Consider the following 57,179-nt stretch of genomic DNA (forward strand, 5'->3'; position numbering starts at 1 on the left):
TTAATATTTTGTTAGCATTTGTGAGTATTAGTTCACAGCTTTCTGAAGATCTGCACCAGCTTTAAATTTTACAACATTCTTAGCTCCAATCTTAATAGTTTTTCCTGTTTGTGGATTTCTTCCTTCTCTTGCAGCTCTTTTTGAAACTGACCAGGATCCGAATCCTACTAGAGAAACGCGATCTCCTTTCTTAAGTGACTTTTCAACATTTTCAAGAAAAGACTCAAGAGCTTTTTTTGCAGCTGCTTTGGAAATTCCGGCGTTTTCAGCCATTGCATCGATTAAATCTGTTTTGTTCATAATTTGAGTTTTTAATAGTTGTTGGTTAAACATTTAATAATTTGCTCTACAAATTTATATGGAAAACTTTCCCATGCAAGTAATATCAAGGGAAAAGCCGCATATTGTTAATAACTTCGGTAAATTGTTAATAACCTTTGTTGATTTTTTCGAAAATACGCCAATATCAGCATTCATAAGGCCTCAGACAACTTTGGCATTGGAATAAAATTCATAGCCGTTCAAAAGATCTTTTACCGCCATTTTTTTCTTTCCCGGAAGCTGGATTTCCTGCAGGACCAAAAAACCATTTTTAACTGCCACTTTAACCTTTTTATCCTCCTGCAACAATTTGCCTACAGGGTAATGATGTTCTGCCGGTTCGAGCTCGCTTTTGTATATCTTAAGCATTACTTCCTCATTTCCATTGAAGAGCGTTGTCCAGGCAGTAGGATAGGGGCTAAGGCCACGAATATGGTTGAAGATGGTCTCCAGAGGTTGCTCCCAGTCAATTCTAGTGTTCTCGCGTGTAAGCTTTAAAGCCGGTTTTAAATCTGATTGTACAATGTCTTTTTGTGAGGTAGTATTCACCGGCCCCTTCTGTAGTGCCTCAAGGGTTTTAATAATAAGTGCGGCACCAGTCTCCATTAGCTTATCATGCAACTCCCCGGCACTCTCCTTTGGTTCTATTGCTACTTTTTCCTGCATGATCATTTCGCCGGTGTCGATCTTCTCATCTATAAAGAAAGTGGAAACACCTGTTTCATTTTCCCCATTAATGATAGCCCAGTTTATAGGTGCTGCTCCGCGATATTGAGGTAGTAAGGAAGCGTGTAAATTGAACGTGCCATATTCCGGCATTTTCCATACTGCTTCGGGCAACATTCTAAAGGCAACTACCACCTGCAGGTTCGCTTCAAGAGCTTTTAACTCTTCCAGGAATGCTTCAGCCTTCAGATTGACCGGTTGCAATATCTTAAGGTTTTGCTCTTTTGCATAGGTTTTAACCGCAGATTCCTGAAGTTTTCTTCCTCTTCCGGCAGGCCTGTCGGGGGCAGTGATGACTCCCACTACATTAAATCCTGCTTCCACTATGGCTTTAAGGGAATACACGGCAAATTCGGGCGTACCCATAAAGACAATTCTCAAGTCTCTCATAAATGTTTTAATTTATATTTATTGGTAGTTGTTGTAGCCAGGGCTCCTTTCTCTACCAGTATTTCCAGTACCTTAATCATATGATCTTCGGGGAAAGGCAATCTTTGTGTCATTTCGCGGGAAGAATACTCCCGCTCTTCCAGCAGACCTATTATTGCAAAATAGATCTTTTTCATTTCTTCCCTTGTCAGTTTGGTAGTTGTAGGCTCACAAACTGAACAAATTCCGCAGGGCTCTGTTTCTTTCTCCCCAAAATAATGTAATAGCTGTTGGCTTTTGCACTGCCTGTCATTAGTTACATAAGAAAGCACCTGCGATATCTTTTCTTTCTTCGTTTTCTCCTGCAGTTTGATGTACGGCGTCAAAGGATTTATGGTAATATCATCTTCCCGGGGCACCAAAAATGTGATTTTGGTATCATGTTGATGATGCTCAAATTCAACAATACCTTCTTTATGAAGTTGTTGTAACAATTTCACTGTCTCTTGTGAAGAAGTGCCGGCTTTACCTGCAATGAATTCCAAATTTAAATCCACCATATTGTCAAACGCCCCGCCATAGGTTCGTAAAATGGCTTTTACTACAGGATCGGATTGAGGATTTCCCTCTAAATACCAGGTCACTTTTTTTCCTGAAATTAAAAACTGGATTCGGGTTTTCTTCTGAAATTGCTCAGAGAGGGACAGTACACTTACCCTGTCCAGCAGAAGCATAGCATTATATGCAAGTAAAGTATTTAGCTCATATTTTAGACAGAACTGGTAGAAGTTGAAGTAATGCTCTTCGCCTTCACCCTCGCCATAAGCGATCCTGAAATAGGAATTCAGCTTTTTGTAAACCAGTCTTACAATATCCACTCCGGGAAGTGTGGCCAGAAATTGATTTTTTAAGAGCGGAATATCACTTTTGTTTGTGAGGATCACTGCTTTTGCAGGTTTCCCATCCCGTCCCGCTCTCCCGGCCTCCTGGAAGTAACTCTCGAGGCTTTCGGGCAGGTTCATATGGATCACTGTTCGCACACCTGCTTTGTCAATCCCCATTCCAAAGGCGCTGGTGGCAACCATTACCCGTTTTTCATCTTTAAGCCATTTTTGCAGCCTTGAAGATTTTTCAGTTTTTTGGAGTCCCCCGTGAAAAGAGGTGGCAGAAATGCCTTTTTTGACAAGAAATTGTTCCAGTTCAATGGTAGCTTTCCTCGTGCGAACATAGATTATGGCTGCTTCATCATGTTCTTTAAGCAATTGCTCGAGATAGTAATTCTTGTCTTCTGCTTCCCGAACCATGTACGCCAGATTTTCCCTTAGAAAGGACTTCTGAAGGATTTTCACATCCTTAAGTTCCAGTTGTTGGGCGATATCTTTCACCACTGGTAGGGTTGCCGTTGCTGTAAGTCCAACCATATTAACTTCGGGTTTTAACTCCCGAAGAATGGCGATATTTCTATAAGCAGGCCTAAAGTCGTGGCCCCATTGAGAAATACAATGGGCTTCATCTATGGCAATTAGATTCACCTGCATTTGTTTGATGCGTTCCTGCACCAGCTCCTGTTGTAATCTTTCGGGGGAGAGGTAGAGAAACTTGTAATTTCCATAGATGCAATTATCTAGCATGGTATCAACCTCCTTAAAGGCAATTCCGCCGGTAAGTGCCATGGCTTTTATGTTCTTTGCCTGTAGCGCTTTAACCTGGTCTTCCATTAAGGCCACAAGGGGAGAAATTACAATACAAATACCCGGTTTAATAAGCGCCGGAACCTGGAAGCACAGAGATTTTCCACCACCGGTGGGCAGCAGCGCGATCACATCGCGGTTTTCCAGTAATTCTACAATTATATCCTTCTGTAAAGGTCTGAAAGAATCAAAGCCCCAGTATTGCTTTAATATTTCTTCGGGCTTATCCAAGATGTTCCAGGATAAAGGAAGTTCGCTCGGCAATGGTGCCCTCGGGGACTTCTACAGCTTCATAGCCATGGTAGGCATAGCTGCGGGCGAGTTCATCGTGTATCTCTACAGCCTGTTCGTAGGTTTCGTAGCGTTCGTTGTCTTCTGTATAGATCTTTTTCCAGGGAGGTAATATAAAAACCTGATCGTATAAATATTCCTGACATACGCGGTTAAAAACGGGAGGATATTCATTGCCAAAGTAATTCATGTAAGCGACCACATCGGGTACGCCGCGATCCAGAAAAACCATATCGGCCTTCATGTCATGGGCGTCCTTGAACTGTTTGATCCTGCCTTCCAGTAGCATTTCACTAAAGAGCAAAGGGTCTTTAAGAAATAATTGATCAATTCCTTTTTTTTGAGCCTGTCTTATTATTTCCCTTGAAACTTCATGGAAACAAAAGTGACCATGATCTTCAAGAGCTTCTATGACAGATGTCTTTCCTGTACCGGGGCCGCCGGTTATTACAATCTTTCTGGTATTCACCCGGCAAATTTCGCGATTTGCAATCAATTTAAAAAATAGATTCTAAAATGTATCTTTGCATCAATCATGAAGTAAGATCATTATGAGCGAAGCTAAAGATCCTGAAGAATTTTATAAAAAATTGAAGTCACAATTACTGGATACCGCCACCTGGCCGTCCATTTATTTATACAAGTTCATTGTCCCTACAGAACCGGAAAAAATTACGGGCATTGAAGAAATATTTGATAACATGGGTGCTGTGATTAACACCAAGCAATCCAAAAAAGGCAGTTATACCAGTGTTTCTGTTAATGTGAAAATGCATGATCCAGATGCGGTGATCGCCAAATACAAGGAAGTAGGACAAAAAATAGAAGGAGTGATCTCCCTGTAAATAATTGCAGGATAATTTGATAGAGCACCTTTTTTCCTGAATAATTTTTTTAATTTGCAGTCGATAAACTTCTGCAGTATATTATCACCTAATATTATTCATTTTGACAAACGAATTAGAATATAACTCCGAAAGGAGTAAACTCATCATTCCCGAATATGGAAGACATATTCAAAAGATGGTTGAACACGCTGTTGAGATCAAGGACGATGAAGAGCGTAATAAAGTAGCCAGAGCAATTATTGCTGTAATGGGAAATCTTAACCCGCACCTGCGTGACGTACCCGATTTTCAACATATGCTTTGGGATCAATTATTCATTATAAGTGATTTTAAACTGGATGTAGAAAGCCCTTTTCCAAAACCATCCAGGGAAATGTTGGCAGAAAGGCCCGAGAGAATGCCTTATCCTCAAAACTTTCCGAAGTATCGTTTCTATGGAAACAATATCAAAAGGATGATCGATGAAGCGAACAAGTTTGAAGAAGGTCCCGAGAAGGAAGGCCTTGTGTTCACCATCGCAAATCACATGAAGAAGTCTTACTTGAGCTGGAACAAGGATTCTGTAGATGACAAAGTGATCTTTGAACATTTAAGGGAGCTAAGTGACGGTAAGATCAATCTAAAAAATACCGAAGAGGACCTTAGCGAAGCCTCAGAACTTTTGAGAAGCAACAAGAAATTTGCCTCGAAAAAACCGGTTAAAAAAACACACAACAGAGCGCGCAGCCGCAAACGTCATTAAAATTCTATTTTTTTTATGGGAACTTTTCAAATTGAAGGAGGTCATGCTCTAAAAGGGGAAATTCAACCCCAGGGAGCAAAGAACGAGGCTCTGCAAATACTTTGCGCCGTACTCTTAACTCCCGAAAAAGTTACAATACATAATATTCCAGACATTCTGGATGTTAATAAACTCATTCACCTGCTTAAACAACTTGGCGTAAAGGTTGAAAAGCTGAAGAAAGGCACCTATACTTTCCAGGCAGATCAACTGGACCTGAATTATCTTAAAAGCGAAAAATTTAAGGAAGAGGGAAGTGGACTAAGAGGATCTATAATGATCGTGGGTCCTATGTTGGCAAGATTTGGACACGGTTACATCCCGCGTCCAGGGGGAGATAAAATTGGTCGTAGAAGACTTGATACACATTTTGAAGGGTTTATCAAACTGGGTGCCGACTTCCGCTACAATAAGGAAGAACGCTTTTATGGAGTAGAAGCACCAAATGGTTTAAAGGGAACTTATATGTTGCTTGAAGAAGCCTCGGTAACCGGAACAGCTAATATTGTGATGGCTGCTGTGCTGGCAAAGGGGCACACTACAATCTATAATGCAGCCTGTGAACCATACCTTCAACAACTTTGTAACATGCTTAACCGCATGGGAGCGAAAATCTCTGGCGTAGGATCAAACCTCCTGGAAATTGAAGGAGTGGAATCTTTAAGTGGTTGTACCCATACCATTTTACCAGATATGGTTGAGATTGGCTCATGGATTGGACTTGCTGCAATGACCAAAAGTGAGATCACTATTAAGAATGTCGGCTGGGAACACCTGGGTCTTATTCCGGCAACGTTTAAGAAGCTGGGGATACAACTGGAGCAAAGAGGCGAGGATATTTACATTCCCGCTCATACCGATGGTTACGAGGTGCAAAGTTTTATTGATGGATCGATCATGAGTATAAGTGATGCTCCATGGCCGGGATTCACTCCAGATCTTTTGAGTATTATACTGGTTGTAGCTACCCAGGCCAAGGGGGATGTTCTTATTCATCAAAAGATGTTTGAAAGCCGTCTTTTCTTTGTGGATAAACTAATTGATATGGGAGCAAAAATTATCCTTTGCGATCCGCACCGGGCTACAGTGATCGGGCACGACTTTAAATCTCAGTTAAAAGCAACTACTATGGTTTCTCCTGATATTAGAGCCGGAATCTCCCTGCTAATTGCAGCACTCTCTGCGAAGGGAACTTCGGTAATTCATAATATAGAGCAAATTGACAGGGGTTATGAAAATATTGACGAGCGTTTGCAGGCAATTGGAGCCAGGATCAAGCGAATAGCTTAACTGAGAATCAAGAGCCAAGAGTCAAGAGCCAAGACTGTGAACTTTTCAAAAAAAAGGCTGCCGGAAAATTCATTTTCCGGCAGCCTTTTTTAATTAACAATTATTCCTTAAACCTTAACCCTTGTTAGTGGCTTTGCATTTCAGCTTTACGTTTCTTCAGCTGCTTTTCAAGGTCTTTCACAGTTTCTGCTGCGGCGGCTTCAAAGCTGTCGGAGTTTGAGGAGGCGTGGATCTTTGGGCCCGGAAGGCTTAATTCGATCGCACAAACTTTCCCGTTTCCATTAGTAGATTTCTCTTCCTTGAACATTACATCTGCAGAGATGATCCAGTCGTATTTATTCTCAAGTTTATCAAGTTTCCTTTGAACAAGTTGTTCAGCTGAAATTTTAGTGTCGGTGTGTACAAATTGAATGTTAGTCTTCATATTGCTTCTTTTTTTGCTTAAAATATTAATTCCAAGATACCAAAATCACTTCGGAAAATCTTGGGTTTATAAAAAATATAACGTTCCTAAAATGGCATATCAGGGAGCTGCTGTTACTCTGGAAGTTGTGAAGCAACCTCCTTAAACTCTACTTCTCCATCTTCCTGAAGTTCATATTCATAAATTGACTTTCCCTGTACATGGCCGTCGTCATAAATTGCCAGCACCCAATCTTCAGAAATTACCTGCACCTTCCGGAATTCCATGGTGCCTCCAAGTACAGCTTTTAAAGGAATTAAATCCTTTTTATTCTTCAGGGCATTAATAATATGCTCTTCGGGGTTATCAATATCCTCAAATTCCTTTCCGAAGAAGATCGAATAGTCATTTGCGTAATAATCTATCTCCCGAAGGTTGACCAGGGAATCGTTAAGCTGCTGTTGCCGGTTTAATTTCCGGGTGAGGGAATCAATTTCTGAAGTTTTTGCCTCCATCTCCCGGTCATCATTTTTACAACCGGAGAGCACCAAAAAGAGGTCAACAATGCCATTTTTGGGAGGTATGATTTACAGATCATAAATGTTGTTGTATGAATTGCCGGGGGTCACAAAGAATTCCCCGTTTACATAGCGGAAGTTACGTTTTATTCCTGCAATCTTCTTATGATCTTCCTCATCCAATTCAAGATTAATGCTTTCCAGATTTGAAATTATGTGATCCTTCGAGGTGGATTTTGGTATAACTGCAGTTCCACGGTCAACACCCCATTTAATAAGGACCTGGGCAGGTGAAACATCATGTTTTTTAGCTACTTCCAAAATTGCCGGTTCCTTTAGAAGGGAAGGCTCATCTTTAGCTTTCATTTGCTCACTGCGGTCACCACTTCCAAGGGGCGAATAGGCTGTACAGTGGATATTATTTTCCTTACAGAACTGTAAAAGCTCGGGCTGCGGCAGGAATGGATGTAGCTCCACCTGGTTCATTTCGGGAATTTCATTAGTTTTTGACATGAGATCGTCCAGCTTTTTACTGCTGAAATTTGATACTCCAATATGTTTTACCAGCCCTTGTTTTTTAGCTTCAATCATGGCATTCCATGTCTCGATCAATGGTACTTCTTCCAGAGAAAGATAATCTTCATCTTTAGAAGGAAAAGATACTCCATGTTTAAAGGCGACCGGCCAGTGCATGAGGTAGAGATCGAGGTAATCAAGTTGCAGGTCCTTCAGGGTCTGCTTTAGGGCCGGGATTACATGCTCTTTTCTATGAGAATCGTTCCATAGTTTGGAAGTCACCCATACGTCCTCTCTTTTGATCTTCCCTTCCTTAAATATTTCATTGAAGGCGTTCCCAATTTCAGCTTCATTGCCGTAAGTTGCTGCACAATCTACATGGCGGTACCCATTGTTTAATGCAATTTTTACTGCTTGTCCAACTTTTCCTTTATCAGATTTCCATGTGCCAAGACCTATAGCCGGCATTTTATCTCCATTCTTGAATTTTAGTATTTCCATAGTATAAGTTTATTTCCTGAATTTAAGCAGGAAAAGCCGCCTGCCAAAGGATTTGAGCGGGTTTAGCAGAAATTTAATATCAGGTAGAAATATTGTGTTGGCAATAAACTTTCAAAATTTCCTCAAATGGATAAAACAATAGGGACCATTTCTTTTTTTACTCTTAGCAAATAGTAAGGAGAGGAACTTATCTATTGTGTAACGAACTGATTTCTGATTTAAATCTTACATAGGAAGGTGAATCGCACAATTAACGTCTTGGGTGGAATTCTTCCATAACTTTTCTTAGGTGGGAGCGATCCAGGTGGACGTAAATTTCTGTTGTGGTAATACTCTCATGCCCCAGCATTTGCTGAATGGCCCTAAGATCTGCACCATTTTCCAGCAGGTGAGTGGCAAAAGAATGCCGGAAGGTGTGCGGGCTTATCTTCTTATTCAAACCCGAGGCGACAGCAAGTCGTTTTATAATGGTAAAGATCATGGCGCGGGTAAGTTTCTTTCCGCGGCGGTTCAAAAACACGGTGTCTTCATGCCCTTTTTGAATATCCTGGTGTGATCTTATGTAATCAAGATAAAGATCAATGTATTTACGGGTGGCTTCAGCAATTGGGACAAATCTTGATTTGCTTCCTTTTCCCGTTACCTGAATAAATCCTTCATCAAAATATAAATCACTTAAGCGCAGGTCTATGAGTTCAGAAACCCTAAGTCCACAGCCGTAGAGGGTTTCAAGGATGGCACGATTTCGTTCTCCTTCAGGTTTGCTAAGGTCTATGGCAGCAATAAGAGCATCAATTTCATCGGTAGAAAGGGTATCGGGAAGTTTACGGCCGGTCTTTGGTGATTCAATAAGCTCAAGCGGATTTGTCTTTCGGTAATCCTCAAAGAGCAGGTAATTAAAAAATCCGCGTAGGCCAGATATGATTCGGGCCTGTGACCGGGCATTTACCTGTTTTGCAAGGGAATAAATGAATTGCTGCAGCTGTTCTTCAGAAATAGATATTGGGGAAACATTGATTTCATTGGCCTCCAGCCAGTTCACCAATTTCTCAACATCAAAAGAATAATTTTCAATGGTATTGGCAGCCAGACCCCGTTCGATCTTGAGGTAATGCGTGTAATCCTTTAAAGCGTTTTCCCAGTTCACAGGTCAAAGATATACGCTAAAAGTAAGGATTTACGAGTACTTTAATATAAACTGAGATTTTCTTAACACTATCCCTCCTACATTTGTCCCAAACTTTAAAACATAGAATTATGAAAAAGTCGATTTTATTTATTGCAGCTATGCTATTAAGTACAACGTTTGTAGCTGCGCAGGAATTCGTTTACTTTGGGGCAAAAGGAGGAGTAAACTTCTCAACTTTCTCGGGAGACGGATTTTCAGATTTTGAAGATGAAAGCTCCAGGACAGGATATCATTTAGGATTATTGGCCGAGGTACCGCTGAGCGATAGGTTCTCGATCCAGCCAGAAGTGCTTTATTCTGCTCAGGGATTTGACATCGTTAGAAGAGATGATAACGAGGATATCGAACACCAGTTGGATTATATAACTGTTCCTGTGATGGCTAAGCTTTATGTACTCGAAGGACTCGCACTTGAAGCAGGACCGCAATTTGGTTTTGTTGTAGAAGAGTCCATAGACTTCGGGTCTGCCGAAAAAGAACTTTTTAATGATAACAGGAACGATTTTGATCTAAGTCTTGGGCTTGGTGCCTCCTACAAGTTCAGTAAATTTTTTGTTTATGGGCGCTATAATGCTGGGATGACAGATATTTATGATGTTGAGGGAGTAGATGTAAAAAACTCCGTTGTGCAGGCAGGTGTAGGGCTGTTGTTCTAACAGTTAACTTTTGAACGCATCAAAAGGGCAGTTTTTACTGCCCTTTTTTTATCATGATTTTGAAGGAAAAAAGTGTGAGGCTTCACCTACAAGGAAAAATTAATATATCGATTATTGTCGATTGTAAATAACTAACTTGGTGGTAGTTAACTTAAAACAACTTTAATGATGAAAAAATTACTTCTTATTGCAGTACTTGGGTTATTTAGTTTTAACGCTGCACATGCGCAGACAGGTTTAACAGGGATTAGAGTAGGTGTAAACGCCGGTATTCCTGTTGGAGACGTGGATGATGCTTCCAGTTTTAAGGCAGGAGCCGATCTCGCTTATATGATAAGTCTAATGGATATTGTACAGGTTGGGCCAATGGTAGGTTATTCTCATTATTTTGGGAAAGATGGAGTTGATGATTTTCAATATTTACCTATCGCGGCTTCCGGAAGGTTAGGGCTTCCCAGTTCTTTCATTGGAGGTTTTGACCTTGGGTATGCTGTAGGTCTTAGTGACGGCCTTGACGGTGGATTGTACTGGAGACCTTTATTAGGGTTTCGTTTTATGAACTTTGGAGTTATGGTTTTTTATGAGGGTATCACAGAGGATGCCGGGGATGTATCTTCACTTAATGTAGGAGTAGAATTTAAATTCTAATTTTTTTTAGGACTCCCCACCTGTATTATTTTAAGCAGGTGGTTTATACCTTAACATTGAAAGGCAGATTTATCTGCCTTTTTTTATGCCTTTATTTTTTACATTTACCTTATGAAACTTTTGATCATCAACGGCCCAAATCTCAATCTGCTGGGCAATCGCGAACCGGGAACTTATGGAAATGAAACTTTTGAATCATATTTTCAAAAGCTTCAGGAAAACTTTCCAAATGTGGAATTGGATTACTATCAGTCAAATATTGAAGGTGAAATCATAAACAGGCTTCAGGCTGCCGATGGAGAGTTTGATGGAATTGTCTTAAATGCAGCTGCCTATACGCATACCTCAATAGGAATAGGGGATGCCGTTAAAGCCATTTCCACGCCTGTAGTGGAAGTTCATATCTCCAACACTGCTGCACGGGAGGAATTTCGTCACCGTTCCTTTATTGCACCAAATGCAAAAGGAGTTATCCTGGGCTTTGGGCTGCAGAGTTACGAGCTGGCTGTGAGGAGTTTTTTGTAAATATTTCTTTGCGATAGGTTATTTGATCGTCAATAAAGACGTTTTTGTCCAATTTGCAGGAACACTTCAATGTTTTTCGGAAAAATTAGTATAAGTTTGGTTTTACTAACTTAAAATCAAACAATTATGAAAAAATTTCTAGTGTTAATTGTGTCTTGTTTAATCCTGGGTTCAGTCAATTCTTTTGCACAGGAGAATTTCAAATTTGGAGGTAATATAGGTATTCCTGTAGGGGATGCAGATATTTATGACATAAACTATGGTGCAGATGCAGCATATTTTTTTGAAGTTAGTGAAGGTTTTTCTGTAGGACCAATGATTGGCTTTACGGGCTACTCGGTTGAAGGTTCCAATATTTCCTTCTTACCTGTGGCAGCTACTGGCCGATATCAATTTCCAGCTTCCATGTTTTTTTTAGGAGCTGATTTGGGTTATGCAATTAGTCTTGAGGATGGAGTAGATGGAGGTTTTTTTTACAGACCAAAAGTAGGTTATAACTTCGGATTGTTAGGTGTAATAGCATCTTACTCAGGAATTAGTGTTGATGGTGGAACTTGGTCTTCTATTAATTTGGGAGTTGAATTCAGCCTTTAATCCAATAATATTAAATTTTCACTTTAAAAGAAAGCGGAAGAGAGATCTTCCGCTTTTTTTATGCTTTTTAAGTACCTTCCCGGGATGAGAAAAGCTAATTTAAACTGGAGTTCAGGAAAAGATGCTGCATATGCCCTCTACTTAATTCAGCAACAAAAAGAATTTTCTGTAGAAAAGCTGGTAACAACGATTAATTCCGAAAACGAAAGGGTATCCATGCATGGACTTCGGAAAGATTTGTTGCTAAAGCAGGCCCAAAGTTTAGGAATTCCCCTGCAGCTCATTTCTTTGCCCGGTGATGTTCCCATGAGGGATTATAATGACATCATGGAGCGGGAAACTAAGGCATTGAAAGCCACCGGGTTTACTCACAGCATATTTGGAGACATTTTTCTGGAAGACCTTAGGCAATACCGGGAACAGCAGCTTCAAAAAGTGGGTTTGCAGCCGGTCTTCCCGCTGTGGAAAAAGAATACTTCAGAATTAATGCAGGAATTTCTTTCTGCCGGATTTAAAGCGATTACTGTAAGTGTAAATGTTAAACTACTTGATCAATCTTTCTGCGGAAGGCTTATAGATGAGAAATTTCTGGCCGATTTACCCAAAGGCGTTGATCCCGCAGGGGAGAATGGCGAATTCCACAGTTTTGTCTTCGACGGCCCCATTTTTAAGGTGCCGGTTAACTTTCAAAAAGGGGAAATTGTGGAGCGATCTTACGCTCCTCCTTCAGAAAAAAAGGACAACTGTTTTAAAAAGGAACCGGAAGCCTGGGACACCAGGTTCTATTATTGTGACCTAAAATAATTCAGAATTCAAAATTGTTTTGAAAATTTCCGATTGGAATTTGTTGTCTGAAATTTGGTGCTTCTTTCTCAAATCTCAAATCTCAGATCTCACGTCTAAAGTCTAATTAACACAAATTTATCCTCCTCTTCTGTGAGATATTGAAGCTATCAATTAAATTAGGGCATGGAAAGGCAACATGTGAGAAAAGGATTCATTTTTAAGAAGTTTGAGGCAGAGAACATTCCTCCCTTTGATAAACTTTTTGAGATTTTTAAAGAGCTCATTACCCATACATCCGGGGATTTCGATGAGGCTATAGACTGGCTGCGACAATTAGACCAGGAGTATAAACTTACCGATGAGAATTACACCATTGATGACTTTATAGAGGACCTCAAGAAAAAAGGATACATCCGCGAGGAGATAGAGGGGAGTGGCGGCATGGCTATTACCGCCAAGACCGAAAGAGCGATTCGCCAGCAGGCGCTCAACCAGATCTTCGGAAAGTTGAGAAAGAGTAGATCGGGTAATCATAACACGAAACAAACGGGATTAGGCGATGAGCACACGGGAGAATTCCGGAATTATAATTTCGGAGATTCCCTGGATAAAATATCCATGACCGAGTCGCTTCGGAATGCACAGATCCAACATGGTGCCGATGATTTTCATATGACCGAAGATGACCTGGTTGTAGAAGAAACGCATCATAAAAGCCAGATGAGTACCGTACTTATGATAGATATAAGTCATAGTATGATCCTCTACGGCGAAGACCGTATCACTCCGGCGAAAAAAGTGGCTATGGCTCTTGCCGAATTGATCACCACACGATATCCTAAAGACACTTTAGACATTCTTGTCTTTGGGAATGATGCATGGCGAATTTCGATAGGTGATCTGCCTTACCTGCAGGTGGGGCCATATCATACAAATACAGTTGCCGGTCTTGAACTTGCAATGGATCTTTTGCGCCGCAAACGAAACACCAATAAACAGATCTTTATGATCACCGATGGTAAACCCAGTTGCCTTAGGGAAAGAGACGGCAGTTATTACCAGAACAGCGTTGGGCTGGATCCTTATATCGTTGAAAAATGTTACAATGCTGCCAGCCAGGCCAGGAAACTACATATTCCTATAACTACCTTTATGATCGCACAGGATCCCTATCTGGAACGGTTTGTTCGGGAATTCACACAAGCGAATCAAGGAAAAGCATTCTTTACCGGGCTTAAAGGACTGGGCGAAATGATCTTTGAGGATTATGAAACAAACCGAAAGAAGAGGATCAAAGGATAAATACTGAACGCTCAAAAAAGCCATTTTAAATCAAAAATTTTGCAGAACATGGATATAAAGAAGCTCACCACATTTGGAGCACTGAAGGACTCCGGTTATCAAAGTAGAAGTATAAAAACAGAACTACGGCAAAACCTGCTGAACAAAATAAAAAAGAATGAACCCACTTTTGAAGGGATACACGGTTATGAAAACTCGGTCATACCTGAACTTGAACGGGCCATACTTTCAAAACACAATATTAATTTTCTAGGGTTAAGAGGACAGGCTAAAACCCGCCTTGCCAGAATGATGGTGGACCTTTTGGATGAGTGGATGCCCATAGTGGAAGGCTCGGAGATCAACGATGATCCCTTTAATCCAATCTCGCGGTATGCCAGGGAGCTGCTTAAAGAAAAAGGGGATAAGACCCCAGTCTCGTGGGTCCACAGGAATGATCGTTTCTATGAAAAACTTGCAACACCAGATGTGACTGTAGCCGATATTATTGGAGATGTAGATCCCATAAAAGCTGCTAACCTAAAGCTTAGTTATGCCGACGACCGGGTGATCCACTACGGAATGATCCCACGGGCCAACCGCAGTATTTTTGTGATCAACGAACTGCCTGATCTACAGGCGAGGATACAGGTTGCCCTTTTCAATATCCTGCAGGAGGGAGATATACAAATTCGCGGATTTAAATTGAGGTTACCACTGGATATGCAGTTTATATTCACTGCCAATCCCGAAGATTATACTAACCGTGGCAGCATTGTAACCCCTTTAAAAGACCGAATTGGATCACAGATCCTCACCCATTATCCCCTGGATGTCAAGACTGCGAAAAAGATCACCCAGCAGGAAGCGAAGCTTGAGCAGGGGCAGACAGATATGGTGCACGTGCCCGAACTTGCAAAAGATCTTTTGGAACAAATTAGTTTTGAAGCCCGGGATCATGAATACATTGATGCCCGCAGTGGAATAAGTGCCAGGCTGAGTATTACAGCTTATGAAAATCTTTTAAGTACCGCAGAAAGAAGAGCTGTGAAAAACGGAGAAGAAAAAACCCTGCTTAGATTTGGCGATTTTCTTGGGGTCATCCCTTCTATTACCGGGAAGATCGAGCTGGTTTATGAAGGAGAGCAGGAAGGAAGTGCGGTCGTTGCACTGGAACTCATTGGAGAAGCCGTAAAGACACTATTTCCAATGATGTTCCCAAAGATCGAAAAGCTACAAAAACCCGATGCCGAAGATCCCTATTCCGGAATTGTGGAATGGTTCTTTTCTGAAAGCGGATTTGAGCTGTTCGATGAAACGACAGATGAAGATTATAAGGAAGCTCTGGACTCCATCCCTGCACTGGAGAAGCTTATCAATAAATATCAGCCAAATATATCTGAAGAAGATAAATACTTTCTAAAGGAATTTGTTTTGTGGGGGCTGGTAGAATATAAAAAGCTCAATAAATTCAGGTTTGCTGAAGGTATGCAGTTTAAGGATATCTATGGAAGCTATATCGAGGGCTTAAGGAGTAATGAATAAGTAGTGTCTAGAGTCTAGAAACTAGAATCTAGACTTTTTAAAAGATCTCTTGAGGGAGCCTAAATAGAACCTAAATAAAAACCCTTCGAAAATTTTTTCGAAGGGTTTTTATTTAGTCTAGTATCTAGACTCTAGGTTCTAGTATCTAAAAAATCCTATAAATGAATCACTTCCCCGTAAGCATCGGCTACGGCTTCCATCACGGCTTCACTCATTGTTGGGTGAGGGTGGATGGCCTTTAATACCTCGTGTCCTGTGGTTTCAAGTTTACGTCCAAGAACAGCTTCGGCGATCATATCGGTAACGCCGGCACCAATCATGTGGCAGCCCAGCCATTCTCCGTATTTCGCATCAAAGATCACTTTTACGAATCCGTCAGGTGTACCGGCAGCTTTTGCTTTTCCGGAAGCTGAGAATGGGAATTTTCCAACTTTCAACTCGTATCCTGCTTCTTTGGCTTGCTTTTCTGTCATTCCAACAGAAGCTATTTCAGGCGTAGCGTAAGTACAACCGGGAATATTTCCGTAGTCAATTGGTTCAACGTGCATACCCTTAATCTTTTCTACGCAGGTAATCCCTTCCGCAGAAGCGACGTGGGCAAGAGCAGGCCCCGCGACTACATCTCCAATGGCATAAATTCCCTGCACGTTGGTCTGGTAGTACTCGTTTACTAAAATTTTATCCTTATCGGTCTTGATACCTAATTCCTCAAGGCCAATATTTTCAAGGTTCGATTTAATTCCAACGGCAGAAAGTACAACTTCGGCCTCTATAGTTTCTTCTCCTTTTTTGGTTTTAACTTTTGCCTTTACAAGATCTCCCGAAGTATCAACACTCTCTACAGAAGAGTTGGTCATCACCTTAATTCCGGCCTTTTTGAAGCTGCGCTCAAATTGTTTTGAGATCTCTTCATCTTCAAGCGGCACCAGGTTAGGAAGGAATTCCACGATGGTCACATCTGTACCCATTGTCTTGTAAAAGTGGGCGAATTCTACCCCAATCGCGCCAGAACCTACAACGATCATAGATTTTGGCTGCTTTTCAAGGCTCATCGCCTTGCGGTATCCAATCACTTTCTTTCCATCCTGCGGAAGGTTAGGAAGTTCTCTTGAACGTGCTCCTGTGGCAATGATAATATGATCTGCAGAATATTCTGTTTTCTTATCGTTCTTATCGGTTACCTCGATCTTTTTCCCCTGCTTCAGTTTTCCAAATCCGTCAATTACATCGATCTTGTTCTTCTTCATTAAGAATTGAACCCCCTTGCTCATGCCGTCGGCAACATTTCGGCTACGCTTTATAACTGCACCAAAATCTTTTTCAGCTTTTTCAACCTTAAGACCGTAATCCTGTGCATGGTTGAGGTATTCAAAAACCTGGGCACTCTTAAGAAGTGCTTTTGTAGGGATACATCCCCAGTTTAAACAAACTCCACCAAGATTTTCTTTTTCTATAACAGCGGTCTTAAAGCCTAACTGTGATGCGCGAATGGCAGTCACGTAACCTCCGGGGCCACTTCCTAAAACTATAACGTCGTATTTACTCATATTCGGAATTTTATATAACTGAATTAAAGACAGCGAATTTACGGAAATTAAGCTTAAACCAAAAGTATATAGGTTCGGGAAATGCGCTGTAAAATGTCATTTTTGACACCTTCCCTAAAAAAAATTCCTTTCTCCCGGAAGGAAAAAGGAATTAGTAGTAATAATGCTTATGGTCTATTTCAATGCCTGCATAACGGCATCATAGTCTGAAACGTCCACTCCTGTATCTATAGCAAAGTCTGAAGGAACCACGAAAAATCTAAAGAACTGGTTCTGTGAGTATACGCCATCCAGTGTAGAAAGATCGAAGTTCCCATCGATAAGTAACTCAATGTCTGAAGCGGTATGGTTAAAAACATATTGAATGATCCCTTCCTCAAGGAAGTAGTTTTGCGGGATCATACTCCAGGTCTCTGTACCATCAATAACTTCCCGTCGGTATACCAGAATAGCATCGGACTCCAGGACTTCAATTTCTGCCGGGATATCAATTACAGTGGCGTAGAAATTCCCATCTTCAAAATATTCAAAGTCTACATCTTCAAATTCAAATGTTTGTCCAACTATATTAACTCCCGGTTCTCCCGGAGGTCCTTGGGGTCCCGGCTCATCACTGGAGCAGGAGGTAAGACTAAAAGCAATAAAAGCGAATAAAAAGGATATCTTTTTCATATTATTTGGATTTAGGTTTAGATTCAAATTCTATACTTGCCGAATTTACGCAGTAGCGCTGGCCTGTTTCGGAGGGACCGTCATCAAAAACATGTCCCAAATGGCTGCCGCAATTGGAACAAAGGATCTCTGTGCGTATCATGCCATAACTTTTGTCCTGCACATATTCTACGGCACCTTCTATTGCATCATCAAAACTCGGCCAGCCGCAGTTGCTCTCAAACTTTTGATCGCTTTCAAAAAGTTTGGCGTTACAGGCTGCGCAACAATATGCTCCCTCCTGGAAATGCATGTTGTACTTGCCCGAATGTGGTGATTCTGTTCCCTTCTCCCGAAGGATACGGTATTGTTCTTCTGAAAGTTGCTTGCGCCATTCAGATTCTGAACGCTCTATTGGATATTTCTTGACCATTTAATAAGTGTTTATTTTAAATATAAAAAATAGGGAGTGTAGGTACTCTTAAACTATTGGTAAACTTTGTATGGTAAAAACTTTGCTTATTCACCTTTGGGAACAAAATTCATTGCCACCCCGTTGATACAATGTCGTTTTCCGGTAGTGTTCCTGGGGCCGTCATTAAAAACGTGACCTAAGTGCCCTCCACAATTTGCGCAGATAACTTCCAGTGCAGAGAACCCTCCGGTTCTGTCGGGTCGGTAGTCTACATTGGCTTCACTAATCGGGCGGTCAAAACTGGGCCAGCCGGTACCGCTGTCAAATTTATGTTTGGTTTCGTATAATTCATTACCGCAGGCAGCACAAACAAAGGTGCCGGGTTCTTCCACGTGGTTCAACTTGCTGGAAAAGGCGCGTTCGGTTCCTTTTTGACGCAGGACTTTAAATGCTGCAGGACTTAATTCGGCTTTCCACTCGGCTTCTGTTTTAGAAACGGGAAAGGTTTTTTGTTTTTTTGAATCCTGTGCAGAGCTGTTGCAGCTAAGCAGGAGAAAGGAAAAAACTATGATAAAAATGCTTTTCATGATTCTTTTTTACTGAAGAATCAAGAACTATACCGAAAGAAATTGAATGATTCTATTAATAACTTCGGTATTCCCTAATATTCGGCGGTGTCCCTGTCCCTGAGTAATAAGAATTTGGCTGTTTTCCAGTTTTTCATGGATCTCATAAGCCGAATTGATCCTTACATCAACATCATCCTCGTCGTGTACCACAAGGGTGGGGATTTTAACTCCTTCAGCAGAAACAGCACCCGAGAGGCTGTCCATGTCTACACCAAATTTGTTGTCAAAGTAGGATTTCATTTTTGCCGCCACTTTATCGTTCATTTTCATATTGCCGGCAAACTCTTTTGTGATGCGGGTAACACTGTTTGCGGTACCTATGATCACAAGTTTGTTTACACTCAGCCCATCAGAAATGGCTTTTAAAGAAGCCATACCACCAAGGGAATGTCCAATAATTGCTTCAAATGGCCCGTACCTCTTTTCCAACACTTCAATGGCTTCAATAAAATGCGGCATCATGCTCATTTTTCCTGGAGCTTTTCCATGTGCAGGGGCATCAAAACTTATGGTAGAGTAACCCGCTTTTAAAAGCTCTTCGGCCATGACAGCAAGTTGGGTTCCCCTGCCACTCCAGCCATGAGCCAGTAAGATCTTTTTTGGGGAATTACCGTAATGATATACTACAATTTCGCGTTGAAAGTGAGGGAGCGTCAATTTTTCCTGGAGGGCTTCCCTATCCATCTTTTGTTCCCGTTTAGGAAGCTTATACTTAAAAGGTGTAAGAAAAAGTTTTGCTGCAAACCTGCTGGCAAGGAATGGGGAAATTGTGGTTAGGATTTTTCCGACGGCTAAAATATACGAGGGCACCAGCAGCCTCTGTACCGGTGTTTTGTCTTTTTTCTGTTTTGTCATAAAAGGTGAAAGATCGCAAGATACAAATATGAAGCCTTACCGGGCAAGGCTTTTAAAAATTGGCAGGTATTTTGTTAAACCTAATTTAAAGCTTCCGGTGGAGCAGGAGCGATTTAGTAACTTTAACAAAAATCATTAATTATGAAACTTAGACAAATTACAATAATGGTTGGTTTAGTTCTGCTTATGGCAGGATGTAAAACGAACCCTTTCACCGGTGAAAGAAATCTCAACTTTGTTTCCAATTCCCAGATTTTTCCTGCTGCTTTTCAACAGTATGAAGAAGTCCTGAAACAAAATGAGGTGGTACGAAATACTTCAGAGGCAAATATGGTTAAGAATGTTGGACGTAAAGTAGCTGTTGCGGCCGAGAGATTTCTTGATGCCAATGGCTATCAGGGGTATCTTAATGATTACGAGTGGGAATTTAATCTTATTAAAGATGACGATCAAGTGAACGCATGGGCTATGCCTGGCGGTAAGATCGCTTTTTATACCGGGATCATGCCTATTGCCAAGAATGAAACAGGGGTTGCAGCCATTATGGCCCATGAGGTAGCTCACGCCGTGGCCAATCACGGGGCCCAGCGTATGAGTGCCGCCCAGCTACAACAGGTAGGTGGAGCAGTAGTTGGAGCCGCAGTGGGTGGACGAAGTGAAAGTACACAGCAAATTATTGCACAGGCTTACGGTTTGGGAACCAACCTGGGCGGAATGCTGCCGTTTAGCCGAAGCCATGAAAGTGAAGCCGACAGAATTGGATTGACATTAATGGCCATAGCTGGATATGACCCTGCAGAGGCTGCCGATCTATGGAGAAGGATGGAGCAGAACAGTGGAGGACAGGCACCGCCAGAGTTTCTAAGTACTCACCCCAATCCACAAACCAGGATCAAGAATATTGAAAAATGGGCTCCCCAGGCCAAAGCCGAGGCCCGTAAATATGGAGTGACTTCCTTTCAATAGAGGTATTAAAAAAACAGTATTTTAGGAGCTGCCAATTGTGGCAGCTCTTTTAATTTACTCCCATATGAATAAGCTCCCGAAAGGAAGTAAAAAATTAATCAATGCCTGGGCCTTTTATGACTGGGCAAATTCGGTTTATAGCCTTGTAATCGCTTCAACCATTTTCCCCATTTTTTATGCGGCTCTTACTATTGTGAAAAATGAGAAAGGGGAGGTGGTACATGATACCGTGCAGCTATTGGGATTCAACTTTAATAATGATTCTCTTATAAGTTATGTGACCGCCCTGGCATTTATGGTAGTGGCTTTGATAAGTCCATTTCTTTCGGGTATTGCCGATTATGTGGGGAACAAAAAGAATTTTTTAAAATTCTTTTGTTACCTGGGGGCTCTGTCCTGTATAAGTTTGTACTGGTTTAGCATCGAGAACTTATGGTTTGGTCTCACCAGTTATTTTCTGGCCCTTGTTGGATTTTGGGCAAGTCTGGTTTTCTACAACTCCTATCTTCCCGACATCGCTTTTCCTGAACAACAGGATAAAGCCAGTGCAAAAGGTTTTTCCCTTGGCTATATTGGCAGCGTAGTCCTGTTGATCATTTGTCTCATGATGGTGCTCAATTATGAATGGTTTGGTTTCGAAGATGAGGGCATGCCTACGCGTTTGTCTTTTGTTCTCACTGGGATATGGTGGATTGGATTCAGCCAGATCACCTACTATTACCTTCCGAAGGGAAACAAAAAGGAAAAGTTAACCAGGGACGTGCTTTTTAACGGGTTTAGAGAAATAAAAATGATTTGGAATTCTTTTGAAAGTAACCCGCAGTTAAAGAAATACCTAAGAGCCTTTTTTGTGTACAGCATGGCAGTACAAACCGTGATGTTGATCGCAACCTACTTTGGTATCGAGGAAGTGAACTGGACGGGCCAGGATGCGACAACAGGATTGATCTTAAGCATACTTCTAATTCAACTTGTAGCAGTGGCAGGAGCGACTATCACCTCCCGTCTCTCTTCAAAAATGGGAAATATCCAGACGCTTATCCTGGTGAACGTGATATGGATGGGAATATGTATTTATGCTTTTTTTGTGGAAACGCCAGTGCAGTTTTATATTGCTGCGGGACTTGTAGGGCTGGTAATGGGCGGGATCCAAACCCTCTCGCGCTCTACTTACTCAAAAATGCTTCCTGAAGGTACCTTAGACACCACAAGTTATTTCAGTTTTTATGATGTTTCAGAAAAAATAGGGATCGTAATAGGAATGTCACTCTATGGACTGGTCACCCAGGTTTTTGGCAGCATTAGATTTTCGGTTCTTTTTCTCACCGCCTTCTTTTTAATCGGAATTTTTTTATTGCTGATGGTTCCCAGAACCGGAAAACTGGCAAAAAAAGAAGCGGCTTAAAAACCCCTTTTTGACACCTGAGTGTAAGAGGTTTTAAGCCGCTCAAATTCTGCGGAAGTTTTTAGTTTTTACTAATTGAGCCGGAACCCATAGTCTTGAAATCTTCTTTTTTAGGATTTCCACGGTATTCGACATCGCCTGAACCCGGGGTGCTGGCCTTAAGAGATTCTGAAGCATAAACCTGTATATCTCCAGATCCTGTCACCGTTGCCTGCACATTCTCGCATTCGAAATCGAAAGCACTTATATCTCCAGATCCTGTTACCTTACAATCAAAATCAACCGAGCTTCCTTTAAGGTCTATATCCCCCGATCCTGTAATATTTGCTGAAGTGTTTTTCGCTTTAAGCGGAAGTTGCACATTTCCTGAACCGGTGATATCGATAGAGAAATTTTCGGCAGTCACCATATCTGATGATCTCATATCTCCCGATCCTGTTAAACTTAATCCTTCAATATCTGTAAAAGGAACGGTGATTACAATATCGTGATTTTGGGAGGGATCCAGAGTATAGCCTTTTTCAACCGAAATCTTTAATCTGCCTCCATTTACTTCAGTTAAAATATGTTGCTGCAGGTTTTCCTCGGCTTCAACTTTTATTGCTCCTTCCCGGCCTTTTACCAGGATCACATCCATGGAGCCGGTAAGGGAAACTTCGTCATAACTTGATACTGTTCTTGTCTTTGTAACCATATTCCCATTGCCTTCAATTTTTTTCGATCCCTGCCACCACTGGGCCTGGGTTGCTGTTATACAAAGAAGGGCAAGGAAAAGAGTGATAAATGGTTTTTTCATGATCATGTTTATTTTGATGATTGATATTGTTTTATAATTAGTCTGTAAAGGAAACGCTTCCAAAGCTGGAGTTCACATAGATCCTTCCACCGGTGTTTTCACTGAGGTAATAACCTTGGTAGTAATTATCGCTGCCGCTTTGATTGCGCTTATTTACAGTAAAGCTACTGTTATTAATTCCATTCACGCCTCCAAAAGAAGATTTCACTTCAAAACTAAAAGGGGCCTGGCGATCGTAACCAATTTTTATACCGGTATAATCACTGTTAATGTTCATGTCTTTAAAGCTGGGCATGATCTTTTGTACTACCAGAGAACCATAGTCCATACTTATATCCACACTTCCATACACAAGGCCCAACTTTATTCCCAGATAGTCACCCTGTCCTTTGATATTTTTTAGTCGTTCCACTTTTAAAGATCCATAGTCGTTGTTGAAGCTTAGGTTCTCTACTTTATGAATATTAGAATCTGTGTAATCTGCACTTAGGTCCAGTGTGCCTGCTTCGTCAATAGTGAACTCAGAATAATCTGCATTGATCTCTGCACGTTTTACATAACCAATACTGCTGTTTCGGGTATAGTCGAAATTAAGCTTGTTATTATTTCCGTGAAGTTCACCTATCATTATTTTTCCGTAGTCAGCCGAGATGTGCGCATCTCCCTCAAGCTTGTCAAGATTAATACTTCCATAGTCATTGGAAAGATCCACGCGGTTTGTTACCGGAGCTTTCACTCTGTAATTGATCTCCATATTGACATTGTTATTACTGCCGCCAAAGAGAATTCCCCAAAATGAATTATTATTATCTTTTTCAAACAGGGTCCTGGCAGTTACCTGTCCACTGGATTGGTTAAATGCAACATCTATCTCCTGCAGGCGCTTTTCTACCTTTTCTTCATCGTTGCCGTTTGTTTGCACAAGAACTTCGATCACTACCCGGTTCTGGTCCCAGGTTATTATGTCAATGTTTCCATAGCTGTTATTGATCTTGAGCATGTCATTAGGAGACACATTGAATTCTTTTTTTACACGCTTCTGTTTGGTGTACTTTCCATTGAAATCTCCTTCTGCACAGGCCACGGCTGGGATAAGAAAGAAGAGGATCAAAGCTTTATATAATATTGTTTTCATGATTGGTGGTTTTTAAGGTGTTTATGTCATTTACTTTTTCAAGAACCATTTTTAACAGGTCAATTCTTTTTTGAAAGTTGGTGATCATGGCGTAGATCACTCTTTGATCCTGGCCACTTTTTCCAAGATCTGTTTTTAAATTTTCATAATCTTTTTCAAGAATATCCATTTGAGCTAAAGCATCATTTATAACTGCTTCGGTCTCGGGAGTTTTTTGCTCCTTTAATGCTGCGAGCTCTGTTTTTATTACCGAAGAATAAAATTCCTGGGTTTGCTTCATCTCCGGCGAAACATTTGCCAATTCCTGTTCCTGTGAGAAGGGAGTTGTGAAGATGCCCTGGAAAATTAGTACAGCTACAAGAAAGCTTGCTGCTATTGCCATGACCGGGAGCCACATGGTAATTACTCCATTGTGCCGGGGTATTTTCTTTTGGGGCCGTTTTCTAAGTTTCTCCCGAAAACGGTCTTCGTGCTGCGATGCAGGCTCGGCGACATCGAAATCCAGCCCTTCGAAAAGATCTTTTAGGTCGTTGTTAGTTTTCATAGCTAAGTAATTTGGTGCGCAGGCTTTCTTTAGCCCGTGAAATTGTTGTTCTGCAGTTGGCGTAGGTAATATTGAGGATCTCACAGATCTCTTCATAATCATAACCTTCAATTAAATGAAGGGTAAGCGCCACCCGGTAATTTTCTTTTAATGATTCCATTGTCTTTAAGATCATTTTTACTTTAGGATTTTGCTCCTCCTCTTCCGAAGTTATTCCTTCACTTTCATCTGCAGTATGTTTGAACTGGTCATTGTATTGAACCTCTGTATAGCGGGTGTTTTTGTTATATACCCCAATACTGTGGTTCACCACGATCCTCTTAAGCCAGGCTCCAAATGTGGAGGTTCCTTCAAAAGTGTCCAGTTTGTCAAAGGCCTTTAAAAAGCACTCCTGCATGATGTCTTCGGCTTCGGCCGAATCTTTTACAATGCGCAGCGCCACGTTGAACATCGCTTTGCTGTACTTCTTGTAAATTTTCATCTGGGACCGCTCGTCTCCCCGACGGCATTTCTCCAAAAGCTCATCAATATGTGTGGTGGTTAGTGTCAAAATATTAATGCTTTATAATAAAGATAGGTTGCTTTTCCAATTGTTACAGTTTCCCTGAAATTTCTTTTAAAATTTATTCTTTTCGTGGCATAACAATTGAATTAATGCCCGTGAAATGTGCTTTAACTGCCTGTTTTACAATGAAAGTAAAGGTATTAAAGTAACTTGCAAATTAATGACATAATAACTGCAGTGACAGTTTGACTTAAAAACAGATATGGGCAGAACAAAATTTACAAATCTTGACAGTCTGTCATTACAGGGGATGGATGAAGATGCAGAGTTAATTCCCTTAATGACTCCTGAAGATGAAGAAGAAATAAATAAAGAAGACCTCCCGGAAGTACTACCAATTTTACCATTAAGAAATACAGTGCTTTTCCCAGGGGTGGTGATTCCTATTACGGCAGGTCGCGATGCTTCCATTAAATTGATCAATGAAGCTAATAACGACACCAAAGTTATTGGCGTAGTTTCTCAAAAGGATGAGAAGGTAGAAAATCCAACTGCAACCGATATTAATAAAATTGGAGTAGTTGCGAGAATTCTAAGGGTGCTTAAAATGCCCGATGGAAATACCACTGTGATCATCCAGGGTAAAAAACGCTTTGAAATAGAGGAGGTGATCGAGGATAAACCCTTTTTGAAGGCAAAGATCATTGAAGTTCCCGAGGCACGTCCTGCACAGGAAAATGAGGAATTTGGAGCTATAATTGATTCTATCAAGGATTTAGCCTTGCAAATCATTAAGAATAGTCCAAATATTCCTTCGGAAGCTTCTTTTGCGATTCAGAATATTGAGAGTCCGTCGTTCCTTATCAACTTCGTTTCTTCCAATATGAATCTTTCTGTGGAAGAAAAGCAGAAATTGCTTGAGACGAATGATCTTAAAGAACGTGCCCTTTCCACGCTTAAGTTCATGAACGTGGAGTACCATAAGCTGGAGCTTAGAAATGACATTCAGAGCAAGGTACAAAGTGATATGAGCCAGCAGCAGCGGGAGTATTTTCTTCACCAGCAAATGAAGACCATCCAGGAAGAGCTGGGCGGGGTCTCTCATGAAGGGGAAGTAGAGGAAATGCGGGCACGGGCAAAAAAGAAAAAATGGCCGGAAAATGTAAAAGAGCATTTTAATAAAGAATTGTCTAAAATGCAGCGGATGAATCCGCAGGTGGCAGAGTATTCAATTCAGCGAAACTATTTAGACCTGTTTCTTGATCTTCCCTGGAATGACTTCAGCAAAGATAAATTTGATCTTAAGCGGGCGCAGCGTATTCTTGATCGTGATCATTACGGTCTTGAGGATGTGAAGAAAAGGATCATTGAGTATCTCGCTGTTCTCAAAATAAGGAATGACATGAAATCTCCCATTCTCTGTCTTTACGGACCTCCGGGAGTTGGTAAGACCAGCCTTGGTCGTTCAATAGCCGAAGCCTTGGGAAGAGAATACGTGAGGATTTCACTAGGTGGTCTTCGTGATGAAGCTGAGATTAGAGGGCACAGAAAAACGTATATAGGTGCAATGCCGGGAAGGATCATCCAATCTCTCAAAAAGGCAGGTACAAGCAATCCTGTTTTTGTGCTGGATGAGATCGATAAACTTAGTATTGGCCATAGTGGAGATCCATCTTCGGCTTTACTGGAGGTGCTGGATCCAGAGCAAAACAGTGAATTCCATGACAACTTCCTGGAAATGCCTTTTGACCTGTCAAAAGTGATGTTTATTGCAACTGCCAATAACCTGAGCCCAATTCAGCCTGCCCTGCGTGACAGGATGGAGATCATCAATGTGACGGGTTATACCATTGAAGAGAAGGTAGAGATCGCAAGACAACATTTACTTCCAAAGCAATTAAAAGAACACGGTCTTACCAAGGAGAATCTAAAAATTGGTAAGAAACAGCTCGAGAAAATAGTGGAAGGTTATACCCGCGAATCTGGTGTGAGAAGTCTTGAAAAACAGATCGCAAAAATGGTACGACATGCAGCCAAAAATATTGCGATGGAAGAGGAGTACAATATAAAAGTTAAGGATTCAGATATTCTTGATGTGCTTGGAAGTCCAAAACTGGAGCGCGATAAATATGAAGACAATGAAACCGCGGGTGTTGTTACAGGACTGGCCTGGACCCAGGTTGGAGGGGATATCCTATTTATTGAATCTATTCTTTCAAAAGGAAAAGGATCTCTTAATATCACCGGTAACCTTGGGAAAGTGATGAAAGAATCGGCGACTATTGCCCTTGAATATATTAAAGGTAATGCCGAAGAACTGGGAATTGATCCCGAAGTAATGGAAAAATACAATGTACATATTCACGTGCCCGAGGGAGCTACCCCAAAGGACGGTCCAAGTGCCGGTATTACCATGTTGACCTCTCTTGTGTCTCTTTTCACGCAGCGAAAAGTGAAGAAAAATATCGCTATGACCGGGGAAATCACATTACGTGGTAAAGTGCTGCCGGTTGGTGGTATAAAGGAAAAGATCCTTGCTGCCAAAAGAGCTCATATCAAGGAGATCATACTTTGTGTAGAAAACCGAAGGGATATAGAGGATATTAAGGAGGAATACCTTAAGGGACTTACCTTCCATTATGTAAAGGAAATGTCTGAAGTTATAGATCTGGCTATTCTTGATGAAAAGGTTAAGAATCCAAAGAAGTTATAGAAAAAATAATGTTAGAAAAAGGCTCCGAAAATTACGGAGCCTTTTTTATTTAGCGAGGTTTTTCTTTATAACCTGCTATGAATGCTTATTTTTGCTGAGCTGCCAAAAATGGCATTTTTGAGACCTTTTTCTCAATTTTTTTTGCTGAAGAACCATATTTATGACAAAAAAGATCACCATTGCGATAGACGGATTTTCATCTACAGGTAAAAGTACTGTAGCCAAACAGCTTGCAAAAGAATTAGGCTATGTATATGTTGATACCGGGGCAATGTATCGCGCAGTCACGCTTTATGCGCTTCGGAAAAAATTCATTTCTCAAAAGGCTTTTGATTTCGCTGCTCTAATCTCCGATTTACAGTTAATAAACCTGAAGTTTATCTTCAATCCTGAAGTTGGTTATGGTGAAATGTATCTTAACGGTGAGAATGTAGAAAAAGAGATACGTCAAATGGAAGTTTCCCAATATGTAAGTAAAGTGGCTGCAGTGCCCGAAGTTCGGGAAATGCTGGTGGCTCAACAGCAGGAAATGGGAAGGGAAAAGGGAATTGTCATGGATGGCCGCGATATAGGTACGGTCGTTTTCCCCGATGCCGAGCTCAAGATCTTTATGACAGCCAGCGCCCGGGAGCGCGCCCAGAGAAGGTTCAAAGAGCTTTCTGAAAGAGGGGAGGAGGTGACATTTGAGGAAGTCCTTGAAAATGTCGAAGAAAGAGACCTTTTAGACACCACAAGAAAAGATTCCCCGCTCGTAAAAGCATTAGACGCTAAAGAAATTGACAATTCTCACCTTACCCTGGAAGGTCAGTTTGAGAAGATCCTCGAGTTGTACGATGAGGCAATTAGCAATTAGCAAATTCCAAATTACAAGCACCAAATTCCAATAGCTTAATTTGAAGATTTGAAAATGACCTCTCGACTCCGCTCGAGGTGACAATTGAAAAGGTGTTGATTCGGTTATGATCACTAATCAGAAAAATATCTGAGGGAATCCATATTCTTCGGGAAATCTTATTCACTGAAATTTTACTGTCCCGTAGGGACAGGATATTGGTAAAAAAAAAGATTTTGCCACAGTATTGTCCCGTAGGGACAAAATATCGGTAGAAAAAAGCCGCCCCACCAAAATGTCCCGTAGGGACAACATATCGGTATATAACAATGCCCACCCGCAAACAACACGTCCCGTAGGGAAGAAAGATTTCAGTAATGTTGTTTTAAAAAAGATTTTTCGTGATTCGTGTCAAAAGAAATCCGGTGTTGGAAAGGCCCCTGTCTACCAAATTTTATTGTCTCAAATCTCACGTCTAAAATCTCATATCTATTCATTGTTAATTGTAAAAAATAGTTGTATTTTTGCGCTCCTTTTAGCAATAGGTCGGAGGACTAAAAGGGTTGAAAATCAATATTATAAACACTTCTGTAGTTCTTTTATTGCAAACATCTTCCGGAAGAATACAGGATACAAATTAATTATCAGCAATGGCTGAAGAAAACAAAAATCAAGAAGTTCAGGGTTCTGAAAACGCTGAAATTCAACCCGTAGCAGGAATGGAGACTAAGTCTCAACCTGATGCAGAGGTGCAGCAACAAGATCCTGAGCAATTCTTAAAGGAATTCAACTGGCACAACTACGAAGAAGGAATTGATCCTATCGACGATCAAAAGCTGGAAGAATTTGAGAAGCTTGTAGCAGAAAATTTCGTTGACACTTTAAATGATGAAGTTGTTACCGGGACTGTGATCAACCTTACAGATCGTGACGCGATCATCGACATCAATGCAAAAAGTGAAGGTGTAATCTCTCTTAACGAGTTTCGTTACAACCCAGATCTTAAAGTTGGTGATGAAGTAGAAGTATTGATCGATGTTCGTGAAGATGCTACAGGACAGTTGATCCTTTCTCACCGTAAGGCTCGTGTTATCATGGCATGGGATCGTGTGAACAAAGCGCATGATGAAAGTCTTATCGTGAATGGATACGTGAAATGCCGTACTAAAGGTGGTATGATCGTAGATGTTTTTGGAATTGAAGCTTTCCTTCCTGGTTCACAAATTGATGTGAAGCCAATTAGGGATTACGATGCATATGTTGGGAAAACAATGGAATTCAAGGTGGTAAAGATTAACCACGAATTCAAGAACGTTGTTGTTTCTCACAAAGCACTTATCGAAGCAGATATCGAAGAGCAGAAAAAAGAAATTATTGGGCAGCTTGAAAAAGGTCAGGTACTTGAAGGTACTGTTAAGAACATCACTTCTTACGGTGTATTCGTTGACCTTGGAGGTGTTGATGGACTTGTTCACATTACCGATCTTAGCTGGTCTAGAATCAACCATCCAAATGAGATCGTTGAGCTTGATCAAAAACTGAATGTTGTTATCCTTGACTTTGATGAGGCTAAAACAAGAATTCAGCTTGGTCTTAAACAGCTTAGCAAACACCCATGGGAAGCTCTTGACGAGAACCTGAAAATTGGTGACAAAGTAAAAGGTAAAGTAGTTGTGATCGCAGATTACGGTGCGTTTATCGAAGTTGCCGAAGGTGTTGAAGGTCTTATCCACGTTTCTGAAATGTCATGGAGTACTCACCTGCGCTCGGCTCAGGACTTCGTGAACGTTGGAGATGAGGTTGAAGCACAGATCCTTACTTTAGATCGTGAAGACAGAAAAATGTCTCTTGGTATCAAGCAATTGACTCCAGACCCATGGACAGATATCACTTCTAAGTACCCTGTAGGTTCAAGACATACCGGTATCGTTCGTAACTTCACTAACTTCGGAGTATTCGTTGAATTAGAAGAAGGTATCGACGGACTTATCTATATCTCAGACCTTTCATGGACTAAGAAGATCAAGCATCCATCAGAATTTACAAACGTAGGTGATAAACTTGAGGTTGTAGTTCTTGAGCTTGATGTTGAAGGCCGTAAATTAAGCCTTGGACATAAGCAAACTGAGTCTAACCCTTGGGATAAATACGAAACTGAATTCGCTGTAGGTACTACGCACACAGCTGCAATTTCAGAGATCGTTGACAAAGGAGCTACAATTGACTTTAATGAAGATATCACTGCATTCGTTCCGCAACGTCACCTTGAAAAAGAAGACGGAAGCAAACTTAAGCAGGGAGAAACTGCAGAATTCCAAATCATTGAATTCAACAAAGAATTCAAGAGAGTGGTAGCATCTCACACTGCTATTCACAGGGAAGAAGAGCAACAAATTGTTAAGCAGGCTCAGAAGAAAGCTGCTGCGCAACAGTCTCAGGGGAACACCACTATGGGTGATGTGAACTCAGAACTTCAAGCGTTGAAAGATAAAATGGAAGGGAAGAAATAATTCTCTGAAGTTTTAAAATAATTAAAACCTCCTTAGGCAACTAAGGAGGTTTTTTGTTTTTACCGGTTTTAGTTTTCCTTTCTTCAGACTCATTTTGAATTAGCCGCACCCACTTGTAAAAATGCTGAATAAAGGCTATCTTCAATACAAACTAACCAATAATGAGCAAAACAATACTTTTTAAAAATCGCCCGGCTGGAAAACCTTCTACATCCGATTTTGAGTTGATCCAGGAGAAGGATCCGGTTCCCGGGGAAGGAGAAATCCTTCTTAAGGCGCATTATATTTCTGTAGATCCCTATCTCCGCGGAAGAATGCGAAATGAGGAATCATATATTCCACCTTTTAAGCTGAATGAACCTATGGAATCCATGGTTATTGCTGAAGTGGTAGAATCCAGGAATCAAAATTTCCAGATAGGGGAATTTGTTTCGGGTATGTTGAAGTGGCAGGAATTACAGTTATCTAAGGGTACAGGCTTGAACAGGGTGGACCGGGATATGGCACCTTTACCTGCATTTCTGGGAGTATTGGGGCTAACAGGTTTGACCGCCTTTCTCGCTTTGGATAAGATTGGAAACCTAAGACCGGGGGAAACACTTGTAGTATCGGGTGCTGCCGGGGCGGTAGGTAGTATAGCCGGTCAAATTGGTAAGATCTTTGGCTGTATGGTAGTAGGGATTGCCGGAAGCGATGAAAAGGTAAAACATATCGAGGAAAAATTCGGTTTTGATAAAGGCCTCAATTATAACAAAGAAGAAAACATGGCAGATGCCATTAGACGTATCTGTACCGATGGGGTAGATGTCTACTTCGACAATGTGGGAGGGGAGATCCTGGATGCTGTGTTGCAAACTATAAATAAAGACGCACGAATTATAAACTGCGGAGCCATTTCCCTTTATAACGAAACTGAGGTTCCTACCGGTCCAAGACCTGAAGGTATTCTTATCAAGAAAACAGCTTTAATGCAGGGATTCCTGGTTCGGGATCATGCCAAGGACTTCGGAAGAGCGCTGCGGCAATTAAGTACCTGGTTGAAGGAGGAAAGCCTGGAATATGATGAAACAGTGGTAGAGGGTTTTGAAAAGCTTCCTGAAGCTTTCATTGGTCTTTTTGAAGGAAAGAACGTGGGTAAGATGATAGTGAAGGTCTAGAAGGTTTCGGGTTCAAAGTTCAAGATTTTAAGATCAAAGGTCAAAGTCGAATGTTTAAGCTGAAAGGTTCCGAAGTCCACAAACTTGCAACCCGCAACCCGCAACTTTTTAACCAGGGTAATCCTTTCCCTGTAAAGTTTGTTCGAGTATTTTTTTGTGGGTTTCCAGATCCTGATTGCTGTAAAGCACAAAAATGATCCTTTTCACTTTCTTGAGATGGGATATTTTTTCTATGATGGTTGAAAAGGCCACTTTTGCCGCTTCTTCAACAGGATAGCCGAATATTCCTGTGGAAATTGCAGGAAAAGCAATAGAGTTCACCTCATTCTGTTCTGCAAGATCCAAAGCATTCCCGTAACATCTGGATAGTAATTCATCTTCAGGTGTATCTTTTCCATACACAGGTCCAAGGCAGTGAATAACATGTTTATTCGGTAGATCGTGTGCGCCAGTGATCACAGCTTGCCCCGGTTTTATAGGTCCCAATGGTCTTGCTTCTTTGGCAAGACCGGGGCCTGCAGCGCGATGTATGGCTCCGGCCACTCCGCCACCAGACTCTAGTTGGGCATTTGCCGCATTGACCACAGCATCACAATCTGCCTGTTTAGCTATATCCCCCTGTCGCAGCTCGATACTTACTCCTGAAATCATTTTTTTCATACCTCTCTAAAATAACAAATTTTTGTTGCCTTTCCTATGCCTTACTGACTTTGGTCATGCTTTCTTAATGCAACTTTATTTAATTTACACTATTTAAATTACATCTCTCATGAAAAATAAAGTAGCAATAATTACCGGGTCGGCGTCAGGAATTGGTGAAGCCACAGCGATACTCTTTGCCCGTGAAGGTGCACAGGTTGTAGTTTCAGACATTAATTCTGAAGCCGGGGAGGAAGTGGTGAAACGCATAGTCAAAGCAGGAGGAACAGCAAGCTTCTTTAAAGCTGATGTGGCCTCGGCAGCCGAAAATAAGGCGCTTGTTGATTTCGCTGTAAAAACCTACGGCAAACTGGATATCGCTGTAAATAATGCCGGAATTGGCGGGGAAGCGAATAAGATCGTTGACATGAGCCTGGAGGGGTGGCATAGGGTAATTGATATTAATCTTCATAGCATTTTTTATGGTATGAAATACCAAATAGAAGCTATGCTTAGGAATGGACAGGGCAGTATCGTCAACATTTCCTCTATTTTAGGAAGCGTTGGATTCGAAGGATCTGCGGGTTATGTGGCTGCAAAACATGCAGCTGTTGGTATGACCCGTAATGCAGCACTGGAGTATTCTTCCCAGAAGATTAGGATCAATGCAGTAGGACCGGCATTTATAGACACTCCATTGCTGGACCAGTTGGATGATGAAATCAAGAATCAACTTATTTCCCTGCACCCTATAGGTCGTTTGGGTCGCAGTGAAGAAGTAGCCGAATTGATCCTGTGGCTGGGAAGTGACAAATCCTCCTTTGCTACGGGAGCTTATTACCCAATTGACGGTGGTTATTTAGCGAGATAAATTGAAGTACGACAGAAGAAGTACGACTTTAGAAATACAAAGTTGGAGGTTGCCATTCCGACGAAGGAGGAATCTCTGGTGAATATTAATAAAAAAGAGCCTTTTCTGGAGGAAAAAGCTCTTTTTTATTCTAGGAGGGTAAATACCCCGAGGCTTGCCTCGTTAGTAAATGTTCTAAAGTATAGAAACGTGTTTCTTTAAATTTATAACTGCCCACTGACTTATCGTCTCCTTCTGTTTCTATTATTTTTGTTGCGGTTTTGGGTTGCCGGGGCAGGTTCTGCATTGAGGTCCATAGGGTAAGGATGTCCATCGATTACCGGGATCTTTATTGCAGCCAGTTTTTCAATATCCTTTAGCTCCTTGCGTTCTTCTGCTGCGCAAAAAGAGATGGCAATTCCTTCGTTTCCTGCACGACCGGTTCGGCCAATCCTGTGTACGTAAGTTTCAGGAACATTAGGTAGGTCAAAATTGAAAACATGTCCCAGCTCATCAATATCGATTCCGCGGGCGGCAATATCGGTGGCTACGAGCACACTCAGATTCCCGTTTTTAAAGTTCTTTAGTGCATTCTGCCTGGCATTCTGACTTTTATTTCCGTGGATAGCTGCCGAACTTATCTTTGCTTTATCAAGGAATCTCGCCACTTTATCGGCCCCGTGTTTGGTGCGGGTGAAAACAAGAGCATTTTCAATACCGTTGCTTTCTAAAAGGTGGAGCAGTAGCTTTCGTTTATCGGGTTTGTTCGTAAAATATACCCGTTGCTGGATCTTGTCTACCGTAGATGAAGGAGGAGTAACTTCCACTTTTACTGGATTTTTAAGCATCATCTTGGCAAGATTCTGAATTTCCTCGGGCATGGTAGCCGAAAAGAAAAGAGTCTGCCTTTTTTCAGGAAGGCTCTTAATAACCTTTTTTACATCATGTATAAAACCCATGTCCAGCATCCTGTCAGCTTCATCGAGTACAAAGAATTCAAGAGACTTCAGGTTTATAAAACCCTGGTTCATTAGGTCAAGTAAACGGCCCGGGGTGGCGACAAGAATATCAACACCACGTTTCAATTTCTGGACCTGCGTATGCTGGGAAACACCGCCGAAAATAACCGAATGGCTTAACCTGGTATGTTTTCCATAAGCTGCAAGGCTTTCATCTATTTGTATGGCCAGTTCCCTGGTAGGAGTAAGGATCAACGCCTTAATACCTTTGTTGGAAAACTTTTTCTCATTTAATAATTGCAGGATTGGCAGGCCAAATGCGGCTGTTTTTCCTGTTCCGGTTTGAGCTACTCCTAAAAGATCTTTACCTGAAAGTACTACAGGTATTGCTTGTTTTTGTATTGGGGTGGGAGATGAATATCCCTGGGTGTCGAGCGCCTTTAATAAGGCCTCATCCAATTCTAATTTTCTAAAAGACATGAAAGTGTATTATGTGAAATGCTGGAAAAGACGTTGCATTTTCTTGAAACAGCTGCTATTTTTAATTCTGAACCGGCTTACAACCTGCCGTGTATCTCGTAAAGAAGATGGCAAAGATAAGCTTTTTATCTGCCGGTATAACATTAGACAATAACCGCGCCGTAAATTGCCCGAATATGCCTATTGCTGTAATCCCCCAATCGGGTGAACTAGATTATTTTAATTTTATGCTTTTCCAGTAACCCCAGGATATTTTCTAAAGAGAACTTTGCTTCTTTTATATCATTAACTTCAGGATCAATGCTGAAGTTTTGTGAAGTGGTGAAATCGGCTTTTTGCAGCCTGGTATTGGAATAAAGGGCTCCACTAAGGTCGAAGTTGATAAATTCTGCTGAAGTAAGATCGGTTTCAGAAAAATCTGCCTCTATAAGCTTACAGTTTTTAAAGGAAGTATTTTTTATTTTTAATCTGGAAAAGGAAGAAAAGCTAAGGAGGCAACTTTCAAACGAAAATGACAATAAAAAAGGGTCGCAATCATTGAAATTGAGCCCCATTAATTTGCAGTCTTTGAAGCAGACATTTCTAAATGAGGTGTTTTTTATTTGGGAATTGCTTAAATCACATGCTTCAAAAACACATTCAGAAAATGTCATTTTTGAGAGGTTGCAACCGGAAAGATCAAGGGTTCTAAAATCGCAGTTTTCGTATTCCCCCTCTGGTAGTTGATTTCCAGACAAATCTTTTGCCGAAAAATCTTCGTCCCTAAAATAAGCTGTAGACATTATCTTTTAGCAGCCTTTACCCTTGCCGTCTTTGCAATTTTTAGATTCGGCTACTAGATATGCTATACTGCCACCAAGATCGATTTTAAGAGTAGTAGAACCAAGATCTGAAGCCAAGCGTTTTTTCCCGTTTAGCACCAGCTCGTTAAAGCCACTTATTGTAAAGGTTTTTGTATTCTTGTCATAAACGATTTTCTCTGCCTTTTCAATCTCTACTATAGAAGTAGTGAAATGAACATTTCCGGTAAGTTCCACAATTTGTTTGTCTTTGCGCAGCACACTTTGATCACCTGAGAAAGAGATACCTTTACTTTCAAAAGTAACAGGGGCCTCTTGTGCCATAACTCCCGTTCCTAAAACCATAAAGAAGAAAAGTACCAGAATTTTCATAATCACAATTTTTTGATGCTCACAAGGTATTAATATTTTGGTAATTATTATGGAAATTTTAAGGAATTTTTGAGGTATCTTCACTGCGTTCTTCTTAAAAATCAGGTACTAAAAATGTCATTTTTGGACCTTAAATAACTTCAGGTTATTTAGGAAAAGATTTAAAAATTAAGGAAATTTATGTAAGGTTTGGCTACCGGTTAACGCCCAATAATGAAAATAATTAGCATTTTTCGGAACAGTAACAAATACAGGCGAAAACCCATCCCCCATGAAACTTGGCAAAACATATCTGATAAAATTTCTTTTTGGAATTCTGTTTCTTTCCGGAGCAAGTTCTTGTGACCGATCTGAAGGGGCTTCACCAATTCAGGATAATTCCCATCAAGTAATCCATACAGATACATTAAGGCCGTCACCATCCCAGGAGGTCGTAGAGTTGCCGCTTTTTGTGACTTACCATATTGACAGTCTGGAGAATATAGCGCAAATCGACAGCTTCAAGACCAGGTTTTCTGAACTGCAACAGGAATTCATTCTCGGCATTAACCGAATTGATGCTTATCGTTTAAGAGCAGGAAACAAGCTGGTAATTCCCGACACTCTCACTAATAATTTTCTTGATTATTCCCCTTTTCCTCAAAATTTTGAAATGCTCGACTCTATTCCCAAAGCCGTACTTATTTCAAGAAGGATACAGGGGTTTGCGCTGTATGAGAACGGGAAGTTGCTAAAATGGGGGCCGGTGAGTTCGGGAAAGAAATCTACCCCCACTCCTGCAGGACTCTTTTATGGAAATTACAAAGCCCGCAGCAAAATAAGTACTGTAGATCAATCCTGGATTATGCCCTACTATTTCAATTTCATGAATTTTGAAGGGGTAGGAGTACACCAGTATACCATGCCGGGATTTCCTGCCAGTCACGCTTGTGTAAGGTTGCGTAAAGATGATGCGGTAACCATCTATAATTGGGCGAATCAATGGAAACTGGATGGAAAACGACAGGTGGTCACAAAGAATGGAACTCCATTCATGGTGTTTGGAGATTATGATTTTGATCGTTCTGCTCCCTGGCTGGAATTGGCAGAGGATCCTAATTCAAACTACCTTAATGCAGAAGAATTGAAAACCCTTCGCAGATATGTAACCGAATACCGGCGGGATAAAAGGAATTTTGATCTTCCCGAACTTCCTTCCGAAGAACTTGCGGCACCTCCCCCAAGTGGACTGGAAACTATTCAGTAAAAACAGAAAGGTTGCCGGAAACGAATTTCCGACAACCTGTTCCCTCAAACAATTATCTTACAAACTATATTTTGCCGTATAGGCTAAAATTGCCTTTTCCATGTCTTCTTTGTCTTCAATAAAGGGGATATGTCCGCCTTTATTCTCCCATAGTAACATATTCTCAAATTCCAGGTTCTCATGATGTTGTGGCCCCACCATAAAATCTGTCTTACCGTAGAAATAGAGTACAGGCATTTTCATTTTTGAAGTCATGGGTTTAAAATTCACCCAGTAGTCGGGATAATCCATGGCGTACCTGCCAAAGTCAAAATTGAAGTTTTCTATTTCAGCTGAAATTTTATCCAGCTCCGGAAAAGTTTTAGGATCTCTTGAGCCCATTTTCCAGAACTGGTCTTTTTCCCGTAATTTTCCGCCAAATTCATTCATTCTCTGAGGAATTGCCACTGTATCTCCCGTGCAGGTATAACTTTCTCCTACAAATTCAGCCGCCTTGGGTATCCAACTCTCACAGGCAGATTCTTGTAGATTGATGGTACAGTTTAACATGATCATTCCCTTATGGGCTTCAGGATACCTTTCTGCATAACCCATTTGTAAGATACCTCCAAAAGAATGGCCTAATGTCAACCAGCTGTCAAATCCCAGTGCTTCCCTTACCTCCTCAAAATCAAGCGTCATTCTCTCCATTGAGTAATTTTGATCGGCAGCACTTTGAGATCTGCCAACACCTCTCTGGTCGAGATAGATCATGGTGAAATTTTCTTCCATAAAATCTCCGGTCAACTTCTCAAACCAATAGCTTCCAGAACCCGGTCCGCCATGGAGGTACAGGAGTGGAGTCCCTTTACCTTCTACTTTTACATAAAGCTTTACCCCGTCTGAGGTGGTGATGATCTTTTCCCCCGCGAAAAGATTAAGAGAAAAAGTAAAAATTGCCAAAAAAATAAAAAGTCTTCTCATTTTGTTAATACTATTTTGGTTGAAAATCAGGACAGGTTCCGGTTTCTTCAAAACCTGTCCTTTTAAAAATGTTTCTTTTTCACTCCTTTTTTATACAGACTCCTAAGTTTAATTTTTGTTACAGCCGGAAGTACTACAAGTTGAAATATTTTTAAACTTTTCTTCTGGAGCTGCAGTTTTATTTATTTCTTCTGCTGTTTTTCCATCATTCCCGGTCCATTTTTCCATTAGTTGGGGAGCCGGTTTTGCATTTATTCCTTCTCCATAAACTGTAGCACTTCCATAGGTGAAAAATCCTTCCCAGTCTACTCCCTGGGGATCTGTGATCCAGCTTTTTTGGCTCTTGGAATAACAACAGGTACATTCTCCTTCTTCTCTAATAGTACCTTTTGCCTGTTGCATATTGGAGTAGATCTCTTTAAGCTCTTCTGCATTATCGGTTTGAAGGCCCAGATGTTCGATTCCTAATTCGGCGTGGCCGGTAGAGATGGCATAATTGATCCTTGGATCTTCCAGCATCCATTTGGCATAATCTGGCTTTATAACCGTGGGTAATGTGTTGAACAGAGCGTTGTAAAACCCAATGCTTTCATTTAGGTCCTTTACTCTTACATGTACGTGGAATGTTTTCATGGTTAAAATTTTTATGGTTTTACATTCCAGACGTAAGAAGTTTTAAAAAGACGCAGAATTTTTAAATTTATTTGAGATCTGCTGTAAAGGAGTGCAGGATTTTTTTATTGAAAAAGTGACCAGGCCGCCTGTAGCATCAGTTTCAAAATGGCAACAGGTTATAAATTCGGCTTTTAAAAGATTGCGTGCCCTTTGGATACGGGATTTGGTTGCGGTGAGGCTAAGGTTGAGTTTCGCTGCAATATCGGCTTGTTTCAAGCCCTCAAGATCTGCCATGCGAAGGGGTGTCGCATATTCTTCAGGAAGAAAATCCAGTAAAGGCTGGATATATTCAAGAGCTTCCTTAAAGGCGAGGTTTTCATCTTCTTCAATAAGTTCTACTTCTGGTTTTAGCCCGGCATTTTTTGATTCTCTTCGAAAATGATCGATCATGGTATTGTGAGCGATCTGGTAAAGCCAGCTCTTCACATTTTTTACACCCGATTTTGAAAGGCAAAATTTGTACACCTTAAGGAGCACTTCCTGGAGGATTTCATTGGAAAGATCTTCGTCCCTGACCCTCTTAATAATATAATTTTTAAGAGCTGTTTTATGTTCCAGCCAAAGCGCAGGAACATCACAATTTGTAATAGGTTCTTCTTTGTTATCCATTGATAATGGAATTGATCTTCTAAAAATAGGGATTAAAACGAGATCAATAGCAAAAAAAAGATCCCGCCGAAGAAAAAATTTCTTCAGGCGGGATCTCCAGTGTAGGGGGGATACTGTATAAATATTATACCAAAGATTCTGCCAATTGTAATTGAGGTCTTAAAATAACTTCAGCTTTTATAGAATTTGTAATAAGACAGGCTCTTTCGGCTTTGATCATTATTTTTTCAGCCTTCTCTTTATCCTCTTCATTGAAGATGGTAAGTACCGGTTCAAGAATGACCTGGGACATTACGAACTTTCCATCCTGCTTTGCCATTTTGCCTTTTGCAGGGCAGGTAAGACTCTTAAATTCGAGTTTTGAATTTTCAGCAATAGCCAAAAATGTCGTCATAAAGCAGCTGTTTACTGCTGCCGTATAAAGATGCTCCGGAGACCAGATGCCGGCCATTCCTTTCGGGAATTCGGGAGGGGTAGCTATTTCGATTTTCTCATTGAGCTCGGGCGAGGAAATTTCCCCTTTGCGGTCCGATTTCCAGCTAAGATCTACGGTATAGATATGTTCTTCCATGACTAAAGTTTATTGGTAAAGTTAAAATTGTTCAGTTTGAGATTTTCTGATCTTTTTCAGGTTCTACGGCACAATTTCCTCCTGCACAATTCCCTCCTGCACAACCAAAGCCGAAGACTCCCATAGCGGCGACGTAAACTCCTAAGCCAAGACCCCACCACTGTTCTGCACTGGCCGCCTGGAAAGTTACCAGTAGCCCAATGATCACATAGGCAGCACGTACCCAGGTCCAGTTTTTTAAAATCCTGTCTTTCATCCTATTTTATTCTGAAGGTTTCTCCAGCCGCCCCCGTTGTGGACTTCTGTATATCCTGCCATTTCTAGGGTAGTTTTAGCCGAAGCACTTCTCATGCCCGAGGCACAGCAAGTGATCACCGGTTTACTTTTATTTCCTACTTTTTTAAGATTTTGACCAAGGCTGTTTAAAGGAATATTCTTTGAACCTTTGATGTGTCCGCCGTTGTATTCTCCTTTGGTACGCACATCTACAATTACAGCTCCTTGTTGAAGTAGTTGGGCATAATCTGTCTTGGGACCCAGCCCAAAAATTCTTTTAAGTGTATCTATCATCTTAGGAAGCTTTAGCCTGTAAGTAATTTACTTGCAGCCATGAGCCTGCATTTGTACATTCAAATCCGGCCCTGGTTAAATACTGTTCAGCCTGTCCACTTCTCATTCCCGAGGCACAGCATAATATTAACGGGGCTTTCATAGATTTCAATTCCTCCATAGTATCGGGTAATTCGGTCAAAGGAATATTTATTGAACCGGCTACATGGCCACCATTAAATTCTCCCCTGGTTCTAACATCTATTATTGTCCCTTCGCCGGAACGAATTATCTTTTCAATTTCCATATTTATTTCGATTTTTATAACGGCACAAAAATAAGTTCGAATGTCCTCTGGCACAGTTACATTTGTTACATAAGGATGTGGTAAAAAAAATCCGGAATCTTGTAAAAGATTCCGGATCGTAAAATTCTTTTGCTCAACTTAATTTAGCTGCTCAATTACCTTTTTTAGCTTATCCCGTACCTGGGTAGCTACTCCTCCTAAAGTGTCATTTTCGACTGCCTGCATAGAGGCGACAGGATCCACAGCAGAAACTTCTACCTTCCCGTCTTCTGTTTCCTGCACGATTACATTACAGGGTAACATGGTTCCAATCTTACTTTCGGCAGAAATAGCCTGGTGAGCCATTTGGGGGTTACAGGCCCCAAGGATTCGGTATTTTCTGAAGTCAACATCCAGCTTCTTTTTAAAGGTCTCCTTTACATCAATTTCAGTAAGGATCCCAAAGCCTTCTTTCTTAAGTTCTTCTGTTACTTTTTGAATGGCCTTATCAAAATCGTCCTTTAAGGTAGTGGTGAAATAGTAATTCATTATCGTGGTTTTTAAGTCTAATTATTAAGATACTACAAAAATCCGATTTTCGAAAGAACTATGCAGTGACTCTTGTTAAAGACATAAAAAAAGAAAAACCTAAAGGGTAGGATTGTAGGGGGAATCCAGACCCAAAAGGTTTTCACTGCAAATATACCGCAGGTTTATCTATCGAATATTTATAATCAATAGATTTTTCTTATTTAACAAGTAAGAGAATTCGCGGTTAAATGGATGTATCTCTGCCTAAAGGTTCAGGAATGCCCTTTTTGGCACTCTTTGGTTTTTCCGGGATTAGAGACAAGGCGCGTTCTGCTATTGCAGTAATGGAAAGACTTGGATTTACTCCGGGGTTGGCTGAGATCATAGCCCCGTCAATTACAAACATATTGTCATAACCAAAGACTTCATTTTTGGAATTGATCACACCCTCTCCAGCATCTTTACCCATTACCGCACCTCCCAAAATATGAGCGGTCGTAGGGATGCCTGCGAGACTTTCCAGCACGAAGGAGGTAGCTTTGCCGTTGACGACTTTGCTGTACCTCTTGGTTAGCTCTTTTGACGCTGGAATATCTGATGTTGGTTTTGTCCCCGAACTAATGCCGGTAGACATTGATCCTAAAAAGTTCCTTTTTAGCCTTATGGTGCTGTCCACACTTTGCATAAAAAGTAAAACCGCAGTGCTTTTTGACCAGCCATTAATAAAGTAGGTTTTAAACCAGGAAACCGGAGAACGTAAAAGCTGACCAATAACATTAAATACGCGTTGGGGTGGGGTATTTCCCTGGGCCATGGGCAGGTGTAGTAACTTCCAAAAGCCTGATCCCCGGGAATACCGTACCACCTCAAGATGGCTGTTATCATCGGTGTGCAGCAGGCTTCCAATGGCAACCCCTTTTGAAAAGTCACTTTCTTTGTTGGCTGTTGAAACGCTGATGAGGGTTTCATTATTGGTGCGTATATCATCTCCCACCTTGTCTGATAACTTCGGAAGACTTTTCTGTTTCAGTTTTAGAAGAAGCTTCACGGTGCCTAAAACCCCTCCTGAAAAGATCACTCCTTTGCTACTTAATTTGCGGGTTTTTCTGAAGAAGGAGGTACTGGATCTTAGTGTTACTTCATAAGCTTCCGAAGCCAGGGTTTTTACGTCTGTGACTTCATTTTCTGCCAGGATCTCTGCGCCCAGTCTTTGAGCCAGCCACAGGTAATTTTTATCCAGCGTATTCTTAGCATTGTGCCTACATCCGGTCATACAGCCGCCACAGAAGTTACAGCCTGTACGATTTGGACCCTTGCCTTCAAAATATGGGTCTTTGACTGTTTCTCCTTCCTTTCCGAAGTAAACTGCCACGTGTGGGTGCTCAAAATGTGCTTTTCGCCCCATGTCTTCAGCCATTTTTTCCAGGGCTTTATCGGCATCAAAAAGCTGCGGATTGGGTACTGCTCCCAACATTTTGAGAGCTTTTTCATAGTGAGGTTTAAGTTCCTCTTCCCAGTTCTCCAACTGCCCCCAGGAACCGGAGGTGTAAAATGCCTTTTTTGGCACCGGTAAAGTGTTCGCATAGACCAGAGAACCACCACCCACTCCCGTTCCCGATATTACCGCCACATGTCGAAAGATGCTAAGCTTCATGATCCCAAAGAAACTTAGCGCGGGCATCCAGAGCCATTTCTTGAGGTTCCAGTTGGTCTTTGGGAAATCCTCTGCTTTAAACCATTTTCCTTTTTCAACCACCAGCACCTTATATCCTTTTTCGGAAAGCCGCAATGCGCTTACCGAGCCACCAAAGCCGCTGCCAATAATAATATAATCGTAGTCGAATTCCATTGAAGGTTTTTTAAGGTGCTTCAAAATAGTAAATTCTTAAATAATTATTTTAACAGGAGTTGAAACAGGCTTTTTTTACCAGGATAGATCCAGTTCGTCCTAAAGATTCACAAAAATATCATGGAGCCAGGGACGCGACAAAGTCAGACGTTTCCAACCGATTTTCTACTTTAAAGGACTATCCGCTTTCGCAAAGTTTTAATGTATATTTATGGGATGCAGCATCCCAACGAAAAAATTATTCTGGAATTCTTCCAGGCTTTCCAAAAAGGAAACGCAAAAGCTATGAACGCCTGTTACCATAAAAACGTTGTCTTTTATGATCCTGTTTTTGGGCATATAAAGGGCGATAGAGTTAGAGCTATGTGGTATATGCTTTTGGAAAAAAGCGGAGGGGAGCTGAACATAAGCTTCAGTGAAATACAGGCCAATGATTATAACGGGAGCGCCAGGTGGACTGCCAGCTATTATTATGGTCCTTCCAGACGCCGGGTTGTCAATGAGGTGGTGGGTACTTTTTACATTCAGAATGGAAAGATCCTGCAGCATACAAATCATTTTGATCTGTGGAACTGGTCCCGCCAGGCTCTGGGCTTCAAAGGTTTTTTGATGGGATGGACTAAATCGATGAAACTTGAGATCCAGCAGGAATCAAGTAAAATGCTCTCCCGCTATATTCATAAAATGCGCTCTTTGGAAGAGGACGATATTTGATCATTTTCTTTTCTATTTTGTTCTGAAAAATAATAAGAGTCCTGCAATTGGTCCGGGTGCAAGGAAGAGGTAGAGGTAAGCCGGGTGGATTTCGGAAGCCAAAGAATTGAGTAATTGTATACTGAGAATCGTAATAGCAAAACCAATGCTATTGACAATCGTTAGTGCAGTGCCACGGGCCTCTTCGGGTGCATTTTTTGCAACGAGCGTAGAGAAGAGTGGAGAATCGGCTACTACTGCAAAGCCCCAGAAAATAAGGAAAATGAGCAGGATTTCTACTGAAGCCTGTAAGATGAAAAGTGGAGAAAGCAGGCAACAAAGGCCGGAGAGAAAGAGTGCAGTTGCTGCAGTTCTTTTGCTGCCAAATCTTCTGGAGATATAGCCTCCTGCTGCGCATGAAATTCCGCCGCATCCAATAATTATAAAAGACATTAGAGAGATGTTCATGGACAGGTGCGGATGCCTCTGCTCATACATTGCGAGAATAATAGGGACAAAAGCCCAAAATGCATACAGCTCCCACATATGTCCAAAGTAACCAAAAGCTGCAGCTCTAAAATCTTTCAGCTTAAATACAGAAATAAAGGCTGAAAAGTTCCTAATCAACATGGGCCGGCGGTAAGGACCATCGGGCACCAGTAGTAAAATAATAGTTCCGCCAACAGCAGCCAGCGCAGAGGTAATATATAGCACCAGCTTCCATGGCAAGGTCTCATTTCCGGTCAAAGCTTTTAGCAAATGTGGAAATGCCGTGCCAACTACAAGCGCTCCCACCAGGAAACCTAGTGCGGTACCCAGGCCATTTTTATAATAATCTGATGCGATCTTCATCCCCACGGGATAGATCCCCGCCAGGGAAAATCCTGTGAGGAACCTAAGTGCCAGCAGACCTCCGGCACTGTTATTTTCCCAAAGCATCCCCAAATTAAATAAAGCGCCAAAAATGGCAGAATAGAAGAAAACTTTTGACGGAGAAAACCTGTCTGCAATGCTTAAAAAGGCAAAAATTAAAGTTCCTGCAATAAATCCCAATTGAACTGCAGAAGTAAGATGTGCCAGCGCCGAAAGATCAAGATCGAACGTTCGTCGCAGATCATCCATAACTCCATTGCCTGCAAACCAGAGGGAGGTGCAGCAAAACTGGGCAAATACAATTAAAGATAAGACCCGGCGGGAATTATACATCTAACTTTGTTTCTGCTGCTAAGAAACAAAATTAGCCGGTAAGGACTAAACCAGAGCTTTCCTGATCTTATGATTTATCTTTTGAACCGGACTTTTCTTTTTCTCCCTGGTATCTATTCCAAAGAATTCATTTACCGGGCATACTCTGGTGATGGCACTTTCGGCTAATAAAGTTCCTGTCACAATAGATGCTATTCCCCCAAGCCTGTTTTGATATTTTCTAAGAACAAAGTAGCCTAGCACCATAAGGCCAGGGCCTACAATACTTCGAATCAATTGATCTTCTTTACCTACGTTCTCTTTCATGATTTTTTTATTTTAAAGTTCCCTTTAAGATACTACAAACCCCCGGGATATCCAACAATTGACGTGGATAATTCCATCCAGAACGGGTGGAAAAGATAAAATCAAAAATCACCCATTTCTGCCAGGCTGGTAACTTTGTTTTCCTGAAGATCTTCTGTAAGATTCATCACCTTCCCAAATCTCTGTGAAGCAGTAATAAAGGTGATAAATGTAATAAGTTCGGCAATTTCAGTCTCCGTAAACTGCTCTTTTAAAAAACCAAAATGAGCTTCCTGAATTGAGGAGTGATCCACAGCAAATAATTCAGCAAAGGCCGTAGCGGTTTGGATTTTTTGATCCTTTACATCAAAATCGGGTTTGCCGCCTTTTACCATGCAATATTCACAGCGATTCCCAAATGCGAGGGTACGGCGTACTTGTTCCATTAGGTTGGCATCAAGGGAGGTGTGATTGAAAAGGGCCAGTTCCAGTTCATTCCATTTTTCAAGTACAGATGGATTATGACCTATTAATTTTTCAAAGGGGGTGTTACCGGTTTTCGAAAGTTCTATTCTGGTGCTCATAAGGATAATAATTGCTGCTATTATTGATGCAACAAAAATAATAAAACGGAAGATCCAAATTTTTTATTTTTTGTGACTCCATCTGAAAATTATAAGTAGTCACAGCCTGAAATAGATAAGATTCCTATCATGCACCTTTAAATATTAAAAAGACAGACAACAACACGAATGGTCAGTATAAAATTCCTGCCAGTGGATTGTATCAAAAGAAAAAGGTTTGCAAAAGGATGGACCAGCACTTCCTTTTGCAAACCTTATTGATTATTTTGATTTTCGCTCAAGAATATTTCAGGAGATAAATCAAGTGACAAGGTTATTTCCCGGCCTTACAATTCCTCATCTTTAAGATATTTGTTTAGGAACTGGAGGATTTGTTTATAGCCTTTGATCTCATTTTCTTTTTTAATGAAACCATGTCCTTCATCTTCAAAAATGACATATTCAACAGGTACATTATTTTTCTTTAACTGCTCCACAATTTCATCTGACTCCACCTGAAGTACGCGAGGATCATTGGCACCTTGCAGCACCATCACCGGATTTTTCACCTGATCTGCATGAAAAAGCGGTGACTTATTATAAAGTGCAATGGAGTCTTTTGTAGTTGGATCTCCCATTTCTTCATATAAAGCATTTTTAAAAGACTCCCAGTAAGGGGGAATAGACTTCAAAGTACGCAACCAGTTGGTCACTCCAAAAAGATTGACCCCTACATCAAATTCTTCAGGAGTAAAGGTCATGGCAGCCATAGTCATGTAGCCCCCGTAACTGCCGCCAATGATGCCAATATTATCATCATCAATATACTCCTGTGACTGGAGCCAGTTCTTTCCTGCAATGACATCTTTTAAGTCTTCTTCTCCATGCTTCTTGTCATCCATTTTAAAAAATGTTTTACCATAGCCGCTGCTCCCCCGGTTATTTACTGCCAGGACGGCATAGCCATGATTTACCAGATACTGTATCAAAGCAAAATAACCCGTTCTTGATTGTCCTCCCGGGCCACCATGGACCCAGACCAGGGCAGGAACTTTGTTTTCTTCGGAAGCCTGGTGTGGCTTATAAAAAATTGCCGGAATTTCAACGCCGTCAAATGAATTGTAGCGAACAACTTCTGCGGAAACAAGATCTTCGGGATCTATTTCAGGATTTAAAGTATTTGTAAGTTTTTTGATCTCATTGTTTCGGAAGTCATAGACATAGAGGTTGCTCGGTGCTTTGGAAGTTGCAGCTGTTAGGCGCATCAGGTTTTCACTTTCTGAAATTGCTACAGCACTAATATTGGCTCCCGGTAACTCCGGCAGGTCTAACATTTCCCCGGTGATATTATTCCGGATAATTAATTTATTGGTGCCGTCCTCATTAATGGCAATTACCCTATACTTGTCATTTTCACTTAAATAACTGTACATCACATCCCAGTCAGCTTCATATACAGGACTTCTTTCCCCCGTGGCGGTATCAAATTCCATCAAATATTTGAATTCCTTATCATCATCTGTAATGTAGTAGAATTTATCATCCTTCTTGCTGAAGCCGGAGGCGGAATAAGTTCCTTTCTCCTTAGAGATTTCAGTCATTTTATCCTGCGAACGATCATAAAGAAAAAGTTTGTTCTCACTGGTGGTTATTGGCTGTGAAAGCGCAATAAGATTTTCATCATGAGACATTCCCGCTATTTGCAAACCTTTGTCATTCTGGTAAAGCATTTGTGGTTCCCATTGCCCAACCTGCATCTTGTAAAGATCAAAGAATTTAGGGTCCCGTTTATTAGATAAGTAATAAAGGAAATCCTTGTCTTCACTCCAGCCGGCAAATTGTGCTTTCTCATTTTCCCCTGGTGTTAGATCTTTGGTCGTTCCATCATCTAAAAGCAGGTAGATATGATCGATCTCATTTCCTCCTTTATCGGCAGAATAAAGTATATCTCCTGTTCCCGGAACATAATCAATGGCAAAGAAAGAGTCATCTTTAGAGTTTGTGATCTGGTTTTTGGATCCATCACTTATATTGATCTCATATACGTTAAAGATGCCCGATTCATCACTGCTCATTAAGAGACGTTTTTCATCTTCAGAAAATTCTCCGCCTCCAATACGGGTATTTTCATAAAATTGCTCAATAGTGTATTCTTCGACAGAAGTTGTATCCTTTTGGCTCCAGACTGGAAAGGACATTAGTAATAATAGAAAAACAGAATTTTTCATTTTGATCTATTTTTTAAGTTTAGAAAATTAGAATGTGGGGGGAGAATGACTCTAAAATTAAATATAGAGAAACAAATTCACATTTTTGACAAATTTTATGTAGTGAAGAGCTGTTAACTTTTATTTAATCCACTACGGGTTTTAAAAGGTTCCCGGCCATACCATCAAAGACAAAAAAGTGAAACGGTAGTACCGAGTACCAGTACAATCGCCCAGCAAGACCTTCGGGGCGAAAAGTGGCAGTTTGCTGAAGAAAATTTTCCCCTTTTCTCTCTATGATCCTGAATTCCAGCCAGGCTTCCCCGGGTAATTTCATTTCGGCGTATAGGAGTAAGCGACGGTTCTTTTTATCGGCAGCCAAAACTCTCCAGAAGTCGAGAGTGTCCCCGGTATTGATTTCATGTGGATGCGTGCGTCCCCGCCGCAGTCCCACACCGCCAACCATCTTATCCAAAAAACCTCTCATCTTCCAGAGCCGGTTGCCATAGTACCAGCCGCGTTTCCCACCAATTGACCAGATGTTTTGCAGCACTATCTCGGGGTCACCTACAATTTTTTTCTCCCTGCGGTCAATAAGACAACCATCTGTTGGCACATTTATATGTTCAAGAAGGGAGTTATCTGCATAACTGGAAGCCAGGGAATCTTTCCAGCTGGAGATCACGCTGTTTTGTTCTATTTTTTGAAAGGCAAGCCGCACTGCTTCTTTATAGGAAATAGGCTCTATGCCCAGCATTTTTTCCAGTTCATTATCCTTAGCAATAACTTCTACTTTCATACTATCGACAAGGTTTACTGCCAGTTTATACGAAGTTGAGGTAACAAAATACAACCAGTAGGAAGAGAGCCTTGGAGTCATGACAGGCACAGTGAAAATATACCTTTTAAACCCGCGAACTTCGGCAAATTGCATAAGCATCTCTTTATAGGAGAGCACATCGGGACCTCCAATGTCAAAAGACCTGTTGAAGGTTTCCTTCTTAAGAAGAACTCCCGAGAGACATTCCAGGACATTCCTTATAGCGATAGGCTGACTTTTAGTATTCAGCCATTTGGGCGCGATCATAACAGGTAATTTCTCCACCAGGTCGCGAATGATCTCAAAAGAAGCACTTCCGGAACCCACGATGATTCCGGCTTTTATAGCAGTTAAAGGAACTTTGCTTTGGTTCAGGATATCTTCTACATTCTTTCGGGAGGAAAGGTGTTTAGAAAGCTTTTCTTCATTGGTGATCCCGGTAAGGTAAATGATCTGTTTGACAGAAGTTGACTCTACCAGTTTGAGGAAATTTTTTGCTGAAGCTTCTTCCATCTCAGCAAAATCGCCACTTCCCGAACTCATGGAATGTATAAGGTAATATGCAGCGTCAATATCCTTTACAGCATTTGAAGAGGGCAATTCTTTAAGAAAGTCTACCTCCAGCAGGGAGATCTTTGAGTTTGAATAAATACCCTCGGTGGGAAAGCGTTTTTTGTCACGAACACAGCAAACCACTTCATGCCCTTTCTCAATTAAGATAGGGAGCAAACGTTTTCCAATATATCCTGTAGCACCAGTGAGGAGTATTTTCATAGCTTAAGCTTAGGTTTGCTGGAAGATATGAAAAGATAGTCAAAGTTAAGCTTTCATACCTGCCACTTAAGCTGATAACTGAATAGATAAGTTCTACTATTTAGTAACCTGAAAAACCTCCCAATAGTTTTCCTTATCTCAATTTCACATTGACATGGAAAAATTCTTAAAGCCCTACAAGGTATTTTATTTTTTCTGGTCTTTTTCATCTAGAATAAGAAGGTCGGCCGATGCCCGGTTTAATGCAATTGGGATATTGTTGATAACGGCTGTCCTAATTAAGGTTTGAATGTCGTGCTCATGCCCGTGCGGAGTTTCGGCATCAATAAAGAAGATGATCATTTGTACTTCTCCCTGAAGGATCTTTGCAGCCAGTAAAATATCCCCGCCACTGGGACCATGGCCAAAACCTTTTACTTCAATATCAAGCATATCACTTAGAAGCTTGGAAGTATTGGTAGTGCCAATGAGATTATATTTTAACAGGGCGTCACGATGAACCTTTGCCCAGTTAAGTAAATCTGTTTTACGGCTGTTGTGTGCTATTAGTGCAATGGTATTCATTTTTTCAATTTTATTTTTGATCAATAAAAAATTCAATGGTGTAATGGGCGTATTCCGGTTGAGTTATTCCCCGGGAATAAATTAAATTTTGCGGCTGATTGTATTTTTGAAGGTAAGCCAGGTTAATTTTCTCCTGAGTTGGGTCGTTAGCTGGCAATTTTTTTCCTTTTACGTTCAAAATGGTTTCGCCATATTTGATCTGGCCTACCCCCGAATTAACAATATCTGTAAACCAGCTTTTTTTACTCTTGTTCCAGCTTCTGGAAAAATACCTGTCGCCAACCTGTACCATCCAGATGTTGAGAAACGTCTCTCTTTCTCTTCCTCCTTTGATTCCTACAAGGGTATTGGTCCTCAGATAATTTTGAAAATCTTTAGAAAACTCAGGCTGATCTGTCATTTATAGTGGTTAATTAGTTAGTAAAATTAAATAATAAAGCTAAAGCAAGACTAAAAGACTCCAGGAAATATTTTTCAAAGAACAGAAATAATACGGTCTAATCTTTTGACATAGATTTAAGATTGGAATTAGTATTTTAGGGCATGATTGAATTTTTTCCCATAGAAGCTAACAGCCCCGGAATTCTGCTGATCTATGCTGCAATTTTCTTTTTTGCTATCCTTTTCAGGTATTTTGTCGCGGCAGGTATTTTCTATTATTACTACTATGTAAAGAACTTTAGTAAGTATGATAAGAGGCGACTCAGCAAAAGACTGGCAAACAAAAAGCAGTTCAAAAATGAGATTTTGTGGAGTATAAAATCATCGGCAATTTTTGCACTCGTCGGTGCTGCAACCTATTGGTTATGGCTGGAAGGACATACTGCCGTATACCTGGAGCCGGCTCTTTTTGGATATTGGTACCTGCCGGTAAGTCTCCTGGTAGTTTCCCTCATTCATGAAACTTATTATTATTGGGTACATCGCTGGATGCATCATCCTAAAGTTTTTAGAGTAGTGCATAAGGTGCATCATGACAGCCGGATCCCCACCCCATGGACGGCTTTCTCATTCCACCCCTGGGAAAGTTTCATAGAAGCACTGGTATTGCCCCTAATCCTGATATTTTTACCGGTTAATGTATATGTGCTGGGATTTTACCTGCTTGTAATGACCATTAGTAGTGTTGTAAATCATCTTGACATAGAAATCTATCCGCTCTGGTTCCAAAAAAGCAAATTTGGTAAACTTTTTATTGGTGCCACGCATCACCATCATCACCATACCGAATTCATGACCAATTACGGTCTGTATTTCACATTCTGGGATAAATTAATGGCTACAGAAAGCAAGAAAATGCAGGATTAGCGGTCTTGCTAAATTCTTATAAAAATCTTTTTCTCTGAAAATAATCCCTTTTTTAGAAGTTGGGAAAATTGACGTTTTGAAGGGCTAATGAGATAGTAATCCAGTTTCCCATCCTTAAAGACCTTTTGGACTTCCATATTTCCCTTGAAATTATCAATTAATTTTTGCTCATCCTCCTCCATGTCTGAATAGTAAACTGTAATTCGATCCTTTGAGATTTTAAAGGGAAAAACCCACCATTGAGTGTCGTCCTGTAAACTCAGGACGTACCAGTCATCCATTTTTTTCAAAACAGCACCTGGAGGGGTCAGATCACCCGATATGCTGACAATATCGCCATCGGCAAAAACAAAAGAAGTTCTGTCGATTACAAGGGTATCTTCCTGATTTAAAAAGCGTCCAATAATTTTCTCCGGAAATTCCTGAATAGGGGGTGTGTCTTCGGGTTGAGCATTGGTAAAAGAGATACTGCTGCAGGATTGCAATGCGAAAATCAGGACCAATATTATTGCAAAATTCCTCATTCTCATTAAAGATAATTAACAAGGGAGGCTACAGCTTCTTGCCTTTTAAATTTACGATAATTTGAGGTAATTATTCAGTGCAATGGAAACATTTTCGAAGGTGATCTGGCAGGTCCAAATCTTCACTTCCTTTCAAGGGTTCTTTGGGATATTCCATTTTTTCTATTGCCTCTCTAAACTCCAGGGCGTACTCCTGCAGCTTATCTCTTCGATGCTCAAGTTTTGTGGCTATTTCATTGCCATTGAGCTGGACAAGACTTTCCGGCCATTCCTGCAGAGCCTTTTCAATTCGTGCATTTGTTAATTCCTGTTGTAGAACTTTTGCTTCCTCAATGAAAATCTCTTTAGGAACACCTTTTAAAAAATAAAGATCAAAAGGATAAACATAACCGGGAATGTGATCTATATCTTTTTCAAATGGCCTTACCATTGGCTGCACTAAATGATTGGTAAGAATAGTGGGAATAACACCATCGATCCTGAAAAAAGCATTATCCCTATCTCCGGGAAGTGGAATACCTACAAGTTTGCCATCACGTTTTTGAAGTACCCAACCCCACTGTTTTGTATGCCTGTCCCAATCTCCAATGAGCAGGTCAAAAAGTCGTGCCCGCACCAGTTTCCGTAGATCAATATCAAGTTTTTTTCCCAGACTGGCCTTCATCTCCTGTAGGTTATCTGTATCCACTATTTCCTGTACGTTTTCATATGAGGTCCAGTTTACCTCTCCTTCAGTTTCATATTCGAGCAGGAATAAGCGATCGCCGTAATCTTCGGCATATTTACCCATAGCCTCATGTTTGGGTACATATACGATTTTTGGATTTGTATGAAGAATATCCGCATGGTCAGACAATGCGGCTGAGAGTATTGCACCGTATGGATGCTGGGCCGAAATCCCGTCAATCACAATATTTTCAAGTCCCAGGGTTTTTGCAATTGGTGGAATAAGTGGATCCGGGTCTTTGTTGACACTTCTTAAACTGTAAAGCTTTCCCTGTTGGTCTAAGACATCAAGAGATTTTGTTTGGTTGCCTCCACCTTCTTCCAGAATATCAAAAGAATCCAGAAGAAAGATCTCGGCAGGCACGGGAGCCTCCCAGGCCCTTCGATAATTTACCCCCTGCATAAACCGTTTTAAGGCATTGGCCTCGTAACGATTTGAGGTGACCACGGTGACCTTTTCCCTTGCAGTATATTCTGCTGAAGGTTTTTTAGGTTCTACCACCTTAGATATAATAACTTCTGAAGGCCCTATAGAGACAGACCAATAGGTAAGGCCAAGGAACAGGAGCAGGAGAACAAGGAGGAGGAGGAAAAATTTCTTCATGGGAAAGAAGGCTTCAGCTTTGTAAATTAATAAAATTATACTGTAATACCTGAAGCATCTAAAAACCCGGCTGAAAAAACTTCAGGTAAGCTCAACTTTTCAGAAAACAGGTAAGGTGCCTCAAAAAATTTCAGGTTGTAAAAGAAGACCCTAAATCTTCAGCAGGTATGATAAGAATTATTGCTCAAAATGACATTTTTAAAAGTTTAAAATTCCATTGCCGAAACCACCTCCAGTTTCACCGGCTGGTCGATCCTCTTTTCAATTTCTTTCTTAATGCTTTGTATTCGCTGAGGCTCAATGTTTTCGGAGCCCACTAATCGAAGAGATACCACATTGGTAGATCCAAATCTTATACGCACATCTCTTAGTACCACATTTTCTATTGTGGTTCCTTCCAGGGCGCGGGTAATATTGGCCTCCTGCATTATACGATCAAAGGAAAGAGACAGGGGCACGGCGACCAGGATCACAATTATGAAGGTATAAACAAGTCCCATTTTTGCCCTTTTGAATGGGGCAAAGCCTAAAAGTAAAAAGGTGAGCCCTCCAAAAAGTATGATTCCCGCAAGGTTGGTCGCGTACAAAAGAATAGCTCCTGAGAAAACTTCCCAGTCCCACCAACCAATTCCTATACCGGCCACGGCAAGTGGGGGAACTAAGGCAACCGCGATAGCTACTCCTGCAAGACTCTTGGCAATTCCTTCATTAGAGTGGGCATAAGCTGCGGCGATCCCCGAGGAGATGGCAATACCCATATCAAGCAAAGTAGGAGAAAGCCTGGCCTCAATTTCAGGCGTAAGTACTTTTAAAGGGATAATAATACTTACTCCGGCTGCGAAGGCAAGGGAAACTAAAGTTCCCGCGGTAATAGTAATAAAGCTTTCTTTCAACATTGGTACATCATACCGCACCATTCCCATGGAAAAAGAAACTATTGGGGCAATTACAGGAGCCAGGATCATTGCTCCAATAATCACCGGTGAGGAGTTTGCGAAAAGCCCAAAGGTGGCTATTAAGGTAGAGAGGATCATCATCACCATAAAAGCGGTGCTAATTTTGGAGTTAGTCCGTAAAACCTTGAACAGGTCCTGAAATTGTTCTGTACTGGCCCGGGGGAGGATTGGCAGACTCCTTTTTATAAGTTCCTTACGGGTTTCACCCTTTGGAAGTCCTTCAAATTTTATGCTTTTCCTTCCATTTTCTTTTTCGGTATTTTCGCTATATATACTTTTCTGTTTGAGGAGGACAGCCTGTTTGTGAACCTCGAAATTCAGCGCTTTTGACTGTTTTTTTTCTCCATCAATGGTGTAATCCATGGGCGCATCGTCACTAACTTGCAGATTGGAGGTTTTAATTTTTCCAATAAAAGAAGGCAGGCGATTGAGCGTTTTTGTGTTGGGAACCAGGCTCCTAACAAAGAACCATAAAAGTACCAGAAGGTTTTGCGGGGCAAGTACAAAAGCCTGAAAAGAGCCGTCATTAATGGAACTCTCTTCGAGCAGGCGCTTCGAAATTAGGGAACTTGAAGCATGTTCAACAACAATGATCCCAAGAGCTGAGGTATGAATGATCTTTTCCCCATCTGTACTTATTTGATAAGAATGGTGAGAAAGTGACGAAACCCTTCGAATATTGTGGATGATATTGATTACCTCCTGAAAAAAGTTCTTTTTGCCGTTTCTTTCTGAAAGGATGAAGATGTCCCCAATATTTACCGAGCTAAAAACAGGAACCTCATTACAAAACAGCAGGTCAATGTCATAAGGATCCTCACATTCGGCATATTGAGTGATCACTTCTTCAATATCTTCTGAAATACCCAGACCTTTTGATGTGAATTTATTATTTGGGTGGGGAAGGATGGAAACAGACCAGCTGTTTTTTGCTGCCATTGGAATGATTTCTCTCAGGACAGCATCGGGTAGATAAAGCATGAGGGCAGAGTCTTTATCAATATCAAATTCTTTGTCAAGAGGATAGGATACCAGCTCATGCTTAATATTCTTTAAAAGCGGGAGGATCTTTTCTTCTACAGTTTCTTTTTCTACTGGTTCGTGTAAAAGGTAAAGCATGAAATTTTTACTGCAAGATAATCTTTAATTTGCCTTTTTTTGAAGGAGGGACTTATAAAAAAGGCTTAATTTCCAAGGGTGCCGGTAATTTTATTTGATCCTGGCCAAGGCTGTTCTCAGGAAAAAAATCTTACTTTTGTTATGCTAACTTCTGTAATTATGAGCCAAAAAGTGTTGCTTACTTCTAAAGAAATGAACATCATTTTACACCGTTTGGCCTGCCAGTTGATTGAAAATCACAATACTTTTGAGAATTCTGTGATCATTGGTATCCAACCCCGGGGAGTTTTTCTGGCAAATAGAATCTACAAAATCCTGAAAGAAGAATACGGCATTTCTGCCGTAAAAATGGGACAGCTGGATATAACTTTTTACCGGGATGACTTCAGGCGGAGCGATAAACCACTGGAGGCCAATAAAACCCATATTGATTTTGTGGTAGAGGATAAGCGGGTGATCTTTATTGATGATGTGCTCTACACAGGGAGGAGCATAAGAGCAGCTCTTACAGCAGTCCAATCTTTTGGAAGGCCTAGTGAAATTGAACTGCTAACCCTTATCGATCGCAGGTTTAGCAGGCATTTGCCCATTCAGCCCGATTATAACGGAAGACAGGTGGACGCCATAAATGAGGAAAAAGTAAAAGTGAACTGGAAGGAGAACGAAGGAGAAGACGAGGTTTATCTTATAAGTAACGTATAAACATGAGTGAGTTAAGTGTTGACCATTTACTGGGAATTAAATATTTGAAAAAAGAGGATATTGACCTCATCTTCCAAACTGCCGATCATTTTAAGGAAGTGATCAACAGGCCGATAAAAAAGGTGCCTTCCCTAAGGGATATTACGATAGCCAATTTATTTTTTGAGAATAGTACCCGTACAAGACTTTCTTTTGAACTTGCCGAAAAAAGACTTAGTGCCGATGTAGTGAATTTTTCTGCCGCCTCTTCTTCAGTAAAAAAAGGAGAAACTCTTATAGATACCGTGAATAACATCCTGTCTATGAAGGTAGACATGGTTGTAATGAGACATCCCAATCCCGGTGCCGGAATTTTTCTTTCAAAACATGTGGGCGCGAGTATCATAAATGCCGGGGACGGTGCGCATGAACATCCAACCCAGGCTTTGCTAGATAGTTACTCAATCCGGGAGAAACTGGGGGAAGTTACAGGAAAAAAGGTGGTCATAGTGGGAGATATTCTGCACAGCAGAGTTGCATTGTCCAATATCCTTGCCTTAAAATTACAGGGGGCTCAGGTAAAAGTTTGCGGTCCTTATACCTTACTTCCAAAGCACATAAAGTCATTGGG

At 41.0% G+C, this 57,179-nt stretch carries 62 protein-coding genes (1 of these 62 only partly in view); 22 read left to right on the forward strand and 40 right to left on the reverse strand.

From position 1 onward, the window contains the following. Positions 1-27: 27 nt before the first annotated feature. From OU683_RS13690 to OU683_RS13705, 4 genes are all read right to left on the reverse strand, one after another. Positions 28-333: an HU family DNA-binding protein gene (locus tag OU683_RS13690; RefSeq protein WP_255702467.1), complete on the reverse strand. Its 306-nt coding sequence runs from the start codon at positions 331-333 to the stop codon at positions 28-30. A gap of 150 nt (positions 334-483) precedes the next feature. Then, a complete protein-coding gene (gene fmt / locus OU683_RS13695) occupies positions 484-1,437 on the reverse strand; it encodes a methionyl-tRNA formyltransferase (RefSeq protein WP_268139250.1) in 954 nt (317 codons plus the stop codon). Then, a complete protein-coding gene (locus tag OU683_RS13700) occupies positions 1,434-3,338 on the reverse strand; it encodes a RecQ family ATP-dependent DNA helicase (protein WP_268139252.1) in 1,905 nt (634 codons plus the stop codon). Before OU683_RS13700 ends, fmt begins: the two co-directional genes overlap by 4 nt. Beyond that, positions 3,331-3,867, reverse strand: coding sequence for an AAA family ATPase (locus OU683_RS13705; protein ID WP_268139254.1), 537 nt, complete (start codon positions 3,865-3,867; stop codon positions 3,331-3,333). Before OU683_RS13705 ends, OU683_RS13700 begins: the two co-directional genes overlap by 8 nt. Before the next feature lie 82 nt (positions 3,868-3,949). On the opposite strand from OU683_RS13705, the gene OU683_RS13710 reads away from it, so the two are divergent. From OU683_RS13710 to murA, 3 genes are all read left to right on the forward strand, one after another. Then, complete coding sequence (locus OU683_RS13710; protein WP_268139256.1) at positions 3,950-4,243, forward strand: DUF493 family protein; 294 nt, start codon at positions 3,950-3,952, stop codon at positions 4,241-4,243. A gap of 103 nt (positions 4,244-4,346) precedes the next feature. Further along, a complete protein-coding gene (locus OU683_RS13715) occupies positions 4,347-4,988 on the forward strand; it encodes a DUF4290 domain-containing protein (RefSeq protein ID WP_268139259.1) in 642 nt (213 codons plus the stop codon). 15 nt (positions 4,989-5,003) lie between these two features. After that, on the forward strand, positions 5,004-6,317 hold the full coding sequence (gene murA / locus OU683_RS13720; protein ID WP_268139261.1) for a UDP-N-acetylglucosamine 1-carboxyvinyltransferase: 1,314 nt from the start codon (positions 5,004-5,006) through the stop codon (positions 6,315-6,317). 124 nt (positions 6,318-6,441) lie between these two features. On the opposite strand, the gene OU683_RS13725 is transcribed toward murA, so the two are convergent. From OU683_RS13725 to xerD, 4 genes are all read right to left on the reverse strand, one after another. After that, positions 6,442-6,741, reverse strand: coding sequence for an HPF/RaiA family ribosome-associated protein (locus OU683_RS13725; protein ID WP_228913456.1), 300 nt, complete (start codon positions 6,739-6,741; stop codon positions 6,442-6,444). A 113-nt stretch (positions 6,742-6,854) separates the two neighbouring features. Beyond that, on the reverse strand, positions 6,855-7,235 hold the full coding sequence (locus OU683_RS13730) for a hypothetical protein (protein WP_268139264.1): 381 nt from the start codon (positions 7,233-7,235) through the stop codon (positions 6,855-6,857). 72 nt (positions 7,236-7,307) lie between these two features. Continuing rightward, complete coding sequence (locus OU683_RS13735; RefSeq protein WP_268139266.1) at positions 7,308-8,255, reverse strand: aldo/keto reductase; 948 nt, start codon at positions 8,253-8,255, stop codon at positions 7,308-7,310. A 250-nt stretch (positions 8,256-8,505) separates the two neighbouring features. Then, positions 8,506-9,402, reverse strand: coding sequence for a site-specific tyrosine recombinase XerD (gene xerD, locus OU683_RS13740; protein ID WP_268139268.1), 897 nt, complete (start codon positions 9,400-9,402; stop codon positions 8,506-8,508). Positions 9,403-9,512: 110 nt separating this feature from the next. Between xerD and OU683_RS13745 the strand changes: the two genes are divergently transcribed. The 7 genes from OU683_RS13745 (at position 9,513) to OU683_RS13775 (ending at position 15,479) form a co-directional block, all read left to right on the forward strand. After that, on the forward strand, positions 9,513-10,100 hold the full coding sequence (locus OU683_RS13745; protein WP_268139270.1) for a porin family protein: 588 nt from the start codon (positions 9,513-9,515) through the stop codon (positions 10,098-10,100). A 165-nt stretch (positions 10,101-10,265) separates the two neighbouring features. Then, positions 10,266-10,748 carry a hypothetical protein gene (locus tag OU683_RS13750; protein ID WP_268139272.1) on the forward strand — a complete coding sequence of 161 codons (483 nt, stop codon included), beginning with the start codon at positions 10,266-10,268 and terminating at the stop codon, positions 10,746-10,748. A gap of 111 nt (positions 10,749-10,859) precedes the next feature. Continuing rightward, a complete protein-coding gene (gene aroQ, locus OU683_RS13755) occupies positions 10,860-11,273 on the forward strand; it encodes a type II 3-dehydroquinate dehydratase (RefSeq protein ID WP_268139274.1) in 414 nt (137 codons plus the stop codon). Positions 11,274-11,399: 126 nt separating this feature from the next. Beyond that, entirely contained in the window at positions 11,400-11,867 is a 468-nt protein-coding gene (locus OU683_RS13760; RefSeq protein ID WP_268139276.1) for a hypothetical protein, read from the forward strand. 84 nt (positions 11,868-11,951) lie between these two features. Next, positions 11,952-12,671 carry a Dph6-related ATP pyrophosphatase gene (locus OU683_RS13765; protein WP_268139278.1) on the forward strand — a complete coding sequence of 240 codons (720 nt, stop codon included), beginning with the start codon at positions 11,952-11,954 and terminating at the stop codon, positions 12,669-12,671. Positions 12,672-12,836: 165 nt separating this feature from the next. Beyond that, positions 12,837-13,955, forward strand: a complete 1,119-nt coding sequence (locus OU683_RS13770; protein ID WP_268139280.1) for a vWA domain-containing protein — start codon at positions 12,837-12,839, stop codon at positions 13,953-13,955. A 48-nt stretch (positions 13,956-14,003) separates the two neighbouring features. Beyond that, positions 14,004-15,479, forward strand: coding sequence for a sigma 54-interacting transcriptional regulator (locus OU683_RS13775; RefSeq protein ID WP_268139282.1), 1,476 nt, complete (start codon positions 14,004-14,006; stop codon positions 15,477-15,479). A 155-nt stretch (positions 15,480-15,634) separates the two neighbouring features. On the opposite strand, the gene lpdA is transcribed toward OU683_RS13775, so the two are convergent. From lpdA to OU683_RS13800, 5 genes are all read right to left on the reverse strand, one after another. Beyond that, entirely contained in the window at positions 15,635-17,026 is a 1,392-nt protein-coding gene (gene lpdA, locus OU683_RS13780; RefSeq protein WP_268139284.1) for a dihydrolipoyl dehydrogenase, read from the reverse strand. Positions 17,027-17,200: 174 nt separating this feature from the next. Further along, complete coding sequence (locus OU683_RS13785; protein WP_268139286.1) at positions 17,201-17,698, reverse strand: collagen-like protein; 498 nt, start codon at positions 17,696-17,698, stop codon at positions 17,201-17,203. Between the two features lies 1 nt (position 17,699). Next, positions 17,700-18,110: a peptide-methionine (R)-S-oxide reductase MsrB gene (msrB, locus tag OU683_RS13790; protein ID WP_228913443.1), complete on the reverse strand. Its 411-nt coding sequence runs from the start codon at positions 18,108-18,110 to the stop codon at positions 17,700-17,702. 86 nt (positions 18,111-18,196) lie between these two features. Then, positions 18,197-18,679: a peptide-methionine (R)-S-oxide reductase MsrB gene (gene msrB, locus OU683_RS13795; RefSeq protein ID WP_268139290.1), complete on the reverse strand. Its 483-nt coding sequence runs from the start codon at positions 18,677-18,679 to the stop codon at positions 18,197-18,199. 27 nt (positions 18,680-18,706) lie between these two features. Further along, positions 18,707-19,576: an alpha/beta fold hydrolase gene (locus tag OU683_RS13800; RefSeq protein ID WP_268139292.1), complete on the reverse strand. Its 870-nt coding sequence runs from the start codon at positions 19,574-19,576 to the stop codon at positions 18,707-18,709. Positions 19,577-19,717: 141 nt separating this feature from the next. Between OU683_RS13800 and OU683_RS13805 the strand changes: the two genes are divergently transcribed. After that, entirely contained in the window at positions 19,718-20,542 is an 825-nt protein-coding gene (locus OU683_RS13805; RefSeq protein ID WP_268139293.1) for a M48 family metallopeptidase, read from the forward strand. 64 nt (positions 20,543-20,606) lie between these two features. Then, positions 20,607-21,947: an MFS transporter gene (locus OU683_RS13810; protein ID WP_268139296.1), complete on the forward strand. Its 1,341-nt coding sequence runs from the start codon at positions 20,607-20,609 to the stop codon at positions 21,945-21,947. A gap of 61 nt (positions 21,948-22,008) precedes the next feature. Here OU683_RS13810 and OU683_RS13815 read toward each other — a convergent pair whose 3' ends face one another. The 4 genes from OU683_RS13815 to OU683_RS13830 are packed head-to-tail and all read right to left on the reverse strand — an operon-like array spanning position 22,009 to position 24,972. Further along, positions 22,009-22,743: a head GIN domain-containing protein gene (locus OU683_RS13815; RefSeq protein ID WP_268139298.1), complete on the reverse strand. Its 735-nt coding sequence runs from the start codon at positions 22,741-22,743 to the stop codon at positions 22,009-22,011. A 37-nt stretch (positions 22,744-22,780) separates the two neighbouring features. Then, positions 22,781-23,878, reverse strand: coding sequence for a hypothetical protein (locus tag OU683_RS13820; RefSeq protein WP_268139300.1), 1,098 nt, complete (start codon positions 23,876-23,878; stop codon positions 22,781-22,783). Then, positions 23,859-24,422, reverse strand: coding sequence for a DUF4179 domain-containing protein (locus tag OU683_RS13825; RefSeq protein WP_268139303.1), 564 nt, complete (start codon positions 24,420-24,422; stop codon positions 23,859-23,861). The genes OU683_RS13820 and OU683_RS13825 overlap by 20 nt, the downstream gene beginning before the upstream one ends. Further along, entirely contained in the window at positions 24,412-24,972 is a 561-nt protein-coding gene (locus tag OU683_RS13830) for an RNA polymerase sigma factor (RefSeq protein WP_268139305.1), read from the reverse strand. The genes OU683_RS13825 and OU683_RS13830 overlap by 11 nt, the downstream gene beginning before the upstream one ends. 217 nt (positions 24,973-25,189) lie before the next feature. Between OU683_RS13830 and lon the strand changes: the two genes are divergently transcribed. From lon to OU683_RS13850, 4 genes are all read left to right on the forward strand, one after another. Then, entirely contained in the window at positions 25,190-27,640 is a 2,451-nt protein-coding gene (gene lon, locus OU683_RS13835; RefSeq protein WP_268139307.1) for an endopeptidase La, read from the forward strand. Positions 27,641-27,800: 160 nt separating this feature from the next. Beyond that, positions 27,801-28,493, forward strand: a complete 693-nt coding sequence (gene cmk / locus OU683_RS13840; protein WP_268139309.1) for a (d)CMP kinase — start codon at positions 27,801-27,803, stop codon at positions 28,491-28,493. A gap of 629 nt (positions 28,494-29,122) precedes the next feature. Then, complete coding sequence (gene rpsA / locus OU683_RS13845; RefSeq protein ID WP_268139311.1) at positions 29,123-30,982, forward strand: 30S ribosomal protein S1; 1,860 nt, start codon at positions 29,123-29,125, stop codon at positions 30,980-30,982. Positions 30,983-31,143: 161 nt separating this feature from the next. Further along, entirely contained in the window at positions 31,144-32,139 is a 996-nt protein-coding gene (locus OU683_RS13850; RefSeq protein ID WP_268139313.1) for an NADP-dependent oxidoreductase, read from the forward strand. A 108-nt stretch (positions 32,140-32,247) separates the two neighbouring features. Here the strand turns inward: OU683_RS13850 and OU683_RS13855 are convergent, their stop codons facing one another. Next, positions 32,248-32,799, reverse strand: a complete 552-nt coding sequence (locus OU683_RS13855; protein WP_268139316.1) for a macro domain-containing protein — start codon at positions 32,797-32,799, stop codon at positions 32,248-32,250. Positions 32,800-32,908: 109 nt separating this feature from the next. Here OU683_RS13855 and OU683_RS13860 point away from each other — a divergent pair, with 109 nt between their 5' ends. Next, the gene (locus OU683_RS13860; protein ID WP_268139319.1) at positions 32,909-33,649 is read left to right on the forward strand and encodes an SDR family NAD(P)-dependent oxidoreductase; all 741 of its coding nucleotides are present in this window, start codon (positions 32,909-32,911) and stop codon (positions 33,647-33,649) included. A 221-nt stretch (positions 33,650-33,870) separates the two neighbouring features. Here the strand turns inward: OU683_RS13860 and OU683_RS13865 are convergent, their stop codons facing one another. The 3 genes from OU683_RS13865 to OU683_RS13875 all read right to left on the reverse strand — a co-directional run bounded on the left by OU683_RS13865 (position 33,871) and on the right by OU683_RS13875 (position 36,239). Then, entirely contained in the window at positions 33,871-35,067 is a 1,197-nt protein-coding gene (locus tag OU683_RS13865) for a DEAD/DEAH box helicase (protein ID WP_268139322.1), read from the reverse strand. Positions 35,068-35,276: 209 nt separating this feature from the next. Beyond that, positions 35,277-35,849 carry a pentapeptide repeat-containing protein gene (locus OU683_RS13870; RefSeq protein WP_268139325.1) on the reverse strand — a complete coding sequence of 191 codons (573 nt, stop codon included), beginning with the start codon at positions 35,847-35,849 and terminating at the stop codon, positions 35,277-35,279. 6 nt (positions 35,850-35,855) lie between these two features. Then, complete coding sequence (locus tag OU683_RS13875) at positions 35,856-36,239, reverse strand: hypothetical protein (RefSeq protein ID WP_268139329.1); 384 nt, start codon at positions 36,237-36,239, stop codon at positions 35,856-35,858. A 271-nt stretch (positions 36,240-36,510) separates the two neighbouring features. On the opposite strand from OU683_RS13875, the gene OU683_RS13880 reads away from it, so the two are divergent. Beyond that, positions 36,511-37,485: a L,D-transpeptidase family protein gene (locus tag OU683_RS13880; RefSeq protein WP_268139331.1), complete on the forward strand. Its 975-nt coding sequence runs from the start codon at positions 36,511-36,513 to the stop codon at positions 37,483-37,485. A gap of 57 nt (positions 37,486-37,542) precedes the next feature. Here OU683_RS13880 and OU683_RS13885 read toward each other — a convergent pair whose 3' ends face one another. The 9 genes from OU683_RS13885 to OU683_RS13925 form a co-directional block, all read right to left on the reverse strand. Next, on the reverse strand, positions 37,543-38,448 hold the full coding sequence (locus OU683_RS13885; protein ID WP_268139333.1) for an alpha/beta fold hydrolase: 906 nt from the start codon (positions 38,446-38,448) through the stop codon (positions 37,543-37,545). A gap of 108 nt (positions 38,449-38,556) precedes the next feature. Next, entirely contained in the window at positions 38,557-39,081 is a 525-nt protein-coding gene (locus OU683_RS13890) for a VOC family protein (RefSeq protein ID WP_268139335.1), read from the reverse strand. Between the two features lie 42 nt (positions 39,082-39,123). Next, positions 39,124-39,732, reverse strand: coding sequence for a sigma-70 family RNA polymerase sigma factor (locus OU683_RS13895; protein ID WP_268139338.1), 609 nt, complete (start codon positions 39,730-39,732; stop codon positions 39,124-39,126). 124 nt (positions 39,733-39,856) lie between these two features. Beyond that, positions 39,857-40,303: an OsmC family protein gene (locus tag OU683_RS13900; protein WP_268139341.1), complete on the reverse strand. Its 447-nt coding sequence runs from the start codon at positions 40,301-40,303 to the stop codon at positions 39,857-39,859. Between the two features lie 31 nt (positions 40,304-40,334). Further along, entirely contained in the window at positions 40,335-40,559 is a 225-nt protein-coding gene (locus OU683_RS13905; RefSeq protein WP_228913419.1) for a hypothetical protein, read from the reverse strand. Further along, complete coding sequence (locus tag OU683_RS13910) at positions 40,556-40,873, reverse strand: rhodanese-like domain-containing protein (protein ID WP_268139344.1); 318 nt, start codon at positions 40,871-40,873, stop codon at positions 40,556-40,558. The genes OU683_RS13905 and OU683_RS13910 overlap by 4 nt, the downstream gene beginning before the upstream one ends. 1 nt (position 40,874) lies before the next feature. Further along, positions 40,875-41,159, reverse strand: coding sequence for a rhodanese-like domain-containing protein (locus OU683_RS13915; RefSeq protein WP_268139346.1), 285 nt, complete (start codon positions 41,157-41,159; stop codon positions 40,875-40,877). 138 nt (positions 41,160-41,297) lie between these two features. Further along, complete coding sequence (locus tag OU683_RS13920; RefSeq protein ID WP_268139349.1) at positions 41,298-41,687, reverse strand: DUF302 domain-containing protein; 390 nt, start codon at positions 41,685-41,687, stop codon at positions 41,298-41,300. A gap of 226 nt (positions 41,688-41,913) precedes the next feature. Further along, positions 41,914-43,518: a GMC oxidoreductase gene (locus OU683_RS13925; RefSeq protein ID WP_268139352.1), complete on the reverse strand. Its 1,605-nt coding sequence runs from the start codon at positions 43,516-43,518 to the stop codon at positions 41,914-41,916. Between the two features lie 216 nt (positions 43,519-43,734). On the opposite strand from OU683_RS13925, the gene OU683_RS13930 reads away from it, so the two are divergent. Further along, on the forward strand, positions 43,735-44,232 hold the full coding sequence (locus tag OU683_RS13930) for a nuclear transport factor 2 family protein (RefSeq protein WP_268139355.1): 498 nt from the start codon (positions 43,735-43,737) through the stop codon (positions 44,230-44,232). A gap of 12 nt (positions 44,233-44,244) precedes the next feature. Here the strand turns inward: OU683_RS13930 and OU683_RS13935 are convergent, their stop codons facing one another. The 7 genes from OU683_RS13935 to OU683_RS13965 all read right to left on the reverse strand — a co-directional run bounded on the left by OU683_RS13935 (position 44,245) and on the right by OU683_RS13965 (position 51,030). Further along, positions 44,245-45,417 (reverse strand): MFS transporter, encoded by a 1,173-nt coding sequence (locus OU683_RS13935; RefSeq protein WP_268139358.1) that lies wholly within the window; start codon positions 45,415-45,417, stop codon positions 44,245-44,247. A 45-nt stretch (positions 45,418-45,462) separates the two neighbouring features. After that, positions 45,463-45,723: a YgaP family membrane protein gene (locus OU683_RS13940; protein ID WP_268139362.1), complete on the reverse strand. Its 261-nt coding sequence runs from the start codon at positions 45,721-45,723 to the stop codon at positions 45,463-45,465. Positions 45,724-45,824: 101 nt separating this feature from the next. Further along, entirely contained in the window at positions 45,825-46,286 is a 462-nt protein-coding gene (locus tag OU683_RS13945) for a carboxymuconolactone decarboxylase family protein (protein ID WP_268139364.1), read from the reverse strand. Positions 46,287-46,612: 326 nt separating this feature from the next. Continuing rightward, entirely contained in the window at positions 46,613-48,493 is a 1,881-nt protein-coding gene (locus tag OU683_RS13950; RefSeq protein WP_268139366.1) for a S9 family peptidase, read from the reverse strand. A 124-nt stretch (positions 48,494-48,617) separates the two neighbouring features. Next, on the reverse strand, positions 48,618-50,066 hold the full coding sequence (locus OU683_RS13955; RefSeq protein WP_268139368.1) for an SDR family oxidoreductase: 1,449 nt from the start codon (positions 50,064-50,066) through the stop codon (positions 48,618-48,620). 186 nt (positions 50,067-50,252) lie between these two features. Beyond that, positions 50,253-50,630 (reverse strand): methylglyoxal synthase, encoded by a 378-nt coding sequence (locus tag OU683_RS13960; RefSeq protein WP_268139371.1) that lies wholly within the window; start codon positions 50,628-50,630, stop codon positions 50,253-50,255. Positions 50,631-50,640: 10 nt separating this feature from the next. Then, positions 50,641-51,030, reverse strand: coding sequence for a DUF2255 family protein (locus tag OU683_RS13965; RefSeq protein ID WP_268139374.1), 390 nt, complete (start codon positions 51,028-51,030; stop codon positions 50,641-50,643). Positions 51,031-51,173: 143 nt separating this feature from the next. Here OU683_RS13965 and OU683_RS13970 point away from each other — a divergent pair, with 143 nt between their 5' ends. Continuing rightward, positions 51,174-51,938, forward strand: a complete 765-nt coding sequence (locus OU683_RS13970; protein ID WP_268139376.1) for a sterol desaturase family protein — start codon at positions 51,174-51,176, stop codon at positions 51,936-51,938. Between the two features lie 8 nt (positions 51,939-51,946). Here the strand turns inward: OU683_RS13970 and OU683_RS13975 are convergent, their stop codons facing one another. From OU683_RS13975 to OU683_RS13985, 3 genes are all read right to left on the reverse strand, one after another. Beyond that, a complete protein-coding gene (locus tag OU683_RS13975) occupies positions 51,947-52,462 on the reverse strand; it encodes a hypothetical protein (protein ID WP_268139378.1) in 516 nt (171 codons plus the stop codon). Between the two features lie 70 nt (positions 52,463-52,532). Continuing rightward, positions 52,533-53,792: a hypothetical protein gene (locus OU683_RS13980; protein WP_268139381.1), complete on the reverse strand. Its 1,260-nt coding sequence runs from the start codon at positions 53,790-53,792 to the stop codon at positions 52,533-52,535. A gap of 206 nt (positions 53,793-53,998) precedes the next feature. Continuing rightward, entirely contained in the window at positions 53,999-55,867 is a 1,869-nt protein-coding gene (locus OU683_RS13985; protein ID WP_268139384.1) for a DUF389 domain-containing protein, read from the reverse strand. Between the two features lie 159 nt (positions 55,868-56,026). Between OU683_RS13985 and pyrR the strand changes: the two genes are divergently transcribed. Together pyrR and OU683_RS13995 are read left to right on the forward strand one after the other, a co-directional pair. Beyond that, entirely contained in the window at positions 56,027-56,569 is a 543-nt protein-coding gene (gene pyrR / locus OU683_RS13990; protein WP_268139405.1) for a bifunctional pyr operon transcriptional regulator/uracil phosphoribosyltransferase PyrR, read from the forward strand. Between the two features lie 2 nt (positions 56,570-56,571). Continuing rightward, positions 56,572-57,179: the 5' portion of an aspartate carbamoyltransferase catalytic subunit gene (locus OU683_RS13995; RefSeq protein ID WP_268139387.1), read on the forward strand. 325 nt of this gene lie beyond the right edge of the window; the window shows 608 of its 933 coding nt (coding positions 1-608); it begins with the start codon at positions 56,572-56,574; its stop codon lies off the right edge, out of view.

Source organism: Salinimicrobium sp. TH3 (assembly GCF_026676115.1).
GTDB lineage: Bacteria > Bacteroidota > Bacteroidia > Flavobacteriales > Flavobacteriaceae > Salinimicrobium.

Coding starts and splice junctions, on each gene's coding strand:
- OU683_RS13690 (WP_255702467.1), bottom strand. CDS start 333: ATGTTTAACCAACAACTATTAAAAACTCAAATTATGAACAAAACAGAT.
- fmt (WP_268139250.1), bottom strand. CDS start 1,437: ATGAGAGACTTGAGAATTGTCTTTATGGGTACGCCCGAATTTGCCGTG.
- OU683_RS13710 (WP_268139256.1), top strand. CDS start 3,950: ATGAGCGAAGCTAAAGATCCTGAAGAATTTTATAAAAAATTGAAGTCA.
- murA (WP_268139261.1), top strand. CDS start 5,004: ATGGGAACTTTTCAAATTGAAGGAGGTCATGCTCTAAAAGGGGAAATT.
- OU683_RS13725 (WP_228913456.1), bottom strand. CDS start 6,741: ATGAAGACTAACATTCAATTTGTACACACCGACACTAAAATTTCAGCT.
- OU683_RS13730 (WP_268139264.1), bottom strand. CDS start 7,235: ATGGAGGCAAAAACTTCAGAAATTGATTCCCTCACCCGGAAATTAAAC.
- OU683_RS13735 (WP_268139266.1), bottom strand. CDS start 8,255: ATGGAAATACTAAAATTCAAGAATGGAGATAAAATGCCGGCTATAGGT.
- OU683_RS13745 (WP_268139270.1), top strand. CDS start 9,513: ATGAAAAAGTCGATTTTATTTATTGCAGCTATGCTATTAAGTACAACG.
- OU683_RS13750 (WP_268139272.1), top strand. CDS start 10,266: ATGATGAAAAAATTACTTCTTATTGCAGTACTTGGGTTATTTAGTTTT.
- aroQ (WP_268139274.1), top strand. CDS start 10,860: ATGAAACTTTTGATCATCAACGGCCCAAATCTCAATCTGCTGGGCAAT.
- OU683_RS13760 (WP_268139276.1), top strand. CDS start 11,400: ATGAAAAAATTTCTAGTGTTAATTGTGTCTTGTTTAATCCTGGGTTCA.
- OU683_RS13765 (WP_268139278.1), top strand. CDS start 11,952: ATGAGAAAAGCTAATTTAAACTGGAGTTCAGGAAAAGATGCTGCATAT.
- OU683_RS13770 (WP_268139280.1), top strand. CDS start 12,837: ATGGAAAGGCAACATGTGAGAAAAGGATTCATTTTTAAGAAGTTTGAG.
- OU683_RS13775 (WP_268139282.1), top strand. CDS start 14,004: ATGGATATAAAGAAGCTCACCACATTTGGAGCACTGAAGGACTCCGGT.
- lpdA (WP_268139284.1), bottom strand. CDS start 17,026: ATGAGTAAATACGACGTTATAGTTTTAGGAAGTGGCCCCGGAGGTTAC.
- OU683_RS13785 (WP_268139286.1), bottom strand. CDS start 17,698: ATGAAAAAGATATCCTTTTTATTCGCTTTTATTGCTTTTAGTCTTACC.
- msrB (WP_228913443.1), bottom strand. CDS start 18,110: ATGGTCAAGAAATATCCAATAGAGCGTTCAGAATCTGAATGGCGCAAG.
- msrB (WP_268139290.1), bottom strand. CDS start 18,679: ATGAAAAGCATTTTTATCATAGTTTTTTCCTTTCTCCTGCTTAGCTGC.
- OU683_RS13800 (WP_268139292.1), bottom strand. CDS start 19,576: ATGACAAAACAGAAAAAAGACAAAACACCGGTACAGAGGCTGCTGGTG.
- OU683_RS13805 (WP_268139293.1), top strand. CDS start 19,718: ATGAAACTTAGACAAATTACAATAATGGTTGGTTTAGTTCTGCTTATG.
- OU683_RS13810 (WP_268139296.1), top strand. CDS start 20,607: ATGAATAAGCTCCCGAAAGGAAGTAAAAAATTAATCAATGCCTGGGCC.
- OU683_RS13815 (WP_268139298.1), bottom strand. CDS start 22,743: ATGAAAAAACCATTTATCACTCTTTTCCTTGCCCTTCTTTGTATAACA.
- OU683_RS13820 (WP_268139300.1), bottom strand. CDS start 23,878: ATGAAAACAATATTATATAAAGCTTTGATCCTCTTCTTTCTTATCCCA.
- OU683_RS13825 (WP_268139303.1), bottom strand. CDS start 24,422: ATGAAAACTAACAACGACCTAAAAGATCTTTTCGAAGGGCTGGATTTC.
- lon (WP_268139307.1), top strand. CDS start 25,190: ATGGGCAGAACAAAATTTACAAATCTTGACAGTCTGTCATTACAGGGG.
- cmk (WP_268139309.1), top strand. CDS start 27,801: ATGACAAAAAAGATCACCATTGCGATAGACGGATTTTCATCTACAGGT.
- rpsA (WP_268139311.1), top strand. CDS start 29,123: ATGGCTGAAGAAAACAAAAATCAAGAAGTTCAGGGTTCTGAAAACGCT.
- OU683_RS13850 (WP_268139313.1), top strand. CDS start 31,144: ATGAGCAAAACAATACTTTTTAAAAATCGCCCGGCTGGAAAACCTTCT.
- OU683_RS13855 (WP_268139316.1), bottom strand. CDS start 32,799: ATGAAAAAAATGATTTCAGGAGTAAGTATCGAGCTGCGACAGGGGGAT.
- OU683_RS13860 (WP_268139319.1), top strand. CDS start 32,909: ATGAAAAATAAAGTAGCAATAATTACCGGGTCGGCGTCAGGAATTGGT.
- OU683_RS13865 (WP_268139322.1), bottom strand. CDS start 35,067: ATGTCTTTTAGAAAATTAGAATTGGATGAGGCCTTATTAAAGGCGCTC.
- OU683_RS13870 (WP_268139325.1), bottom strand. CDS start 35,849: ATGTCTACAGCTTATTTTAGGGACGAAGATTTTTCGGCAAAAGATTTG.
- OU683_RS13875 (WP_268139329.1), bottom strand. CDS start 36,239: ATGAAAATTCTGGTACTTTTCTTCTTTATGGTTTTAGGAACGGGAGTT.
- OU683_RS13880 (WP_268139331.1), top strand. CDS start 36,511: ATGAAACTTGGCAAAACATATCTGATAAAATTTCTTTTTGGAATTCTG.
- OU683_RS13885 (WP_268139333.1), bottom strand. CDS start 38,448: ATGAGAAGACTTTTTATTTTTTTGGCAATTTTTACTTTTTCTCTTAAT.
- OU683_RS13890 (WP_268139335.1), bottom strand. CDS start 39,081: ATGAAAACATTCCACGTACATGTAAGAGTAAAGGACCTAAATGAAAGC.
- OU683_RS13895 (WP_268139338.1), bottom strand. CDS start 39,732: ATGGATAACAAAGAAGAACCTATTACAAATTGTGATGTTCCTGCGCTT.
- OU683_RS13900 (WP_268139341.1), bottom strand. CDS start 40,303: ATGGAAGAACATATCTATACCGTAGATCTTAGCTGGAAATCGGACCGC.
- OU683_RS13905 (WP_228913419.1), bottom strand. CDS start 40,559: ATGAAAGACAGGATTTTAAAAAACTGGACCTGGGTACGTGCTGCCTAT.
- OU683_RS13910 (WP_268139344.1), bottom strand. CDS start 40,873: ATGATAGATACACTTAAAAGAATTTTTGGGCTGGGTCCCAAGACAGAT.
- OU683_RS13915 (WP_268139346.1), bottom strand. CDS start 41,159: ATGGAAATTGAAAAGATAATTCGTTCCGGCGAAGGGACAATAATAGAT.
- OU683_RS13920 (WP_268139349.1), bottom strand. CDS start 41,687: ATGAATTACTATTTCACCACTACCTTAAAGGACGATTTTGATAAGGCC.
- OU683_RS13925 (WP_268139352.1), bottom strand. CDS start 43,518: ATGGAATTCGACTACGATTATATTATTATTGGCAGCGGCTTTGGTGGC.
- OU683_RS13930 (WP_268139355.1), top strand. CDS start 43,735: ATGCAGCATCCCAACGAAAAAATTATTCTGGAATTCTTCCAGGCTTTC.
- OU683_RS13935 (WP_268139358.1), bottom strand. CDS start 45,417: ATGTATAATTCCCGCCGGGTCTTATCTTTAATTGTATTTGCCCAGTTT.
- OU683_RS13940 (WP_268139362.1), bottom strand. CDS start 45,723: ATGAAAGAGAACGTAGGTAAAGAAGATCAATTGATTCGAAGTATTGTA.
- OU683_RS13945 (WP_268139364.1), bottom strand. CDS start 46,286: ATGAGCACCAGAATAGAACTTTCGAAAACCGGTAACACCCCCTTTGAA.
- OU683_RS13950 (WP_268139366.1), bottom strand. CDS start 48,493: ATGAAAAATTCTGTTTTTCTATTATTACTAATGTCCTTTCCAGTCTGG.
- OU683_RS13955 (WP_268139368.1), bottom strand. CDS start 50,066: ATGAAAATACTCCTCACTGGTGCTACAGGATATATTGGAAAACGTTTG.
- OU683_RS13960 (WP_268139371.1), bottom strand. CDS start 50,630: ATGAATACCATTGCACTAATAGCACACAACAGCCGTAAAACAGATTTA.
- OU683_RS13965 (WP_268139374.1), bottom strand. CDS start 51,030: ATGACAGATCAGCCTGAGTTTTCTAAAGATTTTCAAAATTATCTGAGG.
- OU683_RS13970 (WP_268139376.1), top strand. CDS start 51,174: ATGATTGAATTTTTTCCCATAGAAGCTAACAGCCCCGGAATTCTGCTG.
- OU683_RS13975 (WP_268139378.1), bottom strand. CDS start 52,462: ATGAGGAATTTTGCAATAATATTGGTCCTGATTTTCGCATTGCAATCC.
- OU683_RS13980 (WP_268139381.1), bottom strand. CDS start 53,792: ATGAAGAAATTTTTCCTCCTCCTCCTTGTTCTCCTGCTCCTGTTCCTT.
- OU683_RS13985 (WP_268139384.1), bottom strand. CDS start 55,867: ATGCTTTACCTTTTACACGAACCAGTAGAAAAAGAAACTGTAGAAGAA.
- pyrR (WP_268139405.1), top strand. CDS start 56,027: ATGAGCCAAAAAGTGTTGCTTACTTCTAAAGAAATGAACATCATTTTA.